Origin of the sequence: Xylanibacter rarus, from assembly GCF_001275135.1 — a bacterium.
GTDB lineage: Bacteria > Bacteroidota > Bacteroidia > Bacteroidales > Bacteroidaceae > Prevotella > Prevotella rara.
The window spans coordinates 1-56,562 of the sequence record NZ_LFQU01000023.1 but is presented as its reverse complement, the minus strand read 5'-3'; the positions used below and the strand labels follow the sequence as shown (position 1 = coordinate 56,562).

The window sequence follows — 56,562 nt, the reverse complement described above, 5'->3', positions numbered from 1 at the left end:
TGTGTATGAGGCTTCTGATAATTTTCTGATGGCCATTATTGTTTTATTATATTTGGCCTGTCCTTGAGTGCATTGCCGTATGTTTGATGGCTTAACCCAAATCTGCCATTATACAGCACTTGGCTTTATCTATTTCGTGCATTCATGCCTTCGGCCCCTCTTTTTGTTTCTATTGAGCGAATCTTAATAACCGATTTTGGCTTAACTCGAATTTGCCATTATGTTCCTGCCTTTTTGTCTTTTGTTATTTGCTGCCATGACCGGATTGCCTAAGGAATATGTTGACTGCACGGTAGCAACAGAAAAAAGAAAGACGGATAAGACTGCAATGAACCAGGCGGAATAAGTCTTATATGCTTAATGATTTGGGGTTTCGTAACGTATCTGCGATGTGCCTTAATATGCATTTTGCCGGTTCGGGATAGCTAATATAAGATAATCCCGAACCGGCAAAATGTTGATGAAAGAATAGGCTGGTTAAAGTCTATAAAGGTGTGTTACTGATATTTCTTAGGTTTTATCCGGATGCAGCCGGCCGTCACTTGTTTTCATTCTTGCTCTCTTCCAGCTTTCTGTGCTGATAAAGCTGATAAGAGTTTATCACGTTGTGCCATATGCTGTAGAAGCCGCCTGCTACTGCCGTTATCGGTGTGAAGAAGGTGTATCCCATCCATATTGCCAGCACGGTGTTCTTTTGTCCAAGCGACTGTCCTGCCGTAATCTTGTCGTTGTATAACGCACCGACCTTGCGTCCGAGCCAGAATTGGAGCAGACAGCTGATAAGCGATGCTGCCACTAGGCCGAGTTCGGTGGCAATGGCCACGTCGGCATGAACAATGGTGCGTGTCGTGACGGTCATGGCCAGCGTAAGCGCAACTGCCCAAAGATAGAAGCTCAGGTCGCTGTAGTGTGATATCGTGAAGTGGAGTCTTGGCGAAAGATATCTCAGCAGGATGGCAGCCAGCAGGGGTAGAAGCAACAACGGGAACACCTTGCCGAGTATCAGCATTGCCGAGTTAAGTATGCCGAGCTCAGGATTGGGATGTACATACGGCACAAGTGCCGGTATGAATGCCGCCGTAATGATGTTTATCAGTATGGTGTATGTGGTTATGTGGTTCACATTTCCGCCAAGCTTTTTTGTTATCACCGCACCGGCCGTGGCCGTAGGACATATCAGACATATCATGGCGCCCTCGAGCACAATGCGCAGTCCGCTGTGCGGCATGAGCATAAGCGCCACGGCTATGGCTGTGAACGTGCCGGCCTGGAAGAGCAGCAGCCACGGATGCCACTTGCACAGGCGGAGCTTCTTGGGGTTCACCTTGCAGAAAGTGATAAACAGCATGGCAAATATCAGCATGGGCTGCAGCAGCTCTATGGCTTTGAGGGCAAAGTGGTGAGTAGGTTGCAGTGCGGGTATTGCCGTGTAGACAAAATAGGCAGCAATGCCGGTAATGATGGCGATGATAAGCGTCCAGTCTTTTAAGAATTTGATGATTTTCATTTTGTATTTTCTTTCAGTCAGGCAAACTTACTACTTTTTCCGCAATCTTGTCAATATTTTTTGCTTTTTGTTTATATCTTAGGTGCCATATTCCTTTATATATGTTCCCGCAGTATAATCTAGACATACTTTTGTTCGTTTATTTCGGCGTTATTTCTTAAATTTGTGCCAAATTGAAGATATACTGAAAAGTCAGATGGATAGATTAGATGATTATATATTAAGTTTTCTCCGCCACACAGCCGGTGTGTCCGAGAGCGTTTTGTCGTGGGTATATCCGCTCACGGCCCTGTTTGCCATAGGTCTTGTTTCGTATCTCTGCACGGCGTTGTTCCGCTATGTTGTCATGCCGGCTGTGCAGAAGCTTACCGAGCGCACCAAGGCCACATGGGACGACTATCTGTTCAACGACCGTGTGATGAAAGCCTTCCGCCGCATCATACCTCCCGTGTTGTGGTATGTCCTGTTGCCGTTTGCCTTTGCTGCCGACAGCAGTGTGCTGCCCGTGCTGCTCAAGGCCTGCAACATCTACCTCGTGGTGGTGTCGCTGTTCTTTATAAGCGAGTTTCTTCATTCGCTCTACGAGATATCCAGCGAGCACCAGAAGCTGCGCAACCGGCCGCTGAAGGGCCTATATCAGATGTTCAACCTCATGGCCGTTGTGGTGGGCTTCATCCTCGTGGTGAGCATCATCGTCAACAAGAGTGCCGGCACCGTGCTTGCCGGTCTTGGCGCTTCTGCTGCCATCATCATGCTGATTTTCAAGGACACCATCCTCGGTCTTGTGGCCGGCGTGCAGCTTACGGCCAACGATATGCTGCGTCCGGGCGACTGGATAACCATGAACAAGTATGGTGCCAACGGATATGTAAGGGAAGTGTCGCTCACCACTGTCAAGGTGCAGAACTTCGACAAGACCATCACCACCATACCGCCTTATCTGCTCGTGAGCGACTCGTTCCAGAACTGGCGCGGCATGCGCGAGGCGGGCGGACGCCGACTGAAGCTGTCGGTCAACATCGACGCCAACACCGTACACTTCTGTTCGCCTGACGAACTGCGCAGCTACGAAGAGAAAGGATATATAGTCAAAGGCCAGTATGACTCTGCTGACAGGCCCGTTGCCAACACGCAGGTGTACCGCAACTTTATGATGGACTTCATGTCGCGCCACCCCAACGTCAACAAAGACCTTATGATAATGGCACGCATGCTTCAGCCCACGCCCGAGGGCCTGCCTCTCGAGCTTTACTGCTTCTCGGTGTTCCCCGACTGGAAACCCTTCGAGCTGTTTCAGGGTGAGGTGCTCGACTATGCCGTCGTTATGGCGTCAGAGTTCGGCCTGCGCATCTTCCAGCGTCCTGCCGGCAGCGATCTTGGCTCGTCCGTAGCCTGATGCCGGCCTGATGTGCCGTGGCTTGTGCCTGAGGCCAGTGCCGGTGCCGTGTTGTTATGTCATCTCATTGCGTCGCAACCCTTTCATAGTGTCATCTGCATTATGTTCAGAAAAATAGCTGAAACAGCCGCAATGCATCTCCTGACCATGGCTGATGTTGTGCCGAATGGGGCGTGTGGTGCGGCGCTTATAGCGTATTCGCACCAAAACCCTGCCTTTTCCAGTGCGTAAAAGGCAGGGTTTTGTATGCTCAAAGGCCGTCTTCTGTTTGCTAAAAGACTACGTTTTGCATTGCCGTTTGCCGTGTTTTACATTTTAGCCTGCCGCCCGGTATTGCACACATTTGCCACTTTGCCCCATAAAACGCTGTAATAATGTGCTTTCTCTTTGCACACATTTTCAAGCAATATTTGCGCATAAAGTATTTTATTTTCTGAAAACCGCAGAATGAGAGCCTCACGCCAAATCAATGTGTAAGCCTTGTCCTTGTTTTATGTTGCATTTGTCAAGACAGCAGCTCAATCGCTCCGGCCGTGCATCCTAATCGCACATATTGCAGCCGTGCTTGCCAAGTTTTTCGTGTTAAATAGCTGATTTTCAGAAAAAATGTGTAAGTTTGCACTTTATAAATAGCAATAAAAAAGAAAAATAGACAATGGGAAAGATAATACTTACCGGCGACCGCCCTACCGGAAAGCTTCATTTGGGCCACTATGTTGGCTCGTTGCGCCGCAGGGTGGAGCTGCAGAATGAAGGCGACTTCGACCGCATGTTTGTGTTCATTGCCGATGTTCAGGCGCTTACCGACAATGCCGACAACCCCGAAAAGGTCAGACAGAACATCATCGAGGTGGCTCTCGACTATCTTTCGGCAGGACTCGACCCCGAAAAGGTTACGCTCTTTGTGCAGTCGATGATACCCGAGCTGGCCGAGCTGACGGTGTATTACATGAACCTTGTCACCGTGTCGCGCCTTCAGCGCAACCCTACGGTGAAGACCGAGATACAGATGCGCAACTTCGAGACGAGCATCCCCGTGGGCTTCTTCACATATCCCATAAGCCAGGCTGCCGACATAACGGCCTTCAAGGCCACTACGGTGCCTGCCGGCGAAGACCAGGAGCCTATGCTCGAGCAGACGCGCGAGATAGTGAAGCGCTTCAACAATATATACGGCGACGTGCTTGTTGAGCCTAAGATAATGCTGCCCACCAACTCGGTGTGCTGCCGCCTGCCGGGAACCGACGGCAAGGCCAAGATGAGCAAGAGCCTCGGCAACTGCATCTATCTGTCTGACACGCCCAAGGACATGCAGCAGAAGGTGAAGAGCATGTACACCGACCCGGGACACCTGCGCGTGGAAGACCCCGGAAAGGTGGAGGGCAACACGGTGTTTACATACCTCGAGGCGTTCAGCACGCCCGACGACTTTGCCGAATTCTGGCCTGAGTATAAGAGCCTCGACGAGCTGAAAGACCACTACCGCCGCGGCGGACTGGGCGACATGAAGTGCAAGAAGTTCCTCATAAAGGTGCTCGACCGCCAGCTTGAGCCTATCCGTCAGCGTCGCCATGAGTTTGAACAGGACATCCCGGAGGTTTACAACATCCTGAAGAAAGGCTCAGAGGCTGCCCGCGAGGTGGCAGCGCAGACTCTGCACGACGTGCGCGAGGCCATGCGCATCAACTATTTTGACGACCTCGACCTTATCAAGGAGCAGGCTGCCAAGTATAAGGCAGGCGAGTAGGAGGCCGGTGTAGCATATAATACATACGTTAGTATAAATGACGGGCCGCATATCCTGACAATGGGGATATGCGGCCCTGCGTGATATATAAGGACTTTTATTGTAGGTGTCAGCGGTTGATTACCTTCCTGGCTGTTCCGTCGCTCATGCGTATTATGTTTATTCCGCGTGCGGGTTTTGCCAGTTTCCTTCCGTCAATGCCGTAGCGTGCCGTCTCTGTTGCGCCGGCTGCTGTCTCGCTTTCTATGCCCGACGTCTCGCTCTCCTTTATCATAAACTCCTTCCATACGTCGGCCTTTTCATATTCGGCCTTGGCTCCTTGCGGCACATACAGCAGGCAGTCCTGCGGCACGTCGCTGTCCCATCCGGCAAATGACGTGTTGTCGCATGCCGGCGGTGTGACGGCCTTGCAGTCTACTTCTGTCAGCATGTTGTAGGCAAATGCCGCATAGCCTATCGACTCGAGCGTAGACGGCAGCGTCAGCTTCGTCAGGCTTTCGCAGTTGATGAATGCCATCTGGTCGATAGTCTTCGTTCCTTCGCCTATTGTCAGCTCCTCAAGATACACCATGTAAGAGAACGCGTTACGCGGTATCGTGGTGATAGAGCCGGGCAGAGACATCACTACCACGCCCTCGCATCCGTCGAATGCCCCTTCGCCTATGGTCTTTACGGTTTCGGGCAGGTTGATGTTCTCCATTGTGTAGCAGCTCGAAAAGGCATTTTCGCCTATGCTCTCAAGACCTTCCGGGAACACTACGTCGAGCAGTCTCATGTTGTTCTGGAATGCGTTGTCGCCTATTGTCTTCACTCCTTCAGGTATGTTCACGCTTTCAAGGTTGGAGCATCTGTCGAACATATAGTCGGGTATGGCTGTCAGACCTTCGGGCAGAACTGCAGATTTTAGTGCCGTGCAGTTGGAGAAGCATCCCTCCAGCTCGGTAACAGAGTTAGGTATCTCTATGGTTTCGAGCTTGTCGCAGTAAGAGAATGCCGAACCCTCTATGCTCTGCAGGCCGTCGTTCAGACTGACTGATGCAAGACTGCTGCACATAAAGAACGCCGACTCGTCTATCTCTTCCAGCGTTGCCGGACATTCGAGGCTGGTCAGCATGCAGCTGCTGAATGCCTCTTTGCCTATTTTTACGAGATTTTTCGGCAGCGTTATTTCTGTTATTGCCGTGCCCGAGAAGGCGTTTGCCGGTATCTCCTCGCATTCTTCAGGAAGAGTTACCGAAGTCAGCTTGCCGCAGTTTCTGAACATTCCTTTGGCCGGCATGATGCCGTTGACAAAGCTGAACGATGCAATCTGCGTCTCTGAAAAGGCGTAGCTGCGTATCTCTTTCAGACCGTCGGGCAGTGTTATCTCGCTCAGGGCGGTGCATCTCATGAATGCGCTGTCGCCCACAACCGTTGTTCCTGCCGGAAGGCTAAGGCTTTCCAGCTTGTCGCAGCTGTAGAATATGCAGTTGCCCATCTCGTTGTCGCTGGTATAAAATTCCTTGTTGTTCGCATAGTCGGTGTAGTAGGCTTCGCCTCCTGCCACAACCTTAGCCTCGCTCAGGTCGAGCGTTGCCAACTTGCCTTCAGTGGGCACGTTGTCGAGGTCGATGCCTGCCATGTCGCGCAGCAATATGAAGTCGGTGCCGTTCAGGTTTCCGGTTATCTTGAGCGATGTGATGGTGTATTTGTCGTTGCCTATCTGTTCCGACAGAGTGCCTGCCGTCTCAACATTCACTGTGGTCTGTTGCGCCTGTGATATGGCCGCGATTGCTGCCATGCAGACTGTAAGTAGTAAAGCTCTTTTCATGGTTAAATCGTTTTTAGGGTCATACAATTTTATTCTTGTTCTCGTTTATCTCACGACAACCTTTCTGGCGGTTGTCTTTCCGTTGCTTAGTGTGGTGCGTATTATGTTTACGCCTCTGCCGGCCTTGCTCACCTTGCTTCCCGTTATGCTGAATATCTCTTCGCTGACAGGGCTGCCGTCTTCGTCGGTCGTGGCTGCGTCTATGCCGGTGCCAGTTTCGGGTGTAACCTTCTGCATGAATATTGAGGTGGTGCCGTTGCGCTCCTCGTCCCAGCTTGTCAGGAAGTATTCTCCGTTTATCATGGCCGATGATTTCAGGTTGACTTTCTTTGTCGGAGTCTCTGTAAACTGAATTGTTCCGCAGGTCTTCTTGCCGCCGGCATCATATATGTCGAGCAGTGAGTTCACCGCCTTTGTTGCGCCGTCGAGTTTCTGATAGAACAGGGCAGCGTTGCCGTTGCCGTCGTCCTGCACGCTGTAGAACGAGTACATGTCGCCGTTCTGCATGGCGGCCACCTCTATGTTGCCTTCCGGCAGTGCCTGTCCGTCGGTGGTGTATCTTTTCATGTAGAGTCCCTGAGTGTTTGAGTTGTTTTTGTCAAACTGCTGGTATGCGCAAGCGAAGGTGTTGTCGCTGCTGATGTATGCCACGGCTGGCTGTGCTCCGCCATAGTTGCCGTCGTTGAGGATTATGCCTCCGGGCTTGCCGTCGAAAGCCGTTTTTCCGTTACTCCTGACATAGACAAACGCACTGTTGAAATTTGCGTCCATGCATGTTATCAGTGCTCCGTTGTCGGGTCCGGGCACAATCTTTAGCACTTCCCATGGCTTAGGCGATGCCAGTCCGCCGTTGAACACCGTCTCGTCCTCTTCCGTAAGGCTTTCCCCGTTGCCGTCAATGAGCTTGGTCTTCAGCGAACTGCTCTCATATATATAGGTAAGAAGGGCGTTGTCGCCGTCGCTTTTTGTCACAAAGGGGTAGGGGGTGCTCTTGTAGGTAGTCTCCACGGCTGTTTTCTGCCATATAGAGTTGCCGTCCTTGTCGAGTCTTTCAATGGCTATGCAGTCTTTTTGTGCGTTGTCGTCGCGATACATGTAGGCGCATATGCATCCGCCGTCGTCGAGCGCACACATGCTTAGTCCGACCTGTGTGGCAAAACCCTTGCCGCTGTTGAGCACGGTTCCGTCCCATAGCTGCCGGCCGTCTGGCGCATATTTATATATGGTGTATGTATTCAGCTTGCTGTCAGGAGCAGTTCTGAAGTCCTGCACGCCGACAAACGCCTGTCCGCCTTTGTCGAGAGCCAGATGCTGGTTGTAGGCCGACCACACTTTGTTGGCTTCCTGTGAGATTATTTTTCCGCCCCTCTCCATAACCTTGTTGCCGTCTTTATCTATTATTTGCAGGCGCATGCCCAGGGTTCCGTTCATGTTTGTGATGAAGAAGACATAGGTTACTCCGTCCTTGTTCGTGGCCACTTCGTTTTCGTCAAAGGCCAGTCCTGTCGGCGTAATCTGAGTGTTCTTGCCTAAGTCGGTTGTCCATTGGGCGCGTGTCATGCCCGCTATGAATATTATTACTGCAGTAAGGAGTATTATTCTTTTTTTCATGACAGATGGTTTTAAGGGTTATACATAATAAAGTTATCTAAAAACAAAAGTAATACTTGTTTCATATATAGTGGCTGACGTAGAGGTCTTTCGCAAATATACGCCTAATAATGTTTTTGTGCAATAGCCGGATGCTCCAAATGTTTGCTATTTCATGAAATAACAAAAGAAATGCTTTAAATTTGCCTGCGTATGCCCGGATTTTGATTATAATTCTTATATTTGCCGATACAAAAAGTCTCAGTTATGAATATTATCGCCGTCATTGCAGCTGCCTTGCTGCTGATTATTCCTTGTTCCGGTAGCCTTGCTGCCGGAAACAGCCGTGCTGCAGAGATTGCAGAGACGGCGCAGAAGGATTATTATTCAGGCGAATATTTTGATGCTCTCGAAGGATTCATAACTGGCCTGAAGGTTGCACGCGACGAGAAGGACAGTCTGTCGCTCATGATATGCACCGGATATATAAGCAACATATACAATTGCTTCAACGACTACAGCAGCAGTCTGGCTTATCTGCTTGAGGGATACGAGGTTGCCCGGATGTGCAACAATGAGAATATGAATGCCCGCTTCCTTTCAAACATTGTAAGTACGTGCTGCCGGTTGGGCGATGTTAAGAGCGCGGAGAAATATTATGCCCTTGAAGAGAAGGTCGCTATGAATGACCGGGACGAGAACGACTATTATCTTCTTTATAATAAGGCACGCATCATGCAGGCCGGAGGGAGATTCAATGAGGCCTTGCAGATGCATCACAGACTGTTGGACATGGCTAAGAGACGCGGCATGGCTGAGTTGTATTCACTTATTCAGTATAGCGAGATAGGCAATGTGCTTGTCAGGCTTGGCCGGTATTCTGAGGCACGTAAATATGGCGAGATGTGCATGAGCCTGTCGGGAAGACTTGGCGACGACGACCTAAAGATTAATGCGTATAATATTATGGCAGGAGCCTGCAAGGGACTTGGGCAGGCTGACCAATATGCCTTGTATCATTCTAAGGCGCTGGCTCTTACTGATTCTGTATTTAATCCTAAACGTTTCTATATGGTGCGCAACCGTCTTGACGTTTATCGCGACAGTGTGGCCGGCGAGCGTATAACGATGCTGAACGGTATAGTTACACGGCAGTCGGATGCGATGTTCCTGCTTATTCTTCTTGTTGTTGTTATGTTTGCTGTGTCTGGTGCGGTGTGGTATGCTTACCGCAGACAGGCAAAAACTAAGGGTGCTTTGCCTGAAAAGGCTGTTGCTTCCGACTGTTACATGCTTCCTGGTGATTGTATGCCCGTAGAGTCGGTGTTGTTGACTGTAGAGGCTGCTGCACGTGTACAACTATCAGAAACTGATTCTGCTGTTGAAGAGCAGTGCCTTATGAGCCGTGAGCAGGCCGAAGCTTTATATGAGAAAATAGAACAGGCATTTAATGATGTTGCAGTTATATCAGAACCCGAATTCAGTTTGGGCACCTTGTCGCAGCTGGTAGGCTCTAATATGAAATATGTGTCGTGGGTGATAAACAGTTTTTATGGTAAAAACTTTAAGACTATCCTTAATGAGTGCCGTGTGCGTGAGGCATGTATCAGACTGGGCGACACGGAGCGTTATGGCAACATCACTATTCAGGGAATATATGAAAGTCTGGGATACCGCAGTGCATCAAGTTTCAACCGGGCTTTCAGACAAGTTACCGGCATGTCGCCATCAGCCTTTCTTAAGCAGGCCCAGGTAGAAAAGGTATAGCGGGGCAGAGGCAAATGTTGTTTTGTGCGATATCATATTGCTGATGTTGTCTTTCTGTTGTGAGCGCGATGACCGGCAGTTGTGTTTTATTATATGTAGACGGACGTCGGGCGTTAGGTTAAAATGGCGCTGTCTAGTCGTGATTTATTTAACGCTTAATGCACATTCCTGATCTTTAGCTAATGTCTTTTTCGTGTTGTGTTTGCAGTCTCCTTCCTTAATTGTTTATGCCGTTCATGAATGTGATTTTGGGCCGGTGCTGGCTTTATGTATGCCATGTGGTATGTTGAAAATTTATGACTTTGTTGCGCAGAATATTTATTTTAATGTTTTTGTTACCAAAAATATATCTGTTATTGCTTGTTTTTCTGCCAAAAAGGTTTATCTTTGCATTACTTTCTATCAGGCTCCGTGATGAGCATAAGTAAGGCTGCATGCTTGTGGCTGCAATGCTTTGAATAACGTATGCCGGTATTCTAAAAAATAATCCGGTAAAATAGGCGGCTCTAGATGCTGTCTTAAAATTCAGGCGGAAGATGCTGACTGATGGCTACGGGTGATGAGCTGTATGCCGAGAAACAGAGATATGAAACTTTATACATTAATATAATAATACAAAGAAATGGAAAACAAAATAACAATCAGGGGCAGTTTCAAGTAGATCTGCCCGCAGATGTATCACAGGGACAATACGCAAACTTTGCTATTATAACACACTCTAGTTCTGATTTCGTGCTCGACTTTGCCCGCATCCTTCCCGGTGTACCCAAGGCAACAGTTAAGTCACGTGTGATTCTTGCTCCTGAGCATGCAAAGCGTCTGCTTATGGCTCTTCAGGACAATATCGTAAGATATGAGAATGCTTTCGGTCAGATAAAGATTCCGCAGCAGGAAAAAGGCACTATTGCACCTTTCCACATTAATAAGGGTGAAGCCTAATTTTTCATCTTAGAAGAATTGATAAGTGTCTACAAGTGCATTTAAATAAGCATATTGTAGTTAATTTATTTTAATAAAGCCTATATTGTGCAAATTTTATGCCGATATAGGCTTTTTGGATTCTTTATAATTATGTAATTTAAAGAATTATTCTTACCTTTGCAGCCCAAATCGGTCTATGTTCTATTGGCCGTGTTACAATAATAAGAAAATAACAAAACAAAATATATAACTAAAAATTTAACAACAATGCCTACAATTCAACAATTGGTAAGAAAAGGTAGAAAGGCGCTTGTTGACAAGAGCAAATCACCGGCTTTGGATTCATGTCCTCAGCGTCGTGGTGTTTGTGTTCGTGTTTACACAACAACCCCTAAGAAACCTAATTCGGCAATGCGTAAAGTTGCCCGTGTTCGTTTGACAAACCAGAAGGAAGTTAACTCTTACATACCGGGAGAGGGACACAACCTTCAGGAGCACTCTATCGTACTCGTACGTGGCGGTCGTGTAAAGGACCTTCCTGGTGTACGTTATCACATCGTTCGTGGTACTCTTGATACAGCTGGTGTAGCAAACCGTACACAGCGTCGTTCTAAGTATGGCGCAAAGCGTCCTAAGGCTAAGAAATAATCGTTAAAAGCCAGTTTTTAGGACATAATTGACATTTTATTAACGTTTTGCTGGAGAATTGTTATAAAGGTTGAGTAAGCAGTTCTGGTGAGAACGCTGAAGAACAAGAGAACAGCCCCATGCAGAATTAATTTCAAAACAAAGAAATGAGAAAAGCAAAACCAAAGAAGCGCGTGGTCCTTCCGGATCCCGTTTACAATGACCAGAAAGTCTCAAAATTCGTTAACCATCTGATGTATGATGGAAAGAAAAATACTTCTTATGAGATTTTCTACAAAGCATTAGACACAGTAAAAGAGAAAATGGCTAGCGAGGAAAAGTCTGCTCTTGAAATATGGAAGGCAGCCCTCGACAATATTACTCCTCAGGTTGAGGTTAAGAGCCGTCGTATCGGTGGTGCTACATTCCAGGTTCCTACAGAAATCCGTCCTGACCGTAAGGAGAGCATCTCTATGAAGAATATGATTAACTATGCACGCAAGCGCGGCGGTAAGACAATGGCCGACAAGCTCGCTGCTGAAATCATGGATGCTTATAACAATCAGGGTGGCGCATTCAAGCGTAAGGAAGATATGCACCGCATGGCTGAGGCTAACCGTGCATTCGCTCACTTCAGATTTTAATAATACAGACAGGTAAAAAGAATCATGGCAAAGCAAGATTTACATTTGACCCGTAATATCGGTATTATGGCTCACATCGATGCCGGTAAGACAACAACTTCTGAGCGTATCCTTTTCTATACAGGTAAAACTCATAAGATTGGTGAGGTTCACGATGGTGCTGCTACAATGGACTGGATGGCTCAGGAGCAGGAGCGTGGTATTACTATCACATCTGCTGCCACCACTTGCTACTGGCACTATGACAACAAGCAGTTCAAGATTAACCTGATTGACACTCCGGGACACGTTGACTTCACTGCTGAGGTTGAGCGTTCTCTGCGTGTTCTCGACGGAGCTGTTGCTACATATTGCGCTGTAGGCGGTGTACAGCCTCAGTCTGAAACTGTATGGCGTCAGGCTGACAAATATAATGTTCCCCGTCTCGGCTATGTAAACAAGATGGACCGTTCTGGTGCTGACTATTTTGACGTTCTGCGTCAGATGAAGGAAGTGCTTGGTGCTAATCCTGTTTCTCTCGTTGTTCCTATCGGAAGTGAGGAAACTTTCAAAGGTATCGTAGATCTTATCAAGATGAAGGCTATCCTTTGGCACGATGAGACTATGGGTGCTGAATTTGAGGTTGCTGAGATTCCTGCTGACCTTAAGGACGAAGCTGAAGAGTGGAGAGGAAAACTCCTTGAAAGCGCAGCTGAGTTCGATGAGTCTTTGATGGAAAAATATTTTGAGGATCCTAACTCAATAACAGAAGAGGAAATCATTGCTGCTATCCGTAAGGGTACTTTGGCAATGGAATGTACTCCTGTTATCTGTGGTTCTTCATTCAAGAATAAGGGTGTTCAGACCCTGCTCGACTATGTATGTGCATTCCTGCCTTCTCCTGTTGATACTCCTAACATCGTTGGTACTAACCCGACAACAGGTGAGGAAGAAGACCGTAAGCCGTCTGAGGATGCGCCTACTTCAGCCCTTGCGTTCAAGATTGCTACTGACCCGTATGTTGGCCGTCTCGTATTCTTCCGCGTTTACTCTGGTAAGGTTGAGGCTGGTTCTTATGTTTACAACACACGTTCAGGCAAGAAGGAGCGCGTAAGCCGTCTGTTCCAGATGAACTCAAACAAGCAGGTTCCTATGGACGCTATCGATGCCGGTGATATCGGTGCTGGTGTTGGTTTCAAGGATATCCGTACAGGTGATACTCTTTGCGATGAGGCACATCCTATCGTACTCGAGTCTATGACATTCCCTGATCCTGTTATTGGTATCGCTGTTGAGCCGAAGAGCCAGGCTGACGTTGATAAGCTCGGTATCGGTCTTGCTAAGCTTGCTGAGGAAGACCCGACCTTCACTGTTCATACAGACGAGCAGAGCGGTCAGACAGTTATCTCTGGTATGGGTGAGCTTCACCTCGACATCATCCTTGACCGTCTGAAGAGAGAATTCAAGGTTGAATGTAATCAGGGTAAGCCTCAGGTTAACTACAAAGAGGCTATCACCAAGACTGTCAACCTGCGTGAGGTTTACAAGAAGCAGAGTGGTGGTCGCGGTAAGTTCGCTGATATCATCGTTAACGTTGGTCCGGTAGACGAGGATTACAAGCAGGGCGGTCTGCAGTTCATCAATGAAGTTAAGGGTGGTAACATTCCTAAGGAATTCATTCCTTCAGTACAGAAAGGTTTCGAGTCTGCAATGAAGAATGGTGTACTTGGCGGTTATCCTATGGACAGCCTGAAGGTTACTCTTATCGATGGTTCTTTCCACCCGGTAGACTCTGACCAGTTGTCATTCGAGGTTGCAGCTATCAACGCTTACAAGAACGCTTGCGTTAAGGCAGGTCCGGTTCTGATGGAGCCTATCATGAAGCTCGAGGTTGTAACACCTGAAGAGAACATGGGTGACGTTATCGGTGACTTGAACAAGCGTCGTGGTCAGGTTGAAGGTATGGATGAGACTCGTAGCGGTGCACGTATCATCAGAGCTATGGTTCCGCTGGCTGAGATGTTCGGTTATGTAACAGCTCTCCGTACAATCACTTCTGGTCGTGCTACAAGCTCAATGGAGTATGATCACCATGCTCCTCTGTCAAGCACAATTGCTAAGGCTGTGCTTGAGGAAATAAAGGGACGTACAGATCTCGTATAATCACTAAGCTGATTAAAAATACAAAAGAGAATGAGGCGTCTTGTTAGCGAATGACTCTTAACAGGCGTACCTCTTCTCTTCTTTGAAATTAATATCAATATTAATAAGATAAAATAATGAGTCAGAAAATTAGAATTAAGCTGAAGTCTTATGACCACAAATTGGTAGACAAGTCAGCAGAGAAAATTGTAAAGGCTGTGAAGGCTACAGGCGCTATCGTAAGCGGTCCTATTCCATTGCCTACTCACAAGCGTATTTTCACAGTTAACCGAAGCACATTCGTAAACAAGAAATCACGTGAGCAGTTCCAGCTCAGCGATTACAAGCGTCTTATTGACATCTACAGCTCAACAGCTAAGACCGTTGACGCTCTGATGAAGCTCGAATTGCCCAGCGGTGTTGAAGTAGAAATCAAAGTATAGTTTAATTTTTAATATCAATTGAAATGCCAGGATTAATAGGAAGAAAAATCGGAATGACATCCGTTTTCAGTGCCGACGGTAAGAATGTACCGTGCACTGTTATCGAAGCTGGTCCTTGTGTTGTTACTCAGGTAAAGACTGTTGAAAAAGATGGTTACAAAGCTGTTCAGTTAGGCTTTGGTGAGGCTAAGGAAAAGAACACCTCTAAACCTCTTATGGGAACTTTCAAAAAGGCTGGTACAACACCTAAGAGACACTTGGCCGAGTTCAAGTTTGATGAGGAATATAACCTCGGAGACGTTATCACGGTTGAAATTTTCAACGACGCAAACTTTGTTGACGTTGTTGGTACATCAAAAGGTAAAGGTTTCCAGGGTGTAATGAAGCGTCACGGATTCGGTGGTGTAGGACAGAGCACACACGGTCAGGACGACCGCGCACGCAAGCCGGGATCAATCGGTGCTTGTTCTTATCCTGCTAAAGTGTTCAAAGGAATGCGCATGGCCGGACAGATGGGTGGTGACAGAGTTACAACTCAAAACCTCAAAGTGTTAAAAGTAATACCGGAGCATAACCTCATCTTGGTGAAGGGTAGTGTTGCTGGTTGCAAAGGTTCAACCGTTTTAATTCAGAAATAATGGAAATTAACGTATTAAATATCAAAGGTGAAAACACTGGAAGAAAGGTTACGTTAAACGAATCTATCTTCGGAATTGAACCCAACGACCACGTTCTTTATCTCGACGTTAAGCGCTATATGGCTGCACAGCGTCAGGGAACAGCTAAGGCTAAAGAAAGAAGTGAACATGCAGGTTCAACCCGCAAGCTTGGCCGTCAGAAGGGTGGCGGTGGCGCTCGTCGCGGTGACATCAATTCTCCGGTGCTCGTAGGTGGTGGTCGCGTATTTGGTCCTAAGCCACGTGACTACAGCTTCAAACTGAACCTCAAAGTTAAGGCTTTGGCTCGTAAGAGCGCTCTGTCTTACAAGGCTCAGGAGAATGCAATAGTAGTAGTAGAAGATTTCAATTTTGACGCTCCGAAGACTAAAGATTTTGTAAATATTACTAAAAATCTTAAAGTTGACGGCAGGAAGTTGCTTTTGGTTTTGCCGGAAGTAAATAAAAACGTATATTTGTCAGCTCGTAATTTGCAGGGCACAGAAGTTATGCTCGCATCAACAATCAATTCTTACAAAGTTTTGAATGCTGATGTTCTTGTCATGACAGAAAATTCGTTGAAGACTATCGATGAAATCTTAAATAAATAAAGGAGAAAGATAATATGGCATTTATAATAAAACCATTGGTCACTGAGAAGATGACCAAGATTACAGACAAGCAGCCTAACCGCTACGGCTTCGTTGTTCGTCCAGAGGCTGACAAACTCCAAATTAAGAAAGAAGTCGAGAGTCTGTATAATGTTACAGTAGTTGACGTGAACACTGCCCGCTATGCCGGAAAGCGCTTGAGCCGCTATACAAAGGCCGGTTTGATTAAGGGACAGAAGAACGCGTTCAAAAAAGCAATCGTTACTCTTAAAGAAGGCGAAACAATTGATTTTTACAGCAATATTTAAATAAAAAATGGCAGTACGTAAATTTAAACCGGTAACTCCGGGTCAAAGACACAAGATTATTGGTACGTTCGAGGAGATTACTGCATCCGTACCAGAGAAGTCTCTCGTTTACGGTAAACGTTCTACCGGTGGTCGAAACAATACAGGTAAGATGACTGTACGCTATATGGGCGGCGGTCATAAGAGAAAATACCGTTTGATCGACTTCAAGCGTGAGAAAGATGGTGTTCCAGCTGTAGTTAAGACAATTGAATACGATCCGAACCGTTCGGCTCGTATTGCATTGTTGTATTATGCTGATGGTGAAAAACGTTACATTATTGCTCCTAACGGACTGCAGGTAGGTGCAACTCTGATGTCAGGAAAGGACGCAGCGCCTGAGATTGGTAATACGCTTCCTTTGGCTAACATCCCCGTAGGTACTGTAATTCACAACATTGAGTTACGTCCGGGTCAGGGTGCACTGCTCGTTCGCTCGGCTGGTAATTTTGCTCAGTTGACTTCTCGTGAAGGCACTTATTGTGTTATTAAGCTCCCTTCAGGTGAGACTCGTAAAATTCTTAGCGCATGTAAGGCTACTATTGGTAGCGTAGGTAACTCAGACCACGCTCTTGAACAGTCTGGTAAGGCTGGACGTTCACGCTGGTTGGGTCGTCGTCCTCACAACCGTGGTGTTGTTATGAACCCGCATGATCACCCGATGGGTGGTGGTGAAGGACGTCAGTCTGGAGGTCATCCACGTTCACGTAAGGGCTTGTATGCTAAGGGTCTCAAGACAAGAGCTCCGAAGAAGCTTTCTAACAAGTATATTATTGAAAGAGCTAATAAATAATCAAGTTAACTAGAGTAAATTATGAGTCGTTCATTAAAAAAAGGTCCATACATTAACGTATCGCTCGAGAAGAAAATTCTTGCCATGAACGAAAGCGGTAAGAAGAGTGTCGTTAAGACTTGGGCTAGAGCTTCAGTGATTTCTCCTGATTTCGTGGGTCACACTGTTGCAGTTCATAACGGAAACAAATTTATCCCTGTTTATATTACCGAGAATATGGTAGGTCACAAGCTTGGTGAGTTCTCACCTACACGTAGATTTGGTGGCCATGCCGGTAACAAGAAGTAAACAGGCTAACCATTGAAAATAAAATAATAAGATAATGGGAGCAAGAAAAAAAATAGCGGCTGAAAAAAGAAAAGAAGCCCTTAAAACAATGTATTTCGCAAAGCTCAGAGGCGTACCTTCTTCTCCGCGTAAAATGCGTTATGTCGTAGACATGATCCGCGGAATGGAAGTTAACCGTGCGCTCGGCGTTCTGAGGTTCTCTAAGAAAGCTGCTGCTGCAGATGTAGAGAAGTTACTTCGTTCTGCTATCGCTAACTGGGAAACAAAAAATGACCGCAAGGCTGAAGACGGTGAGCTTTATGTATCAAAAGTATTCGTTGACGAAGGCGTTACAATGAAGCGTATGAGACCGGCACCCCAGGGTCGTGGCTATAGAATCCGTAAGCGTAGCAACCATGTTACTCTGTTTGTTGATGCTAAAACTAATGACGAAAAATAATTAATAGAATGGGACAGAAAGTTAATCCAATAAGCAACCGTCTCGGTATTATCAGGGGTTGGGATTCAAATTGGTTCGGTGGAAAGAAATTTGGTGACAACCTCGTTGAGGATATGAAAATCCGTAAATACCTTAACGAGCGTCTTGCAAAAGCAAGTGTATCTCGCATTGTTATCGAGCGTACATTGAAACTTGTTACCATAACTATTTGCACTGCCCGTCCGGGTATCGTCATTGGTAAAGGCGGACAAGATGTTGACAAGTTGAAGGAAGAGTTGAAGAAACTCTACGATAAGGAGATTCAGATCAATATTTTCGAGGTAAAGAAGCCGGAGCTCGATGCGTCTATTGTAGCTAATAACATTGCACGCCAGGTTGAGGGTAAGATTGCTTATCGTCGTGCAATTAAGATGGCTGTAGCTAACACGATGCGTGCTGGAGCTGAGGGAATCAAAGTGCAGATTACAGGTCGTCTGAACGGTGCTGAAATGGCACGTAAGGAAATGTATAAAGAAGGTCGTACTCCTTTGCATACATTCCGTGCAGATATCGACTATTGTCAGGCAGAGGCCCTCACAAAGGTTGGTCTGTTAGGTATTAAGGTTTGGATTTGCCGTGGTGAGGTTTATGGTAAGCGTGACCTCTCTCCTAACTTTGCTCAGGAAAAGCAGAGCGGACGTTCAAACGGCAAGACAAGAGTTAATCGTAAGAGAAACAATAACCGTTAAAGAAACAAGCTATCATGTTACAGCCAAAAAGAGTAAAATATAGAAGACCTCAAGACGGCCGCGGCAGAAAAGGCAACGCCCACAGAGGTACACAACTGGCTTTCGGATCATTCGGCATCAAGACTCTTGAAGCAAAATGGTTGGATAGCCGCCAGATAGAGGCAGCGCGTGTTGCTGTCAATCGTTATATGCAGCGTGAGGGTCAGGTCTGGATCCGCATATTCCCGGATAAACCTATTACACGTAAGCCTGCTGACGTACGTATGGGTAAAGGTAAGGGAGATCCCGCAGGATGGGTTGCTCCTGTTACTCCGGGACGTATCCTCTTTGAAGTTGAAGGTGTTTCTTTTGATGTTGCTAAGGAAGCATTGCGCCTTGCAGCACAGAAATTGCCTGTAAAGACAAAATTTGTTGTTAGACGTGATTACGATAAAAATGCTTAATTATGAAGATTAAAGAAGTCAGAGAACTCGAAACCAAAGACTTGGCAGAGAGATTAGAGGCCGAGATTGCTAAATATAACCAAATGAAGTTGAATCATGCAATCACACCGCTGGAGAATCCATCTCAAATTAAGGCTACTCGTCGTGATATAGCACGTATGAAAACAGAACTTCATCAGAGAGAACTTAATAAATAACAATGGTCCAGATGGAAACAAGAAATTTAAGAAAAACAAGAACGGGTGTCGTTATCAGCAACAAGATGGATAAAACCATTGTTATTGCGTCTAAGTTCAAGGAGATGCACCCGATATATGGTAAGTTTGTTCAGAAGACAAAGAAATACCATGCACATGATGAGAATAATGAGGCAAATGTAGGTGATACAGTGCTCATTATGGAGACACGTCCTTTGAGTAAGACAAAGAGATGGAGATTAGTTCAAATAATTGAAAAAGCTAAGTAATTATGATACAAGCAGAATCAAGACTTACTGTATGTGATAACAGCGGAGCTCGTGAGGCCCTTTGCATCCGTGTTTTGGGTGGAACACGCCGCCGTTATGCAAGTGTTGGTGACGTTATTGTCGTTGCTGTCAAGAACGTTATCCCGTCAAGTGATATGAAAAAGGGTGCAGTATCAAAGGCTTTGGTTGTTCGCACAAAGAAAGAAATACGTCGTGCTGACGGCTCATATATCCGTTTCGACGACAATGCTTGTGTTTTGCTGAACAATGCTGGTGAACTTCGTGGCAGCCGTATCTTCGGCCCTGTAGCTCGCGAACTCCGTGCAGTTAATATGAAAGTCGTTTCTTTGGCACCTGAGGTTCTTTAACATAAAAAGGAAAAAGTAATGAATAAGTTACATATAAAGAAAAACGATACAGTTATTGTCTTGGCCGGTGAGGACAAAGGCAAGACTGGCAAGGTGCTTAAAGTTTTAGTTGAAAAACAGCGTGCCATTGTTGAGGGTATCAACATCGTGTCTAAGAGCACAAAACCAAGTGCTAAGAATCCTCAGGGAGGAATCGTTAAGCAGGAGGCTCCGATACATATCTCAAATCTGAGTCTGATTGACCCCAAGAGCGGCAAGGCTACACGTATTTCAATTAAGAAGACAGAAGACGGTAAGAAGATCCGTATTGCTAAAAAATCAGGGGAGGAAATCAAATAATGAATACAGCTGAATTAAAGAAGGTATATGCAGAGAGCATCGCTCCTGCACTGCAGAAACAGTTTAACTATTCTTCTAAGATGCAGATTCCTGTCCTGAAGAAGATTGTAGTTAACCAGGGTCTTGGAGATGCAACTCAGGATAGAAAGATCATCGAGGTTGCTATCAACGAGATTTCTACAATTACGGGTCAGAAAGCAGTTGCTACATATTCAAAGAAGGATATCGCAAACTTCAAACTCCGTAAGAAGATGCCTATCGGCGTTATGGTAACTCTTCGTCGCGAGCGTATGTATGAATTCCTCGAGAGACTCATACGTATAGCATTGCCACGTATCCGTGACTTCAAGGGTATTGAGAGCAAATTCGACGGTCGCGGAAATTATACACTTGGTATTCAGGAGCAGATTATCTTCCCTGAAATCAACATCGATTCAATCGATCGTATTCAGGGTATGAACATCACCTTCGTAACAACTGCCAAGACAGACGAGGAAGGTTATGCTCTTCTCAAAGCATTTGGTCTACCTTTCAAAAACGCTAAAAACGATTAATAGATATGGCAAAAGAATCAATGAAAGCCCGCGAGGTTAAACGTGCTAAACTCGTTGCCCGTTATGCTGAAAAACGTGCGGCTTTGAAAAAAATTATAGCTACAACAGACGATCCTGCAGAGGCTTATGAGGCTGCAAGAAAGTTGCAGAGCATTCCCCGCAATGCTAATCCTATCCGTCTGCACAACCGTTGCAAGATTACAGGTCGTCCAAAGGGTTACATCCGTCAGTTTGGCCTTTCTCGTATTCAGTTCCGTGAGATGGCTTCTGCCGGTCTTATCCCTGGAGTAAAGAAGGCAAGCTGGTAATTTAGGAGATTTAGTTTTTTATTTAATATTGTCGGGGCAGTCCCGATTAATTAAACAATTATTTTATGACAGATCCAATAGCAGATTATCTGACGAGGTTGAGAAACGCAATCATGGCTCATCACCGTGTTGTTGAAGTACCAGCTTCAAACTTGAAGAAAGAGATTACAAAGATCCTCTTCGAGAAAGGTTACATCCTTAACTACAAGTTCATTGAGGATGGACCTCAGGGTACAATTAAGGTTGCATTGAAGTATGACCCTGCAACCAAGACAAACGCAATCAAGTGTTTGAAGAGAGTGTCTACTCCAGGTTTGCGTAAGTATACTGGATACAAGGACATGCCGAGAGTTATTAACGGATTAGGTATTGCTATTTTATCTACATCCAAAGGTGTAATGACAAACAAAGAGGCTGCTGACCTTAAGATCGGTGGTGAGGTTCTTTGCTACGTTTATTAATGGAGGAAATTAGATTATGTCAAGAATTGGAAAATTGCCTATCAGCATTCCTTCAGGCGTTACAGTAACTCTCAACAATGGCGTAGTTAATGTAAAAGGTCCCAAGGGAGAACTTTCTCAGAAGGTAGACTCTTCTATCAAAGTTAAGATTGAAGATAATCATGTAATATTTGAAATTGATGAGAATAGTCCTGTAAACTACAAGCAGAAGCAGGCATTCCATGGCCTTTATCGTGCTTTGGTCAACAACATGGTTGTTGGCGTCAGCGAGGGCTATAAGAAGGAGCTTGAGCTTGTCGGTGTGGGCTATCGTGTTTCTAATCAGGGAAACATCATCGAATTCGCTTTAGGATATACACACCCGATTTTCATCCAGTTGCCTAAGGAAGTTAAGGTTGAGACAAAGTCTGAAAGAAATCAGAACCCTGTTATTATTTTGGAATCTTGCGATAAGGAATTGCTCGGACTTATTTGCGCCAAGATACGTTCGTTCCGTATGCCTGAGCCTTATAAAGGAAAAGGTATATTGTTCAAAGGCGAAGTCATCCGCAGAAAGTCTGGTAAGACTGCTGCTGCTAAGTAACTTTAATATTTTACGATCATGACAACAAAGAAAATAGAAAGACGAATAAAGATAAAGTTCAGAATTCGCAAAAGTGTAAACGGAACAGCTGAACGTCCTCGTATGAGTGTATTCCGCAGCAACAAGCAGATATATGTTCAGATTATCAATGATGTAACAGGTACAACTCTTGTTTCTGCTTCTTCACTTGGCCTTGAGACAATGCCAAAGTGCGAGCAGGCAGCCAAAGTTGGTGAACTGATAGCAAAGAAGGCTGTAGAGGCTGGAATCTCTAAGGTTGTTTTCGACCGTAACGGATACCTCTACCATGGACGTGTTAAGGAACTTGCTGATGCAGCTCGTAAAGGTGGACTTAATTTTTAATCGATTATGGCAATGAACAAAGTTAAAATAAATAGTGACGTTGAATTAAAAGACAGATTGGTTGCTATTAACCGTGTTACTAAGGTAACAAAAGGTGGTCGTACCTTCACATTTGCTGCTATTGTTGTAGTTGGTGACGGCAACGGAGTAATCGGTTGGGGTCTTGGAAAGGCAGGAGAAGTTACCGCTGCAATTTCTAAAGGTGTTGAGTCTGCAAAGAAGAATCTTGTTAAGGTTCCTGTACTTAAGGGTACAATACCTCATGAGATTGAGGCAACATTCGGTGGAGCTCAGGTTTTCTTGAAGCCTGCAGCAGCCGGTACTGGTCTTGTAGCCGGTGGTGCTATGCGTGCTGTGCTTGAGAGTGTTGGTGTTAAGGATGTCCTTGCTAAGTCAAAGGGCTCTTCTAACCCTCACAACCTTGTTAAGGCTACTATCGTGGCTCTGACACAGTTGCGCGATGCTTATACCATTGCCAAGACACGTGGAATCAGTTTGGAAAAAGTATTTAGAGGATAGGAGATAATAATATGGCAACAATAAAGATCAAGCAGATTAAAAGTAAAATTGGTGCTCCGCTAGACCAGAAACGTACACTTGCGGCTCTTGGTTTACGTAAAATATCTCAGGTCGTAGAGCGTGAAGATAGTCCTACCCTTCGCGGTATGATAAGGAAGGTTCACCATCTGGTAACCGTTATTGAATAATAACTCACATTAAAAAAGAAACGATTATGAAACTAAATAATTTGAAACCAGCTGCAGGTTCTACTCATTCACGCCGCCGTATCGGCCGTGGACCAGGTTCTGGCCTTGGTGGAACGTCTACACGTGGTCACAAGGGTGCTAAGGCACGTTCTGGTTATAAGAGAAAGATTGGATTCGAAGGTGGTCAGATGCCTTTGCAGCGTCGTATACCGAAGGCTGGATTCAAGAATATTAACCATAAGGAGTATTTTGCTGTAAACCTTTCTACGCTTCAGGAGATTGCTGAGGCAAAGAATCTTACAAAGATCGGCATTCAGGAACTGAAGGCTGCTGGTCTTACCAATGGTAAAGAGTTGGTTAAGATTCTCGGAAATGGTGAATTGAAAGCAAAATTGGAAGTGGAAGCTCATGCTTTCTCTAAGACTGCTGAAGAGGCTATCAAGGCAGTTGGTGGTAACACAACAATAATCTAAGTAAATGAAAAAGTTTATTGAGACACTGAAGAACTGTTGGAAGATTGAGGATTTGCGTCAGCGAATCCTCATCACCATAGCATTTGTTGCAATTTATCGTTTTGGATCATTTGTTGTTTTGCCAGGAATTGATCCATCAATGTTGCAGAAATTGCAGTCGCAGACAAGTGGCGGTCTTATGTCGCTGCTTGACATGTTCTCCGGTGGTGCTTTCTCCAATGCTTCTATCTTTGCATTGGGAATAATGCCTTACATCTCAGCTTCTATCGTAATGCAGCTGCTTGCAGTTGTAGTGCCGTATTTCCAGAAGATGCAGCGTGAGGGTGAGAGTGGACGTAAGAAGATCAATTGGTATACACGTGTGCTTACCGTTGCAATTCTTTTGTTCCAGGCTCCTTCTTACTTGATGAACCTGAAGATTCAGGCCTATGGTGCTTTGTCATCAGGCATTGACTGGTCAGTGTTCATGATACCCGCAACAATTATTCTTGCTGCAGGTAGTATGTTCGTTTTATGGCTCGGTGAGCGTATTACGGATAAAGGCATTGGAAATGGTATCTCATTGATTATTATGATAGGAATCATCGCCCGTCTGCCGCAGGCATTTATACAGGAGGTCAGCTCTCGCTTTACGGCAATCACTGGCGGTGGTCTCGTTATGTTTATTGTTGAGATACTTATACTTTATGCTGTCGTTTGTGCATCTTTGCTCTTGGTTCAGGGCACTCGCAAAATACCTGTACAGTATGCTAAGCGTATTGTCGGTAACAAGCAGTACGGTGGTGCACGCCAGTATGTTCCGTTGAAGCTCTTCGCTGCTAACGTTATGCCTATCATCTTTGCTCAGGCATTGATGTTCATTCCGTTGGCAATCGTTCAGTATTCAACAGACCAGAGCGGTTACATTATCCGTTCTTTGATGGATCACAGAAGCTTGTTGTATAATATTGTGTTTGCAGCACTTATAATTGCTTTCACATATTTTTATACAGCATTGACTCTGAACGCGACACAGATGGCTGAAGACATGAAGCGTAATAATGGCTTTATACCCGGCATCAAGCCAGGTAAAGACACCGCTGATTATATCGATACAGTTATGTCTCGTATAACATTCCCCGGTTCACTCTTTATTGCGTTTATCGCTGTAATGCCTGCTCTTGCTGGATTGCTGAATGTTCAGGATGCTTTCTCTCAGTTCTTTGGTGGAACATCTCTCCTCATTCTCGTAGGTGTTGTTATAGACACACTCCAGCAGATCGAAAGTCATTTGATGATGAGACATTACGATGGCTTGCTCAATTCAGGTCGAATTAGAGGCCGTAATGGCGGCGTTTCTGCATATTAGAGTATTTCTTACTGAATGAAGATATTTCTCAAGACAGAAGATGAAATAGAACTGATGCGAAAAGCCAACCAGTTAGTTGGAAACACTTTGGGCGAGATAGCAAAGCATATCAAGCCCGGTGTTACAACTTTACAGTTGGATAAAATAGCAGAAAGTTACATCAGGGACAATGGGGCAATACCAACCTTCAAAAATTACCCTAACCCTTTTGGACAACCTTTTCCGGCAAGCATCTGTACTTCTGTAAATGATGTAGTTGTTCACGGAATACCAGGCAACAAGACTGTGCTTCGTGACGGCGATATAATATCTGTTGACTGTGGTGCTCTTTTAAACGGCTTTAATGGTGATTCTTGTTATACTTTTTGTGTAGGCGAAGTTTCGGCTGAAGTGAAGCTGTTGCTTCAGACTACCAAGGAGGCTCTTTATTTGGGTATCGAGAATGCCGTTGCCGGAAAGCATATTGGTGATATCGGTCATGCCGTGCAGGCTCATTGCGAATCGCGAGGATATGGAGTTGTCAGAGAACTGACAGGACATGGGATAGGACGCGAGATGCACGAAGATCCATCTGTACCAAACTATGGCACTAGTGGTTCGGGAGTATTGCTTAAAGCAGGCATGTGTATTGCGATAGAACCGATGATAACGATGGGCGACAGATCCCTTTGTATGATGCCCGACCGTTGGACGATAAAGACATGTGACGGGAAACCTGCTGCACATTTTGAACATACAGTAGCGATATATCGGGGTAAGGCAGAAATTTTATCTTCTTTTGAGGAAGTTGAACGATTAGAAAGAAATTAATTTTAAATATGGCAAAACAAGACGCAATAGAGCAGGACGGAACAATCGTAGAGGCATTGTCAAATGCAATGTTCCGTGTAGAGTTGGAGAATGGCTGTCCTATAACGGCTCACATTTCGGGTAAGATGAGAATGCATTATATTAAGATTCTTCCCGGAGATAAAGTAAAAGTTGAGATGAGTCCTTATGATTTGACAAAGGGCAGAATCGTATTCAGATACAAATAATTTTATAGAGATATATGAAGACAAGAGCATCATTAAAGAAACGTACTCCCGATTGCAAAATCGTTCGTCGTAAGGGTCGTCTGTACGTTATTAACAAGAAAAACCCTAAGTACAAATTACGTCAGGGCTAAAACATTAAATTTTTTAATTAATTAACAAAAATGGCAATAAGAATTGTTGGAGTAGATTTGCCCCAGAATAAGCGTGGCGAAATCGCATTGACTTATATTTATGGTATAGGTCGAAGTAGTTCAGCAAAGATATTGGATAAAGCAGGCGTAAGCCGTGACCTGAAGGTCTGCGATTGGACAGACGATCAGGCAGCTAAGATCCGTGAAATAATCGGCGCTGAATTCAAAGTAGAAGGTGATCTCCGTTCAGAGATCCAAATGAATATCAAGCGACTGATGGATATTGGTTGCTATCGTGGAATTCGTCATCGTAACGGTCTTCCGGTTCGCGGTCAGAGTACAAAGAATAATGCTCGTACCCGTAAAGGTAAGAAGAAGACTGTTGCTAATAAGAAAAAGGCTACTAAATAATAATTAGTTATGGCAAAGAAAACAGCAACATCTAGAAAAAGAAATGTAAAGGTTGACGCTATGGGCCAGCTTCACGTTCATAGCTCTTTCAACAATATCATTGTATCTTTGGCTAACAGCGAGGGCCAGATTATTTCATGGTCTTCAGCCGGAAAGATGGGTTTCCGCGGCTCAAAGAAGAATACTCCTTATGCAGCTCAGATGGCTGCCGAGGATTGTGCAAAAGTAGCTTATGACCTTGGTCTCCGTAAGGTAAAGGCATATGTTAAGGGTCCGGGTAACGGCCGTGAGTCAGCTATCCGTGCCGTACACGGTGCCGGAATCGAAGTAACAGAGATTATCGACGTAACACCGTTACCCCACAACGGTTGCCGTCCTCCAAAGAGAAGAAGAGTTTAATCAAGTACACAAATCCGCCATCCTGCGTTGTGCAGGATGGCACAATAAAACAAAGTATTTTAAATTATTATGGCTAGATATACAGGTCCGAAATCAAAAATTGCGCGTCGTTTTGGTGAACCCATTTTCGGCGCTGACAAAGTTTTGTCTAGGAGAAACTTCCCTCCTGGACAGCATGGCAATAATCGTCGCAGAAAGATGTCTGAGTATGGTGTCATGTTGGCAGAGAAGCAGAAAGCTAAATACACTTATGGTGTGCTTGAGCGTCAGTTCCGTAATCTGTTCGAGAAGGCAGCAAAGGCAGACGGTATTACCGGTGAGGTATTGCTCCAGAGCCTTGAGTGCCGTCTTGACAACGTAGTGTTCCGCCTTGGAATTGCTCCTACACGTGCTGCAGCTCGTCAGCTGGTTAGTCATAAGCATATTGTTGTTGACGGTAAGGTAGTTAACATTCCTTCATATTCAGTTGCTCCCGGTCAGGTAGTAGGTGTTCGTGAGAAGGCTAAGTCTCTTGAGGTTATTGAAGCAGCTTTGGCTGGTTTCAATCACAGCAAGTATCCTTGGTTGGAGTGGGATGAAAACACAAAGAGCGGCAAGCTTCTGCACAAGCCGGAGCGTGCTGACATACCGGAGAACATTAAGGAACAGTTAATCGTTGAGTTGTACTCTAAATAAATCATTAAATTAATGGCGATATTAGCATTTCAAAAACCTGATAAAGTTGTAATGTTGGAGGCGACAGACAAATTCGGCAAGTTCGAATTTCGTCCTTTGGAGCCAGGCTTTGGCGTTACCATCGGTAACTCATTGCGCCGCATTCTTCTTTCATCGCTTGAGGGTTATGCTATCAACACAATCCGTATTTCGGGTGTTGAGCATGAGTTTTCCTCTGTACCTGGCGTAAAGGAGGATGTTACCAACATTATCTTGAATTTGAAACAAGTAAGATTCAAGCAAGTAGTAGAAGAATTCGAGAACGAAAAAGTTAGTGTCACCGTAGAGAATTCAACAGAGTTCAAAGCAGGTGATATAGGTAAGTATCTGACTGGATTTGAAGTGTTAAACCCTGATTTGGTGATTTGTCATTTAGATGCCAAAGCTTCAATGCAGATTGATCTCACTATAAATAAAGGACGCGGATACGTTCCTGCTGACGAGAACCGTGAGTTCTGCACTGACGTCAACGTTATTCCAATCGATTCTATTTACACTCCGATCCGTAACGTGAAATATTCAGTTGAGCCGTATCGTGTTGAACAGAAGACCGACTACGACAAGCTGGTTATTGAAGTTACGACGGACGGTTCCATTCACCCGAAGGACGCTCTTAAGGAGGCTGCCAAGATTCTTATTTACCACTTCATGCTGTTCTCTGACGAGAAGATCACTCTTGAGAACAATGATGTTGACGGTAATCAGGAATTCGACGAAGAGATACTCCACATGCGCCAGTTGCTCAAGACAAAGCTCATAGACATGAATCTTTCTGTTCGTGCGCTTAACTGTCTTAAGGCTGCTGATGTTGAGACTCTTGGCGATTTGGTTCAGTACAACAAGACCGACCTTCTCAAGTTCCGCAACTTCGGTAAGAAATCGCTTTCAGAGCTTGATGATTTGCTCGAGAGTCTGAATCTGTCGTTTGGTACCGATATTTCTAAGTACAAATTAGATAAAGAGTAACCGTGCATAATCCGGCGCATGGCTGATACCTGCGCCGGGCATGCCGATTTATCGCAAAAGAAAACAAAAATGAGACATAATAAGAAATTCAACCATCTGAGTCGTACTGCATCTCACCGTAAGGCTATGCTTGCTAACATGGCTGTATCGTTGATAATGCACAAAAGAATCACTACGACTCTCGCTAAGGCTAAGGCCTTGAAAAAATATGTAGAACCTCTGATAACACGTTCTAAGAATGACACAACAACATCTCGCCGTGTAGTTTTCCGCTATCTGCAGAACAAGTATGCCGTTACAGAGCTGTTCAAAGAGATTTCTACTAAGGTGGCTGACCGTCCGGGCGGATACACCAGAATCATAAAGCTGGGCTTCCGTCAAGGTGACGCTGCTGAAATGTGCTTCATAGAGCTCGTTGATTATGATGAGAACATGGCTAAGGCTCCCAAGGCTGCCAAGAAGACTCGTCGTAGCCGCCGCTCTAAGGCTGCTGAAGCTGCTGAAACTCCTGCAACTGAGACTGCAGCAGAGGAAACAGCTACAGAAGAAGCTAAGGCAGAATAATAACGTCGAATATATCTCTACAATAGCGCTTTTTCCCGTGAGGGAAAAGGCGCTTTTTTTATATCATTATTTTCTCAATAATGAAGAGGCTATGCCGGGCCAATGGCGCGTGTGCAATATTTTATCAGTTAGGCGCACTTTCTTATATTTCCAGATGAATCAGAAAAGCAAGAGGCAGGTCCAAGATTTTATTTTGACCAACATGCCAATAATTTAATTTTCGACCCGTGCAGTTATTGCTGGATTTGCAAAAGCTGTATGTTTATTTTCTAGTTATTGAGTCAACAACAATAACAGTTATAGGTTAAGCCAAAGTCAACTTTAATCAGGTAAAAGACTGTTAGAAGTCAACCAAAATCAGAAAAGGTAACTAATATAATGAAATAAAAAGTTTTTATTAAAAACTTGTCACTCGTCACATTCTTGTCTAAAACCTTGAGCAACAATATTTTATGGCGTGATGAGTTGCAGGGTGAACTCATCACGCCGGTATGCCGCTGTGCCGTTGTGATGTTTCCTTAATACAACTCGTCACACCATAATGTGTTGATATTCTGTGAGTTAGGTGCAGATGTGATGAGTGACGAGTTTTTTATAAAACAATTTTTACTTTCCTTGCTGCTGTTCATCTGTATAACTTGTGCCCTTTCAGCTTGTGAAAAGCCATGTTTTATAGGGCAAAAGCATACCTTTTGTGTTGCCGTTCAGCACCTTTTGCATCGTGCATGTTAGCAGGTGATTATGCTTTTAGCGCTTCCATGGCAGACAGCAGATTGTCTTATATTGTATGGTTAAATGTTTATTGCGGATAAGACTGACTGTGACTCTATTCAACAGGTATACCGATGTCTTCATCCGCTTATTTGTTCTTGTGGTATTATTGTCGTCATTCTTTTTCAGACATAGTCTGCTATGACTTAAAATGGCAAACGATAGTCTGCTCAATATAAAATGATAATCCGGCAGAATCATGGTGAGCGATTATGATAAAATCGCGCAAAGTGTAAAAATATTCTAACTCTTATTAATCAGAGTTAGAATATTTTTCGTATCTTTATAGCCGTAAACTTATGGTGATGACTGTATGCCAACGAGTGAATGAAGAGATACCTTTTATGACCTTAAACGTTTTTACAGAGATTAAATACAGACGAATATGATCTACGATGAAATACCCGCAAAGGTTATCCGTATATTCAGCAGCTTGCAGGCCTGTTGCATTTGCATAATATCATGTAGCTGTTGCGTGACTGCGATGCACCTTGGCCGTCTATATGTCTGCCTGGCGGGTACGCCTTGAAATGGATTTGCATCAATTTAGGTAAAACATAAATCTATACGAAAATGAAGAAGACGATATTTATTCTTGTTATTGCGTTCTTTGCACATCTGTCAGTGATGTCGCAGAATGATGGAAGCCCTCCGCAATTATCAACAAATAAAGCCGATCATGGCGTGCGGTTCAGCATAGAGTTAGGCTTAAACATGTCGAAGCTTACGGGTGATATCACAAACGAGAAATATTCTTTGCAATATAATGCCGGAGCCTATGCACACATCCCGATAATAAGGAGCCTTTATGTAAAGACCGGACTGCAATATACAGCCAAGGGCGTAAAAGGAAAGGGTAGGGAGAACAACAGAATAGACGCAAACTATATAGAGCTGCCTTTGTTGCTCTCTTACAGATATGACTTTAACCGCAATACCCAGTTGCAGGTAAACGTAGGTCCATACTTTGCATATGGCATATCTGGCGAAATAATGGATGATCTTGATACATTCGGAGACAACGGAGTGCTTGAGCGTTATGACACCGGCTTGCATATGGGAGTAGGTCTTATTGCCGCCAAGAACGCTTATGTAGGTTTCGGCTATGAAATAGGCCTGAAGAACATCAACAAGACAGAAGATGATATCAGCCTGAAGAACAGTAACTTTTTTGTGAATCTAGGATATGTTTTTTAGTGTGTCTGTGTCGGACATGAGCATCATTGCTTGAGATGCCTTGGCATTCGGACAGATACATTATATCTCAGGCGGGCTGATAAATTATTCTGATGAAGCAAGGAACGTGTTGTATTGAGCGCTGAGTCTAATGGGCAGAATTGGGCTTGTGTACAAATACGCACCTTGCTTTAGCAATTAGTCAGACTTCTTGTTTTTCAATCTGTATTCAGTAGGCGATATGCTCACCTGCCTTTTGAAGAATTTGCAGAATGCCGCCTGATCCGAGAAACCTAGTTTTTCGGATATAAGTCCTATGGTCATTCTGTCGTCGTCGAGCAGCGCCATTGCCTCGTGTGTTATCTCGTCGCAGATAACCGTATGAGGCGTCCTGCCCATTGTGTTCTTTATTATTCTTGTAAGATGCTTTGCCGACATGTTCAGGGCCTGGGCGTAAAAGTCTATGTTATGTTGCCTGGTGAAATATTTTGTCACGAGCTTGGTGAAGTCGAGCGCCACGGCCTCGCTGCGCCTGCAACCCTGCTGCATGTCGTCAATGGTTGTTTCGTTCGACATTATTGCGTTGCCCAGTTCCAGACACATGCTCTTGTAGAACACGGCAGCCAGTTCGTTATGATAATAATGATTCTTTGCGGCAATGGCGTCAGCCAGAAAACTTAGCTGTGTGTCCACTCGCAATATGGCTTCTTTTGTGAAAGAGTGTATGGGTATGTCCTGTGTCTGCAGCAGTTTCTCAATAGGCACAGGCTTGAAGTTTTTCAGCGAGTTTCGTGCAAAGGTGTATGTAACCAGCATGCACCATGCCCTTGCATCTTTTTCACATTTCTCTATTCGTATGGTCACAGTGTCAAGGCTGTCTATGCACGAGCAACTTTCTATGTGGCACCTTTTTCCGTTTAGATTTATGTCAATACAGCCTTCGCTCACAACAATGAATACCCTGCTGCTATCAATGTCGATACCTTCAAGTCGGTGAAACTCGTTCGGATTGACCAGCAATATCTGCTCCTTGATATAGCACGAAGGCGGAAATTTAGGCATTAGTTCGTGAATGTTCATACGGTAGTTTTTTATGTATTTGAGGCAGACAGCCGTGGCGCTTTTGTCATATAGCCTGTATTTGCCGGGTCTGCTGATGGAGATGTGCTTGCAAATATACTTATTAAGTGTCCTTTTTAGACAATTTTTAGCGCAAAATAGACATAGCGTTTGCAAATTAGTCTTAACGATGTCTGTAATGAACAAATTCTTACTCCAAATTTACAAAAGAGCAAGCGTTTTGTCAGGATAATTTTGTGCCCGAAACATCAAAGAATAAAAAATGAGTATGAGATTAAGACATGTTTTTATTTTATGTTGCCTGTCTATTTTGTTCGGGTGTAACAACAAGTCCGGACAGCAGGCAGCCGGCGGCGACTATCCGATGATGACTCTGAAGGCCGAGGACAGAACCCTGTCGCTTAAATATTCAGCAGTAACCGAAGGCCGCCAGGATGTGGAGGTGCGTCCGCAGATTTCAGGAAAGATAACTCAGGTATGCGTAAAGGAAGGTGCCTATGTGCGCAAGGGCCAGGTGCTGTTCGTCATCGACCAGGTGCCATACCGTGCGGCTGTAGCCAAGGCACGCGCGTCCGTGGCCACGGCAGAAGCCAATGAGGCAACTGCAAAGCAGACACTTGCCGGCAAGCAGTCGTTGTATGCTGACAAGGTGATATCCGATTTTGAGTTACGCACGGCTCAGAACAGCTATAAGAGTGCGGTGGCAGCCCTTAGTCAAGCCCGTGCCGAACTTACCGACGCGCTCAACAACCTGTCTTACACAGAGGTGAAAAGTCCCGTTGACGGCTATGCCGGCATGACGTCGTTTCGTGTAGGCGCGCTGGTTGACGCCTCTATGACAGAGCCGCTGATACACGTATCCGACAATTCGGTGATATATGCCTACTTCTCTCTGTCCGACAAGCAGGTGCTCTCGTTAACCTCACAGTATGGTTCACTTGACGAGGCCGTCAAGTCGTTTCCCGAGGTGTCGCTTGAGCAGAGCGACGGTTCGGTGTATGAGAAAAAAGGTAAGGTAGACGTGCTCAGCGGCATTGTCGACAAGACAACAGGAACTGTCAGCGTGCGTGCCGTGTTCGACAACAGCTCGCGCAGGATAATGAGCGGCAGCCAGGCCAATGTGGTGGTGCCTTACGAGTGTAAAGACTGTGTGGTGATACCGCAGGGAGCAACCTACGAGCTTCAGGACAAGGTGTTTGCCTATCGTGTAATCAATGGTCGTGCCGTGTCTACGCCCATTGAGGTGTTCGAGATAAACGACGGCAAGGAATATATCGTAAAGTCGGGCCTTCGCAAGGGCGACGTGATAGTGTCAGAGGGAGCCGGCCTGCTTAAAGATGGTACGGTGGTGGCGTCATCCGGAACAAAAAAGGAGAAATAGCCTATGAAACTGCAGAAGTTTATCGACCGTCCCATCCTGTCGATGGTGATATCCGTTGTGATACTTGTTGCCGGACTTATAGGCCTGTATGCCCTTTCCGTCGAGCAGTATCCCGACATAGCTCCGCCTACCATCCGCGTGTCTACCACTTACAGCGGAGCCAATGCCGAGGCTGTGCAGAAGAGCGTCATCGTGCCCTTGGAGGAAGCCATCAACGGCGTGGAAAACATGACCTATATGACCTCAACGGCCAGCAACACCGGCAGCGCCGAGATTACAGTGTATTTCAAGCAGGGCACCGACCCCGACATGGCTGCCGTCAACGTGCAGAACAAGGTGTCTACGGCAACATCGCTGCTTCCTGCCGAAGTGACAAAGGTGGGTGTTACCACGATGAAGAGGCAGAGCAGCATGCTTATGATATTCGGCCTTTACAGTCCTAAGGGCACCTACGACGAGACCTTTCTTACCAATTATCTCAACATTAACGTAAAGCCGCAGCTGCAGCGTATTTCAGGCGTGGGCGAGGTGAACGTCATGGGAGGCGACTATGCCATGCGCATATGGCTAAAGCCCGACGTTATGGCGCAGTATGAGCTTGAACCGGCAGATGTAGAGGCTGCATTGTCGAGCCAGAACATTGAGGCGTCAATCGGATCAATAGGCGAAGACTCAAAGAATGTCTACCAGTATACGCTGAAGTATCGCGGACGCCTTGAAAAGGAAAAAGAATTTGAGAATATCGTAATCAAGGCGTTCGACGACGGCCGCGTGGTCAGGCTCAGCGACATAGCCAAGGTTGAGCTCGGCTCTCAGAGCTATACATACACCGGCTCTGTGAACGGTTCGCCCGGTACGACCTGCATGATAAACCAGACAGCAGGCACCAACGCCAACGAGATAATTACCAGTATAAACAAATACCTTGAAGAACTCAAGGAGACACTGCCCGAGGATGTCGAGGTGGTAGAGCTTATGAGCACCAAGAACTTCCTTGATGCCTCTATCAATGAGGTTATTAAGACGCTCATCGAGGCCATCATCCTTGTGGTGCTCGTAGTGTACGTGTTCTTGCAGAACCCGCGCTCAACGCTTATTCCAACCATAAGCATCTTCGTGTCGCTCATCGGAACGTTTGCGGCCCTTTATGTGGCAGGCTTCAGCATCAACCTGCTGACGCTCTTTGCCCTTGTGCTTGCCATCGGTACGATTGTCGACGATGCCATAATTGTGGTCGAGGCCGTGCAGACCCGCTTTGACGAAGGCTACCGCTCGCCATACAAGGCAGCCGTTGACGCCATGAACGGTATTTCATCAGCCATCGTAACTTCAACACTCGTGTTCATGGCGGTGTTTGTTCCGGTGTCGTTCATGGGCGGCACGTCGGGCATATTCTACACACAGTTCGGCGTAACAATGGCTGTTGCCGTTGGTATATCTGCCATCAACGCCCTTACGCTGTCGCCAGCCCTGTGTGCTCTTATACTGCGTCCGAACGAAGAAATCATAGAAGGCCGCAAGCCGGGCTTCTCCACGCGCTTCCGCATGGCGTTCGACTCGTCGTTCCGCCGCATCGTGCAGAAGTACAAGTCGGGTGTCAAGTTCTTTGTCAAGCGCAAGTGGGTGGCATGGGCGTCGCTTGGTTTTGTCGTCGTGCTCCTGTTCTATCTTATGTCTACTACAAAGACCGGTCTTGTGCCGTCTGAGGACACCGGGTCAATCTTCGTGAGTCTCGATGCGCCGGCAGGAAGCACCCTCGCCGAAACTGCCGAGATTATGGGACAGGTGGAGAAAGAGCTGAAAGACATACCTCAGATAGAGAACTTCAACAAGATAGCCGGTTTCGGCATGGGCTCGGGCAGTGGCTCGTCTCACGGTATGTTCATCGTCAAGCTGAAGCACTGGGACGAACGCAAGGGCGACGAAAGCAGTGTTGATGCCATAAGCAACGAGATCTACCGCCGCACGGCACACATCAAGAACGCAACCATATTCGTGTTCTCGCCGCCTATGATATCGGGCTACGGTACGGGTAACAGTTTTGAGCTTTACATACAAGACCGCAGCGGCAAGGGCATTGATGCCCTGAGTAAGGTAACCGACGATTTCCTGGCAGAGCTTAACAAGCGGCCGGAGATAAAGATGGCATACACGTCGTTCAGTTCCAAATTCCCGCAGTACAGGGTCGACATAGACGAGGCCCAGTGTCAGCGTGCCGGCATAACCACGCAGGATGTCATCAACACGCTGTCGGGATACTTCGGAAGCATATATGCCTCTAACTTCAACCGTTTCACCAAGCTCTACCGTGTCATCATCCAGGCTCCTTCCGACAGCCGCAACAGCATGCAGTCGCTCGACAACATATATGTAAAAACCACGGGAGGCATGGCTCCTGTCAGCCAGTTTGTCAAGCTCAGCAAGACCTATGGTTCCGAGTCGCTCACCAGGTTCAACCTCTTCTCGGCCATCAACGTGCAGGGCATGCCGGCCGACGGCTACAGTTCGGGCGACGTCATCAATGCCGTAACAGAGGTGGCAGCACGCACACTGCCCACGGGCTATGGCTACGAGTATTCCGGCATGACGCGCGAGGAGGCACAGATGGCCGGTTCGCACGACACCGTTATCATCTATTGCATCTGCGTGCTCTTCATCTATCTTATATTGTGCGCACTTTACGAGAGTCTGTTTGTGCCTATGGCCGTCATCATGTCTGTGCCGTTCGGTCTGGCAGGAAGTTTCCTCTTTGCCCGCATGTGGGGACTCGAAAACAACATATATCTCCAGACAGGTCTCATCATGCTCATCGGACTGCTGTCTAAGACGGCCATCCTCGTTACCGAGTATGCCACAGAGCGCCGCAAGTCGGGCATGACGCTCACTCAGGCTGCCATGAGTGCTGCCGCCGTTCGTTTGCGCCCAATCCTTATGACAGCTCTTACGATGGTGTTCGGCATGCTTCCGCTTATGTTCGCCTCAGGCGTAGGTGCCAACGGCAACCGCTCGCTCGGTGTAGGCGTGGTCGGAGGAATGGTTATCGGCACGGTTGCGCTGCTGTTCGTAACGCCGGCCTTCTTCATCGTGTTCCAGTATGTTGAAGAGCGGGTGATGAGTAAACGTAAAAATGAAAGAAGTTTATGAAAAATATAAGTCTTGTTTTGTTTATTTTGAGCGGCGTGCTGATGAGCGGCTGCCGCATCTACAGCACCTATGAGCGTCCCGGCAACCTGCCGGTTGACAGCCTTTACCGCGACGTGTCGGCCGATTCTGTTGCCTCGGCCGACACCACCTCGCTGGGCGACATGCCGTGGCAGCAGTTCTTTCAGGATGAGCATCTGCGCGAGCTTATCAGCTATGGACTGAGCAACAACACCGACATGCTTACCGCCCTGTTGCGTGTCGACCAGGCTGAGGCACAGCTCAAGGCCGCCAAGCTGGCCTTCCTGCCGTCGCTCACGTTGTCGCCTCAGGGCTCGCTTAGCTCTGTCGACGGCGGCAAGCCCGCAAAGACCTACGAACTGCCCATAGAGGCCAGTTGGGAAGTCGACCTGTTCGGCAGTCTCCGTAATGCAAAGAAGAGCAGTCAGGCCACCCTCCTTCAGCAGAAAGCATATCAGCAGGCTGTACGCTCTAAGCTCATTGCCATGATAGCAATAGATTATTATGCCCTGCTTTCCATTGATAGCCAGATAGAGATAAGCCTGTCTACCCTTAATGTGTGGCGCGAGCAGGTGCGCACTATTGAGGCCCTGCTGAAGGTAGGCGAAGAAAACGAAAACGCGCTGACACAGGCACGTGCAGGACTTTATGAACTCGAGGCGTCATACAACGACCTGCTGAGACAGCAGCGTGAGGCCGAAAATGCGTTGTGCACCCTGATTGGCACTACGTCGCACCGCATAGAGAGGGGCACGCTCGACGGGCAGCGCATGCCCGACAGCCTGTCTGCAGGCTTGCCCCTGCGTCTGCTGTCAAGGCGTCCTGACGTTGTGCAGGCCGAGATGACGCTTGCAGCTGCATATTATTCCACCAATCAGGCCCGTTCGGCTTTCTATCCCAGCCTCACTCTTTCTGGCAGCGCAGGCTGGACCAATTCGGCCGGACAGATAGTGTCCGACCCGGGCAGCTGGATTCTCTCGGCTCTGGCTTCGCTCACGCAGCCTATATTCAACCGTGGCAAGCTGGTGTCAAACCTGCGTGTTGCCAAGGACGAGGAGCAGATAGCCTTGCTCAGCTATAAGCAGGCACTGCTTGATGCCGGTCAGGAGGTGAACAATTATCTCTATGCGGCAGAGTCGGCCCAGCGCAGTCTCGACAGTCACAGCAAGCAGTGTGCCGAGCTTGAGCGTACCGTAAAGACATCTGACGCCCTTTATCGCACGGGCAACGCCACATATATCGAACTTCTGTCGGCCCGTCAGGAGCTGCTCAATGCGCGCCTTAGCGTAGTGTCAGACATATATAGCCGCTGCGAAGCCATCGTAAATCTTTACAGCGCCCTTGGAGGAGGATGCGAATAAGTTTATTTATATCAATTTGTTTTCTTCATACCTAGGCCCAACCTTCATTTGACGAATAATACATAAACTCTATTGACTTAATGGTTTGGCTACCGGGTTTGGGCCAAGTCGGCATGGCGTTCTGGTGTATCAACCATGTGCCGTGCCGACGTTTTTATGTGTTAGAATGTTATGTTTCTTACAAAGTTTTTGTTTTAAAATAATAATCTATTGTTTTTGTTTTTATGTTCTGTTAGTTCAATCATTTAAATCTGAAGTTCAGACATTTATATTTGAAGTTCATACCTACTGTTGTTTTTTTATTCTGCACGTATAACATTAATTTGTATCTTTACGCCATGAAAAGTTAGTTTATATGTGAAAGAAACTTCAGAGTTAATAACATTATATTTTAATCTTAAATTTTAGGAGTATGAAAAGAAATACTGCTTTTATAGGAATTCTATTCCTATTTTTGTTGATGTGTTCTTCTGCTGTAGCATCCATACAGTTGGTTAATCCTGTTGTGAATGACTCGGAAAACATGTTGAGAATAACTTTAGTATTGACCGATCAAAAAGGAGTTGCCCTTGATGAAACTAAACTCTATTTTTCTGTTTATAAGGATAATGCAGAATCTCCAGTAACTTTAGAAAAAACAACTTTTCCATATATAGAATCAGACATGACGGAGATACCATATGGGTATTCAGATTCACAGTTTTATGATATATGGAGTAGCGATGGTACCACTACAATATTTCATCCTTCATCGTGGAGCGGATTTAAGAAACTTGGAGCCCAGGCTATATATCATGATGGCAGTAAAACTTATAAGTCAGAAATAGTATGGAGCGACGGAACAATAGGAACTGAAAGTGATGATAGCGGACAGACAGGAGGTGAACCCGGTGGCGAAGAGCCTTCGTTTGACGAGAGTATGCTTATAAGCAATCCTTCTGGAGAAAAGTTTGAGACGGTGCGTAATTCGCTTACATTCTATAAACTTGGCGGTACGTCAATATATACAGGCGAGGATATTGGAGTTATTTCAAATTATGTGAAAGGCGATGATGGTAATCTGTATTTGTTGTGCGTTACAGGAGGAAATTCTACGAACAATTATCTTAAGCTTGAGCCTATAGGTGATAGCAAGTATGTGGCAAAATTGCCTCAGCTTGTGATGATAGAAGAGTATGACGGTGTGAAATATGGATATTATGCAAGCCGTATGGTGAGAGAGAATATAGAGGAAAAGCCAGATAGTATTTTCTATCTTATTTCTGAAACGGAACCTAATGAGCTGAGTTTTACTCTTGAATCAGACGGTACTTTGTCTATGGATACAAAAGACGAGGACGTTATAATGGGACTTACATATTCAGACGGATATTGGACCGGTTATGGCGATGCTATGCTTTCAGATTCTTTAGTATCTTCAAGAAAGAATGTTCTTCCTGAGGGCGTAGAGCTTACTAAATGGATGTTTGAGTATCGGTGGGCTAATTGGAGTGAGTATGGAACTATGAAGAAATTTCTTGATGTAGCTGTTACAGACAAAGAAATATATATAAACAATCCATATAACCAGGATTCAGATCAATGGATTAAGGGTGAAATCGACGGCAACAAGGTTACGTTTAACACACGTCAGCTTCTTGGCCCTGACAATGAAACTAACCGTTATCTTTATTTCCGTGTTGGTAATCTGACTTTAGACACCCAAAGCGAGTATTACTATTATGCTGATGCGGACAAACTTGTTATGAATTTCGATGCAGAGAACAGGACGCTCACCACTGATGATCTTGTGTCTCTTTACATCAGTAGGGGATATGGGCAGCGTGGATATAACGTAAATTATGATTTCCCGAAGTTTACTGCCTATACAGAGAAAGTTTCTAAATTACAGAATCCTTCGTTTACGTTCTTTGCTCCTGATGACAATTACGACAATTATGGCTATTCATATATTCAGGTCAAGATACCGGCTACCGATGTCGATGGAAATGAACTGAATACTCAGAATTTATATTACAGTCTATATGTCGGCGACGATGCAGTTCCTTTTGTTTTCGATGCAGAGACTTATGCTAAAGACTTTACGACGGATGTTACTGAAATTCCTTATAATCATGAAGGTTATGATGTATATCCTGCTTCGGTGGGAAGCGAGCTTCATACAGTGTTCTTCTATTTTTCTACAGCAGACGTGAAACTTGGAGTGCAGAGTATATATTATGCTTCAGACGGAACCGTGTATAAGTCGGATATCGTTTATAACACAAGCACCGGCATTGACGATGTAATAACTGGATTTGATAAAAATGCCCCTGTATTTAATATTCAGGGCCAGAGGGTAAATCCTGAAAATATGGGAAAAGGTATTTATATCCAAAATGGTAAAAAGTTTATAAAAAAATAATCATGTGATAAATATATTTAGCCCAAATCATCTCGAATGTTAAATTCTTGATTTGGGCTAAATTATGAAAAGAATAATTCATTTCATATTATCTATTTTCTTGAATCAGTGTCCAAGCCAGTTTAAAAAGTCTTTACGCCTTAGGGCACTTATGATTACTTCCTTCTTTTTATCGCCAGCACATACTGTTACATAAAGGCGTTGGTTGTCAATCTTAGTTACATTGTTAATGGCTTTTATAGATGATATCATACTGCGCGAAAGTTGGAAAAAGTCATGATCAGTTACTAAGTCCATGACTTTTTCCATATTTGCTATTTCGGTTATTTCGCAGTTTCCCTCATTAGTATATGCAACAACGTAGCGGTCTTCTATACAGAAAAAAGCGATGTCTGATATATTTATAAATGAAAAGCTCTTATTCTTGGCTATTAGTATTCTGTCAATTTTTTCTTTCTTTGGCAATATAGTCCTGTATCCATCAGACCTGAAAATGTCAGCCATGTCGTCGAGTTTTCTTAGTGAGTGTTCAACGTCTTCCTCTGTTATAGGTTTTAACAGATAGTCTATACTGTTGGTCTTGAATGCTTCAATTGCATATTCGTTGTATGCCGTAGTAAATATTATTGGTATCTTTATGTCTGTATTTCTTATTATGTCGAAGCATGTCCCGTCACCTAAGTCAATGTCCATAAAGGCCATGTCGACATTCTCAGATTCAAGAAACTTTATACTTTCGTCTACAGAACTGAGCATTGCTGTAAGTTCATAGTCTGGTCTTACTTTTTCAACTATGTCTTTCAAGTTTTCCCTGGCAAATTCTTCGTCTTCAATTATAATATATTTCATACGGTTTTAATTTAAGTAAGGAACTTTTACAATGAATATATTATTATCATCTTTAATTTCAATCTTTTTTCCATAAGCCTCATACAGCATTTTTAGATATGTGAGGCCTTTGTGTGGTGATGTTGCCGATGTAGTTGGCTTTCGGTTAATTTCGTTGCTCACAGTGAGATAATTGTCTGTAAACTCTATTTTTGCTTTTACTTGTGTGGTACTGCTTACTTTATTGTGTTTTACAATGTTTTCGATAAGTAGTTGCAGCGTAAAAGGAACAATATAGTGTTGCTTTTCTGGGGGCTCGTTATTTTCAGCAGTGAAATTGTTACTATACCTTAACATTAGAATTTTTGCATATTCTTTGGCGAATTTTAATTCGTAATCTAACGTTACCCTTTCATGTCCTTGCTGGTCGAGTACATATCTGTATATGCGTGAGAGCGACAAGATAAACTGTTTTGACTTTTCTGTGTCTTTTCCAACAAGGGCATACAGCATATTAAGGGTGTTGAAAAGAAAGTGTGGATTTACCTGTGCTCGTAAGGCTTCATATTGATATTGTAGGGCTTTCTGCTTGTTCTCGCTAATTTGTTGAATATGGCGTATATGATTCTTTACAAAATATGCAACTTCTAAACCGAGAAGAAGAAAAATGTTGTTAAATACAGTACCTGCCCAGTTTACATGCATGTGCTCTTCAGATACAAAAGAAAGTATTAAAGAAAACAGTAGATTTATTACCGACATACTTACAAATGAAGATACAATGTCTATGGTCAGTCTTTTTAGTGGTGTTTTGAAGGAATCTAGCTTGAATATTATGAAAAGGTTTGTTGTGTAAACTATTGTTATTGGAATAAAATTCAGTAAAAAGTATATTAGAAATTGTTTGAAATTCTCATATGGCCACAGGTTCCGGCTATCAATCAGATTGTAAAATGACTGAAATAGTAAATAGTATGCAGTAATGATACCTATATGCATACATATTCTGTTTTTTAACTTTATTTTTGCTGGCGTATATAATTTAGCCATATTGTTCATGTCGTTTTTCGGTATGTTCAGTTTTCTTGATTTATTAAAAATAGAAGAAGGGGTCGTGACATAAAGTCAAGCGCCCCTTTCTTCAATGCTGTGTCATTTCCTATTCATATCTTTTGTGGAATTCGATGACGGCCTCTATACCCTTGCGGAATATGTCGAGCGGCATGTTCTCGTTGGGCGAGTGGATGGCGTTGCTCTCAAGTCCGAAGCCCATCAGCACCGTCTTTATGCCCAATATGCGCTCAAAGTCGCTTATGATAGGTATGCTTCCGCCGCGGCGCACTGCCAACGGCTTCTTGCCGAAGGCCTTCTCAAAGCCCTTTTCGGCAGCCTTATATGCCGGCATGTCTATCGGGCACACGTAGCCCTCGCCGCCGTGCATGGGCGTAACCTTCACCTTTACGTAGTCGGGCGCAATGCTGTTGATGTAGTCGACAAACAGCTTTGATATCTTTTCGTGCTGCTGATGAGGCACAAGACGGCACGACACCTTGGCGTAAGCCTTCGACGGCAGCACCGTCTTGGCGCCTTCGCCGGTGTATCCTCCCCAGATGCCGCAGATGTCGAACGACGGGCGGCAGCTGTTGCGCTCCAGCGTAGAGTAGCCTTCTTCGCCTTTCAGAGCGTTTACACCTATTGCCTCCATATATTTCTTCTCGTCAAACGGAATCTGATGTATCATGTCGCGTTCAGCCTGCGGCACATCCTCAACGTCGTCGTAGAAGTGGGGGATGGTTATGCGGCCGTCTTTGCCTACAACGGTGGCGAGCATTTCGCATAGAGTGTTTATCGGGTTGGCCACGGCTCCGCCGAAGTGGCCTGAGTGAAGGTCGCGGTTAGGTCCTGTTACCTCAATCTCCCAGTAAGCCAGACCGCGCAGTCCTGTTGTCAGCGACGGCAGGTCGGCACCAAGCATACTAGTGTCAGACACCAGTATAACGTCAGCCTTCAGCAGCTCTTTGTGCTTGCTGATAAATGCGTTGAGGCTCGGCGAGCCTATTTCCTCTTCGCCCTCGAATATAAACTTTACGTTGTGAGTAAGCAGTTTTTCCTTAACCATATATTCAAACGCCTTAGCCTGAATCATGGCCTGCCCCTTGTCGTCGTCGGCACCGCGCGCCCATATATGTCCGTCTCTGATCACCGGCTCAAACGGTTCGCTCTTCCACAGCTCCAGTGGTTCAGCCGGCATCACGTCGTAGTGGGCATATATCAGCACCGTCTTTGCATCGTCGCTAACATGCTTTTCTGCAAACACCAGCGGATTGCCGTCGCTAGGCATCACCTCGGCCCTGTCGGCACCGGCCTCTATCAGCAGTTGGCGCCAGCGTTCGGCGCATGCCAGCATGTCCTGTTTATGACTTTTCTGCGAGCTTATGCTCGGTATGCGTATAAGGCTGAACAGCTCGTCGAGAAATCTCGACTCGTTCTCTTCGATAAATTTCTTTATTTCCATATTCTGAATTTAAGATTAATCCGCCGTAAAGTTACATCTTTTTGCGCAAAGTCAGCGCGTTTGTGCCTAATAAATATGTCGGTTATCTGTCTTTGGCGCCTTGTGGTGTAGTGTATTTTTAAATATAAGCAGTTACGTGTAATTCCGTATCAGAAACTTGTTATTATGTCTGCCGTTATCTTATTCCTTTTCATGATACATTATTTTGCGCATAACAAAATTAGTCAATTCCAATTTGTTTGCTTTGCGCTTCTGTATTCTGTCAATCTTATAGCCATGCTTTTCAAAAAAGGATCTTGCGGTAAAGCTCACTTCTGATATTATTTCTTTAACTCCCCATTTTTTGCTATTTTTTCAACTTCAGAAAGAAGTTGTGTTGCGACTCCTTTGCATTGGTAATCTTTATGTACGAACATAGAGTGCAAATAGCCGTCTTTATTCATTGAGGAAAATCCTATCAGACAATTATTTTTATCAAAAGCTCCAAAATATTGATTATGTGACATAAGCTCTTTCCATCGTTCTGTTTTATTACCACATGAAACCCAATCCTCAATCTCTTCGTGGGTATAATCTCTGATATTTACATTCGATAATGTAGAGCAGTATAATATCATCATTTCTGGTATATCTTTTTCTTCAAGAGTGCGAATCTTATATTGTGTTTTTAGCCATTTAATGACTTTACACGGATTACCAACGGCAATACAATTTGCCGGAATAGATTTGGTGACGACACTTCCCGCACCGATTACACTTCCTTTTCCAATGGTGACACCGGAAAGTATTATACTTCCTCCTCCAATCCAGACATTGTCTTCTACTATTATAGGCAAGGCTTGTGTCCTGAAAAACAATTCCCCGGAGGTTTCATCCCATTCTTCTACAAAACGATTTTCAAAATGTACATCGTGGTTTGCTGTATAGAATTGAACATTGGGTGCGACAAGGACTCGGTTACCTACATATATATGGTTTTCATCCATCATCGTGCAGTTGTCATTGATGATTGTCATTTCTCCTATGAAAATGTGTTTTCCACATTGGCATGTAAAGTTGTTCCCTACGTTGGAATGTTTCCCTATTTTACCAAACATTTGTGATAGAGCGTTTCTTCTTTCTTCAGCAGAAACCTTTATATCATTTATTATAGACAGAAGTCCTTTTGTCTTTTTTATCATGTTCAAAACTTCATTATCTATCCGGTTACAATATTCCCCTGACAAAAAATGTTCATAATTACTCTTTTTTTCGGTAAGTTCTTTTACCATTATAAATTCTTCGTTTGTCTCTTTTATTATTTTAAAGCCAAGCTTAATATACATATTGACTGCATAGTTTGTTTTTTGTACGGAAAGCGAAACACATTTATAGCCTTTATCTCCAAGTGATTTAATTAATTTTTGCATTAAATGACTGCCAATGCCTTTGCCCCTATACTCCTTATATAATGAGATGGAAAGTGATGGCGTTTCATTATCAATGTGACCATAATCGTTCATGATACGTGACCACACAGCTCCGATAACCTTGCCTTCAATTTCGGCAATCAGACAAAAATCATCTTTTTGTGTACCGAAATTTTCGATATATACTTTCAATTCTGGTAAATCCACAATTTCCTTTGCCGGAGGTTTTACTCCTTCTGGAATATAGATTGCTTCGTAAAGGAATTCTTTAAGCAAATGGTACTCATTTGGATGCAAAGGGCGTATTATATAATTAGTTAAATTGTCCATATTTCCTTTTTATTTTGATAATTTGTTTATCTGTGTGTTTCTTGATTTCTAAGTTTAGCGGTAATTTAAATTAATATTTTAATTTTCGTTACTGTGTTTAAAGTTTTCGAATTTGTATTTTGAATATTATTCGAAAATATTTCGTAGTAGTATTATTATGTAAACAAGATTTGTATTTATGAGTTAATTATTTAGTAAAAGCAAATTTATTACAAAATAATAAGAAAAACAAAGAATATTCAATGTAAATGTATAAAATAGTTTTGAATGTAGGCTAGTGAACTTTTAGAGTTATAAGGCATTTAATCATAACTATAACATTAAAAAAATCATGGAAAGAAAGAATTACACTGCAATCATTTTTGCTTACCTGAAATTACTCTATGACTTACGGGTGAAAAGTGGCCCACTTTTGCATTAAAAGTGGCCGAGTTACGGGTCGTAAACCGGCCACTAACAGTTTGAAAGTAAATGCGGTTGTGTTGGTTAATGAAATACTTTTAATCATAGTCATTCTGTCGTACTTGTAAGGAAAAGAATATGAAAAAGTTACGATTTTTAGCCGATTTTCAAAAATGCGGCTTTCTGGCAATCTTTCACGGCTCATTATTCTGCGCTTTTGCTTATTGTTGATAACTTGAAGATTGTGGATAATTCGTATAATTGTGGATAACTCGGCTAAATGTGTATAATTATGTTATTTATGAAAATAAGTTTTGTGTGTTACGGCTAATTTGTGTATTTTTGTCTTTCGTAAAAGTGCCCTGAGCCTTGGCCTTGTTATGGATATATGACCAAAGAGGCGGCTGATGAGCTTTATGGCTTAACGGAGCATTTTATATAAATGACGTGCGGCTAATGGCGTTGTTGTTGGCATAAGACAGAAAAATAACGAACATAAAAATAATAAAAGTATGATTATTGATTTTGAGAAGATTAATGAAGAGTCGGTTATGAACTTTAAGGGCGGTGAAGGACAGCTCGACACACGCAACTTTGTTGACTCTGCCAATAAAATAATGATGAGCCGGCTGAAGCCGGGAGCTTCAAGCGGATATCACACTCACGAGAACAACAGTGAGATAGTTTATATAATCAGCGGCGTAGGCCATTTCCGCTATGACGACACCACGGAGAACGTGAAGGCCGGCGACGTGCATTATTGTCCGATGGGACACTCTCACGCCATGTTCAACGACGGCACAGACGACCTGGTTTATTTTGCCATCGTGCCGGAACACAAACTTTAATTCATAATTCACAATTTATAATTCATAATTGGGTTGCTTAAACGTTGTTGGGCAATCCAATTACTTTTTTATACATCAAATACGAATTATAAATCTCATTTTACCGAATCCTTAATACTGCTGTGCTTTACCAACAAGGCAAATTATAATTGGCTTGCGCCGAACTTTGTTTTTCCATTCTCAATTCGCAATTTTCAATTATTTTAGGGATTTCCCTATGTTTTTTAGGAAGTTATAGCGTTGCGTTATTAAAAATAATCCGTAAATTTGTAATGTTTAAAACTTATATATCTGCGCAAAACGCAGGAGCTGACTTATAAATTGGCATTGTCAGAGTTCTGCCGTGTTCAGAACTTTAAACGGAAGGAGAGTTATTTATGAAAAAAACATGTGTATTGCTTTTGTGCGCATCAATGATAGTGGCGGGCTGCACCACAGGTGCGGGCACCGGAGCCTATGCCGGTTCAACGCTTGGCGCGCTGCTCGGATCGGCCATTGGAGGCATTGCAGGCGGACCGCGCGGCAGCGACATCGGCACGCTTGTGGGCATGGCAGGAGGCGCTGCCGTTGGCGGAGCCTTGGGCGCACAGGCCGACAAACAGCAGCAGGAATATCAACGATATGAAGACGCAAGGTTTGAGCAGAAGTATGCCGAGCACCGTCGGGCTGCCACAGCCGGAAACGACGGCTACGACAGGCATTACGATGACAGTTATGACAGCCGGAGTTACGACGGTATGAATAACGGCGGCGGATATGAAGACAGCGGATTCGACCCTACAAACAGCGGCGACGATGTGCTCTACGACTTCAACGGCTCTGACTATACGGGCAACTACACCGCCTCTCATCCGGAACATGTCGTGCCGTCGGCTCGGTATGACGAGATAGGTACGCCGGCAAAGGTGGACGACAGGCTGCCGCTGGAGGTGCGCAACGCACGCTTTGTTGACGACAATCAGGACCACAAGCTGAGCGGCGACGAGCTGAGCAAGGTGATATTCGAGATTTACAACGTGTCGGGCTCAACGGTCTATGATGTTCAGCCAATGGTGGTTGAAACTACAGGCAACAAGCGCATATACGTGTCGAACAGCATACACGTGGAGCGCATAGTGCCGGGCAAAGGCGTAAGATATACGGCAATGGTGAAGGGCGGCAAGAAACTGAAGGACGGCACGGCCTGTTTCCGCATATATGCCGTTCAGGGCAACGGCAACGTGGTGTCTAACGTGAGTGAGTTTAACATTGCAACTGCCCGGCGCTGAGGCTTGCACGGAGTGGGGCAGGGCACAGGCAGAGCTTAAATAAGGAGGAAAGAGCAGATGAAGAAAAAGAAGATTGCCTATATTTCTGTTGCGGTTGTGGCCGCATTGGTTTTGCTGACGTTCGGCGCCGGCTGGTTTATGCTCGACTATGCCCTGAAGCCCGATGAAGGACGCAGGGACACCACGGCGTTTTATAAGCAGATGAGGCAAGAGTATCCATGGACAACTCCCTGGCTCGACAGTCTGAAGCATGCCGGAGCGCTGCGCGACACCTTTATAACAACGCTCGACGGTGAGCGCCATCATGCCATCTTCGTGCGTAATCCGCGCTCAATGGGGCGCACGGCCATACTGGTTCACGGATATAAAGACTGCTCTATACGCATGCTGCCAATAGCAAGCATATACGAACGCATGGGGTATAACATACTGCTGCCCGACCTGCATGCCCACGGACTCAGCGACGGCAACGACATACAGATGGGGTGGAAAGACCGCAAGGACATAATACGCTGGATATATGTTGCGCGCGGAATGTTCCGCAGCACAAAGTATCAGCCGCGCATGGTGCTCCACGGTGTGTCGATGGGAGCCGCCACGGTGATGAACGTGTCGGGCGAGAATCTTCCTGACGGCATCTGTTGTTTTGTTGAAGACTGCGGCTTCACGAGTGTGTGGGACGAGTTCAGCCGTCAGCTCGGCGACCAGTTCCATCTGCCCGATTTTCCTGTGCTTCATGTGGCAAGCCTGCTCTGCAAGCTGCGCTACGGCTGGACGTTCGGCGAGGCGTCTCCGCTCAGTCAGTTGGGCAAGCAGCACACGCCTATGTTCTATATCCACGGCACGTCTGACGATTATGTGCCGTCGGCAATGGTGCTTCCGCTCTACAACATGAATCCGGCTTACGAAAACAAGGCCGACAAGACGCTGCGCTATAACGACATCTGGCTCACGCCGGGCTGTGCCCACGCAAAGTCGTATCACGACTATCCGTATGAATATGAACGGAAGGTGAGAAACTTTGTAAGCAAGCATGTCGGAATGTAGTAAGAGTTGAACGGATAACGGAATTTATTCAAAAACGGAGAGCAAAAACGTAGGGATGTACCCGAGGTGCATCCGTCTTTCGGCTTAGAATGTTTTTATGTTGATGATATTGCTTTTATTTGGACGCACCTGGGGTACGTCCCTACAGAAAATGTGATTGGAATATCGCTTGTGATTACGTTGTAAGGCTATGTAAATCAGTGAGTTATAATGATATTGATTTGGAATGAATTATATACATAAACAAAACGGACAACAATATAATGCGTTACTGTTGTCCGTTTTGTTTTCTGTATGTCAAAATGCTTAAGGCATATCCGTAAGAGCCTGATCAAGCCCTTTATAGATGATGCTTGTTCACGTCATATTGTTTCGGCTGTATACTTATACCTGTTTCTCGGTTGAGGCTTCTTCGAGCAGCAGGCGTATGGCGTTGCGTATGTTGTTGCTTGCGTTGTCTTTCTTCATCGCTTCGGTTATGTCTGCATCGTCAGGCGTTACGGCCGCTACACGCGTAAATCCGGCATCAATCAGAGCCTGTCGGTCGTCCACTTTTCCGGCAATGAGCCATGTCGGCATCCCTTTAGCCTTTGCCGCCTTCATCACGTGATAAGGCATCTTGCCCATTAGCGTCTGGCGGTCGGCATGCCCCTCGCCCGTTATTACGCAGCAGTCTTCGGTCAGGCGGCTGTCGAAGTCGGCCAGGCTGAGCATAAGTTCGGCGCCCGCCTTCATCTCTGCTCCGAGATATTGCATGAAGGCATAGCCCAGTCCGCCTGCAGCTCCTGCTCCGGGCCTGTCGGACAAGTCGTAGCCGAAGTGGCGAGCCGATATTTCGGCAAATCTCATTGCGCGGCTGTCGAGCATCTTAATCATGTCGGGCGTTGCCCCTTTCTGCGGTCCGAACACTGCAGCAGCCCCGTCGGGGCCGTAGAGCGGATTGGTTACGTCAGAAGCAAGAGTGAAGCGGCAGCCGTCGCGCAGTTCTGCGGCAATGTCGTCAAAGTGGCCGCCCCTAGGTGCCAGCTTGTCGGTTATGGCCATCATCATGCCTATGCCCGCATCGCTTGTGGCGCTCCCGCCCAGACCTACTATAAACTTTCTGCATCCGCGCTTAAATGCCGACGCTATCAGTTCGCCTGCGCCATACGACGTGGCGCGCATGGGGTTGCGCTCCTCCTCGTCTACCAGCGTCAGTCCGCATGCCTGTGCCGTCTCTATTATAGCCGTGCCATCGGCCGTTATTCCGTACTCAGCCTCCGTGAGCCGCATCATTGGGCCGTGTACGGCTGTTGTAACGATATCTGCTTTAAGTGCGCCGGCAAATGCCTTCAGCATGCCTTCGCCTCCGTCAGAAACAGGAATGAGTTCTGTCTGAAATCTGTTGTCGTTGTCGGTTATGGCTTCGCTGACTGCCTTTTCGGCTTCGTATGACGTAAGGCAGCCCTTAAACGAGTCTATTGCCAGAATATATTTCATGTCTTATATGTTTTTTTGAGTTTTTCTTCGGTTAATGCTCATCTTCTGCACGCCGGTTACATTCATGTGCGATGCGGTCATTGCAGACTTGGCTTTAGGCGTCAGTCATGCAGTTTTTTTATTAAAACACCGCAGTCAAACTGTTTGCCGGCTGTGCCGCCGTAAAAAAACTGTACAGGCTTTAACTTGCGCAAAGGTAAGCATTTATTATGATTTGCACAAACAATGAAATCATGCATGTTGCATTTATGCAAGTTTTGTCCTTTTTGAAAACAGATGACGTTCCTTTTTGTTTTTCTATTGGTGCGGGACATTATGTTAAATAGGTGAAAATAAATAGGACGATATTCGTCGGCTACGAAAAAATGTTGTAATTTTGTGTTACCAAAATCTGTTAAATTTAATATTATGCTCAATTTAGATGATCTTTACAGAGCGCGGTATGTGCTTGGTGAAATATTAAGACGTACTGACCTTGTCAGAGCTCCTAAGCTTAATCCGGAAAGTGATATATATCTGAAACCGGAGAACCTTCAGATAACAGGTTCGTTCAAGATCCGCGGAGCTTATTACAAAATATCTCAGCTTACAGAGGAAGAAAAGAAGCGCGGCGTTGTGGCCTGCTCAGCCGGCAACCATGCCCAGGGCGTGGCTCTCGGTGCTACGTCACACGGCATCAAGTCGCTCATCTGTCTTCCTGAAGGCGCGCCTATCAGCAAGGTTGAGGCTACGCGCCGTCTCGGTGCCGAGATTTGTCTCGTGCCCGGTGTTTACGATGATGCATATCAGCGTGCAATGCAGTTGCGCGACGAGATGGGTTACACCTTCGTTCATCCGTTCAACGACGAACACGTGATAGCAGGACAAGGCACACATAGGTCTAGAACTGCTCGAGCAGCTTCCTGATGTTCAGGCAGTTGTCGTGCCTATCGGCGGTGGCGGTCTGATCAGTGGTGTGGCATACGCCATGAAGTCGCTCAATCCTAAAATAGAGATTTATGGCGTTCAGGCTGCCGGTGCTCCCAGCATGTATGAGAGCATCAAGCAGAAACAGGCTATAACATTGCCTCAGGTGTCTACTGTTGCCGACGGTATTGCCGTTAAGACTCCTGGCGACCTTACTTACGACATCTGCTCAAAGTATGTTGACGATATCTGCACCGTGTCTGAAGACGAGATATGCGCAGCAATCCTGCGTCTGCTTGAAGAGGAGAAGATCGTTGCCGAGGGAGCAGGAGCTGTAAGCGTTGCGGCTGCTATGTTCAACAAGGTGCCTATCAAGGGCAAGAAGACCATCTGTCTTGTCAGCGGCGGAAACATCGACGTTACTATTCTTAACCGTGTTATCAACCGCGGTCTGGAGAAGGGCGGCCGTATATGCACAATATCAATGGAGCTTGACGACAAACCCGGACAGCTCTATGAGGTCAACGGCGTTATCGCAGGCATGGGCGGCAATGTGCTTAGCGTATATCATGAGCGCAGCGCATACAGCAAGAAGATCAATGCATGTGAGCTGAGCGTAAAGATTGAGACACGTAACCACGAGCATGTGGAGGAGATTAAGGAGAGCCTGAAGTCAAAGGGCTTCAAACTTAAATAGTCAGCCTTCCGGCGGCGTGTGTACAGTCATGGCGCGGCAGTTGCTTATGCGTATGGTGTGTCATGCAGAACAATTAAAGTAATAAGATAATAATAACAATAAAATTTTTAAAATTAAAGAGAAATGAAAGCACTACATTCAGACAAAGCTCCTAAGGCTTTAGGGCCTTACAGCCAGGCTATCGTAGCCGGTGGATTCGTATTCGCATCAGGTCAGGTGCCAATCGACCCTGCAACAGGTGAATTTGCAGAAGGCGGTATCAAGGAGCAGACAAAGCAGTCGCTCACAAACGTTACCAACGTATTGGCTGAGGCTGGTATAGACCTTACACATGTTGTTAAGACAACAGTATTCCTTTCAGACATGGACAACTTCGCTGCCATGAACGAGGTTTACGCTACATTCTTCAAGGAGCCGTTCCCGGCACGTTCTGCTGTTGCCGTTAAGACTCTGCCTAAAGGCGCTCTTGTTGAGATTGAAGTTGTTGCAACATTAGAGAAATAATATTGCCAATAATAAAGTTTATGGGGAACCGGCTTTGGCTGGCTCCCCATTTTTTTGTTGTTTGTCTGAATATATTGTGTTCGGGCGTATTTATGGCCTCTGGTTTTATTTCGTTTTGCAGTATGTGCCAGGCGCCTATTGCGGTGAGATATAGCTTCTCAGCGCCTCTACATATTCCTCAAAGGCCTTCAGTCCCTTATCGGTTATGCGGCACGTTGTGCGCGGCTTTTTGCCTTGAAATCCCTTTTGGATCTCAATATATCCTGCGTTGCTTAGTTTGTCAAGCTGCACGCTCAGGTTGCCTGCCGTGGCCCTGGTCTGTTCTTTCAGATAAACGAAGTCGGCTTCGTCTACGCTCATCAGTATCGACATGACGGCCAGTCGCAGTTCGCTGTGCAGCAGCGGGTCAAGTGGTTTAAACATTCTTGCTTTTCAGTTATTGTTCTTTCTCGTTCAATTTTGTTTCGTTCTGTATGCCTTTTGGCTTTCTGTTCCTGTATAATGCGATAGCCCCTGGTATAACCATCATCAGCATTCCGCCAAAGATAACGGCCGCCATCTCTTCCGGTCCGTTACAATCAAGGGCTGCTTTTATGCTGGCATATGAACCACTGCAGGCGAACAGCGATATCATCTCGCTTTTCAGCACGATGCCGGTCATTATGGCTGCAAAAGTCATGCAGATGTTTATTGTGGCAGATATCGGCAGTTCTTGGGCTATAGGGTCATTCCCAAAATTGGTAACCTGACTCGCCACAGTTGAAGTGAATATTACCACTGCAAATGTTCTCCATATATTTTTTGTGATGTCATTTATGAATGATTTTGGTACACCGGCTGTGTCTTCTTCTTTAATCATTTTGTGGTTGATTATCAGCCCGATGAAGACCATCACAATCCATCCGAGATTGCAGTAATAAGAGTTTGTGTAGCTCCACAACAATCCTATAACGGTTGCCGTTACGCATATAAGAATGCCCCATGTCAGAAGAGTTATTGCGCAGTTGCGTGTAATTACTTTTCGGCTTTGCTCAATAGTTTCGCGTATAATCTCGATACTGTGTTCTGCTGAAAGCTTCTTGTTTTCTTCCGTTTCCATATCGTTATTTTTTATATTGTCGGTTAATGATTATTCCGGGTATCACCAGAATGAAAAGCGATGTAATGCATATTGCAAGCGATTCATACGGTCCGGGATACATAAGCGCAAAGTTGGCTGGCACCACTGATGCCACGGAGAATGCGGTTATGAAGGTGTGGCGGAGCACAAGGCCCGTAATCAGCCCAGTGAGTCCCAGCAGAAGTATCAGCACTGTTGTTATAGGCAGCTTGACCATATACACCGTGCTGTCAAACGAAAGCGTGCCTATGACGGCTGCTATGAGTGCAAACAGACCGAAAGATATCCATGATATTTTGAGCACTCTGCTGAAGAAGTTCGTAGGCCTTTTCTTGTCCTTGCGGCTCTTTGCTGCCGTAACGCTCCATCCAATGACGGCCATCAGGAACCAAAGTGCATTCCATGACGGATTGTCCGTTGCCTGCCATAAATAACACACAGTCACAGATGTTATGCATGTGAGTATGCCCCAGAATATCATCGGCATTCCGGCGTTGCGCATTATGTCGGTGCGGCTTTGCTCAATGGTCTCGCTTATTATCTTGAGGCTGCGTTCAGCCGAGAGTTTTTCGTTATTGTCCATTTCAAATTTAATTTTGTTGTTCTTAATATTGTATAATCTCCGGCACCGGCCCGCTTTTAGTGGCCGGTGTTAGGAGGTTGTCAGCCGGTCAGTCTGCCTGTCTGTCATGTCCCTTCATCTTGTCGGGGACATATATAAGCTCGATGTCTACCTTGCTGTTGCTTTCGCTCAGTTCATAGTCTCCGAAGGCGCAGTATTCCATTGGTATATTGTCCTTCTCGTCGAGTTGTCCGTTGCCGTTCTCGTCATGAAAGACATATATGGTGCCCTTTCCGTCGGGCACGTCCTTTATGGTGGTTTCAATCTTGCCTTTCTCGGCTTTCACCTTAGCCCATTGTCCGCTCTTCGTGGCTACAAGTATCTGCCCCTTGTCGTTCGGTATGTTGCTTATGGTGAGCTGCATGTCTCTTTGTGCCGAGGCGGTTGCTGTGGCCATAAGTGCTATGGCCAGCATAGCGGTGTTTAATATCGCCTTTTTCATAGGAATAGGTTTTAACTGTTATAAACTTCATTTACAGTTCTCACACTCGTTTCAGTCACTCTGCAGCTGTGGCTTCACGAGTTTTATCCGGATATATTGCAAATATAAAGCAGTTTATAATATAAACCAAATAAAAGTAAAAATAATAGTTGTTTGGTTTAAATATTTTAACATTATTGCGGCTCTATTCAGGGAAAACGCCAAAACGTTAACTCATTGTCTTGAAAATTATATTATGCAGAACGCTATGATTTACATTGTAAAACACCGTCTTTTGTGTTCTCATATGCCGTGTTTTGCATTATGAAAGGTGCCCTTTTGGATTGTGGTTAGGCATATCTTGACAAGTAACGGCATGATGTATGCCACTGAGTGGCGGCAGGGTAGGGGGAAACAAAAAATTTTTTTGTAAAAGAAACGTCACTCGTCACAAACGGCCATAACCTGCTGTTATGTAGTCAGTTATAGTGTGACGAGTTGAAAAGACAACTCATCACGGCATGTCTCTTTATCTGATTTGGTCCTGTGTTGTCCTCTCCTAAATTTTAAGAACTTAAACAGGGTATATCTTGATAAAGCCCAAATAGAGTATTTGATTTTTGAGTGAAATCTCTTCGGTTAAGCAGACAGCTGTTGAGGGTTGGCTCTGTTATTTGATGAAGAGAATATTATTGTGAAATTTAAGGCATGCATTTTTGTGCTTGACGTATGCCGGTATGTACATCTTGCAGTATTGCTGCGTGCTCGGTTATACCATATTGTGGCTGAAAATATTAATATGTGATGAACTGTGATGAGTTGAGAATGCAACTCGTCACGCTGTATGTTGTTGGATACGAATGTGTTACGTGCAGATGTGATGAGTGACGTTTCTCTTTGAAAAACTTTTTCTGTTGCGTATGCGTTGCGAGTTTTGCAGTGTAAGCCACGCGTTATGCATACGGGAAACATAAGTCAAACTATTGTTTTTTGTTCTTCTTGTTATGTTCCTTATGTTCTTTATGCTTCTTGTTTTCCTTATGTTTCTTGTCTTTTGGCTCCTTGCCTTTGTGTTCTTTGCCTTTCTTGCTGTTCGTCTTGCTTTGTTCTGTGCCGTTTCTCATCCATTCCGGCGTGAAGTCGTCGTCCTTCTCCGTTATCTCATAGTCAAGTTCGGGCAGTTCAATTTTTTTCTCGTTTCTGAACGGAACGCCTTTCTCCTCTTCATATTTTTCCACCCTGACCATGGCTACGCCAGCCCTGATGATGCCTATCTCCTTTGCCGCGGCGTATGACAGGTCGATAATGCGGTGACCGCTGCATCTGTCGGCCACTCTCACGACAACGCTTTTGCCGTTTTTAATGTTTGTAACCTTCAGCATGGTGCCCAGTTCGTATTTCTTGTGGGCGCAGATGAGGCTGTCTCTGTGGTATCTTGTGCCGTCGCTCATCCTCCGTCCATGCAGACGGTTAGAATAATAGCTGGCCATACCTTTCTCCTGTGCCGGGAGAAAAGTATGGCCAAGCCATAAAAATGTAATTATGAGAATTATTCTGTTTATCACTTATATCTCTAAGGTATTAGATAATACCCTGCTCGAGCATAGCCTGAGCCACCTTCATGAAACCTGCGATGTTAGCACCCTTAACGTAGTCGATAGTGCCGTCGGGCTGTGTACCATATTTAACACAAGCCTCGTGTATGCTCTTCATGATGAAGTGGAGCTTAGCGTCAACCTCTTCAGCTGCCCATCCTAAGTG

60 protein-coding genes and 2 pseudogenes are annotated in these 56,562 nt (G+C 45.2%); 47 read left to right on the top strand and 15 right to left on the bottom strand.

Features of this window, described 5'->3' with window-relative positions:
- Positions 1–538 precede the first annotated feature (538 nt).
- Positions 539–1,507: a transporter gene (locus ACU52_RS11360; protein WP_053398850.1), complete on the bottom strand. Its 969-nt coding sequence runs from the start codon at positions 1,505–1,507 to the stop codon at positions 539–541.
- 196 nt (positions 1,508–1,703) lie between these two features.
- Here ACU52_RS11360 and ACU52_RS11355 point away from each other — a divergent pair, with 196 nt between their 5' ends.
- Positions 1,704–2,903, top strand: a complete 1,200-nt coding sequence (locus ACU52_RS11355; protein ID WP_053398849.1) for a mechanosensitive ion channel family protein — start codon at positions 1,704–1,706, stop codon at positions 2,901–2,903.
- A gap of 655 nt (positions 2,904–3,558) precedes the next feature.
- Entirely contained in the window at positions 3,559–4,650 is a 1,092-nt protein-coding gene (gene trpS / locus ACU52_RS11350; RefSeq protein WP_053398848.1) for a tryptophan--tRNA ligase, read from the top strand.
- A gap of 109 nt (positions 4,651–4,759) precedes the next feature.
- On the opposite strand, the gene ACU52_RS11345 is transcribed toward trpS, so the two are convergent.
- Positions 4,760–6,460 carry a leucine-rich repeat domain-containing protein gene (locus ACU52_RS11345; protein ID WP_082335264.1) on the bottom strand — a complete coding sequence of 567 codons (1,701 nt, stop codon included), beginning with the start codon at positions 6,458–6,460 and terminating at the stop codon, positions 4,760–4,762.
- Positions 6,461–6,505: 45 nt separating this feature from the next.
- Positions 6,506–8,071, bottom strand: a complete 1,566-nt coding sequence (locus tag ACU52_RS11340) for a hypothetical protein (RefSeq protein WP_147630850.1) — start codon at positions 8,069–8,071, stop codon at positions 6,506–6,508.
- A 246-nt stretch (positions 8,072–8,317) separates the two neighbouring features.
- On the opposite strand from ACU52_RS11340, the gene ACU52_RS11335 reads away from it, so the two are divergent.
- The 36 genes from ACU52_RS11335 to ACU52_RS11165 all read left to right on the top strand — a co-directional run bounded on the left by ACU52_RS11335 (position 8,318) and on the right by ACU52_RS11165 (position 31,038).
- The gene (locus ACU52_RS11335; protein ID WP_053398845.1) at positions 8,318–9,817 is read left to right on the top strand and encodes a helix-turn-helix domain-containing protein; all 1,500 of its coding nucleotides are present in this window, start codon (positions 8,318–8,320) and stop codon (positions 9,815–9,817) included.
- Between the two features lie 546 nt (positions 9,818–10,363).
- Positions 10,364–10,756, top strand: a complete 393-nt coding sequence (locus ACU52_RS11330) for a DUF3467 domain-containing protein (protein WP_082335263.1) — start codon at positions 10,364–10,366, stop codon at positions 10,754–10,756.
- A 249-nt stretch (positions 10,757–11,005) separates the two neighbouring features.
- A complete protein-coding gene (rpsL, locus tag ACU52_RS11325; RefSeq protein WP_021851960.1) occupies positions 11,006–11,386 on the top strand; it encodes a 30S ribosomal protein S12 in 381 nt (126 codons plus the stop codon).
- Between the two features lie 146 nt (positions 11,387–11,532).
- Positions 11,533–12,009 (top strand): 30S ribosomal protein S7, encoded by a 477-nt coding sequence (rpsG, locus tag ACU52_RS11320; RefSeq protein ID WP_021855165.1) that lies wholly within the window; start codon positions 11,533–11,535, stop codon positions 12,007–12,009.
- Between the two features lie 24 nt (positions 12,010–12,033).
- A complete protein-coding gene (fusA, locus tag ACU52_RS11315) occupies positions 12,034–14,151 on the top strand; it encodes an elongation factor G (RefSeq protein ID WP_021855166.1) in 2,118 nt (705 codons plus the stop codon).
- A gap of 116 nt (positions 14,152–14,267) precedes the next feature.
- Entirely contained in the window at positions 14,268–14,573 is a 306-nt protein-coding gene (gene rpsJ, locus ACU52_RS11310; RefSeq protein ID WP_009228666.1) for a 30S ribosomal protein S10, read from the top strand.
- A gap of 23 nt (positions 14,574–14,596) precedes the next feature.
- Complete coding sequence (gene rplC, locus ACU52_RS11305; RefSeq protein ID WP_053398844.1) at positions 14,597–15,211, top strand: 50S ribosomal protein L3; 615 nt, start codon at positions 14,597–14,599, stop codon at positions 15,209–15,211.
- Entirely contained in the window at positions 15,211–15,840 is a 630-nt protein-coding gene (gene rplD, locus ACU52_RS11300; RefSeq protein WP_053398843.1) for a 50S ribosomal protein L4, read from the top strand. The genes rplC and rplD overlap by 1 nt, the downstream gene beginning before the upstream one ends.
- Before the next feature lie 14 nt (positions 15,841–15,854).
- Entirely contained in the window at positions 15,855–16,148 is a 294-nt protein-coding gene (gene rplW / locus ACU52_RS11295; RefSeq protein WP_021855169.1) for a 50S ribosomal protein L23, read from the top strand.
- A 7-nt stretch (positions 16,149–16,155) separates the two neighbouring features.
- Positions 16,156–16,980, top strand: a complete 825-nt coding sequence (gene rplB / locus ACU52_RS11290; protein ID WP_053398842.1) for a 50S ribosomal protein L2 — start codon at positions 16,156–16,158, stop codon at positions 16,978–16,980.
- Between the two features lie 21 nt (positions 16,981–17,001).
- Positions 17,002–17,268: a 30S ribosomal protein S19 gene (gene rpsS, locus ACU52_RS11285; RefSeq protein WP_021855171.1), complete on the top strand. Its 267-nt coding sequence runs from the start codon at positions 17,002–17,004 to the stop codon at positions 17,266–17,268.
- Between the two features lie 34 nt (positions 17,269–17,302).
- Positions 17,303–17,707 carry a 50S ribosomal protein L22 gene (gene rplV, locus ACU52_RS11280; protein ID WP_021855172.1) on the top strand — a complete coding sequence of 135 codons (405 nt, stop codon included), beginning with the start codon at positions 17,303–17,305 and terminating at the stop codon, positions 17,705–17,707.
- 8 nt (positions 17,708–17,715) lie between these two features.
- Entirely contained in the window at positions 17,716–18,435 is a 720-nt protein-coding gene (gene rpsC, locus ACU52_RS11275) for a 30S ribosomal protein S3 (RefSeq protein ID WP_021855173.1), read from the top strand.
- 14 nt (positions 18,436–18,449) lie between these two features.
- Positions 18,450–18,878: a 50S ribosomal protein L16 gene (gene rplP, locus ACU52_RS11270; RefSeq protein WP_021855174.1), complete on the top strand. Its 429-nt coding sequence runs from the start codon at positions 18,450–18,452 to the stop codon at positions 18,876–18,878.
- 2 nt (positions 18,879–18,880) lie between these two features.
- Positions 18,881–19,075 (top strand): 50S ribosomal protein L29, encoded by a 195-nt coding sequence (gene rpmC, locus ACU52_RS11265; RefSeq protein WP_021855175.1) that lies wholly within the window; start codon positions 18,881–18,883, stop codon positions 19,073–19,075.
- Positions 19,076–19,077: 2 nt separating this feature from the next.
- Complete coding sequence (gene rpsQ / locus ACU52_RS11260) at positions 19,078–19,344, top strand: 30S ribosomal protein S17 (RefSeq protein ID WP_082335262.1); 267 nt, start codon at positions 19,078–19,080, stop codon at positions 19,342–19,344.
- A gap of 2 nt (positions 19,345–19,346) precedes the next feature.
- On the top strand, positions 19,347–19,712 hold the full coding sequence (gene rplN / locus ACU52_RS11255; protein ID WP_021855177.1) for a 50S ribosomal protein L14: 366 nt from the start codon (positions 19,347–19,349) through the stop codon (positions 19,710–19,712).
- 18 nt (positions 19,713–19,730) lie between these two features.
- Positions 19,731–20,051 carry a 50S ribosomal protein L24 gene (rplX, locus tag ACU52_RS11250; RefSeq protein WP_021855178.1) on the top strand — a complete coding sequence of 107 codons (321 nt, stop codon included), beginning with the start codon at positions 19,731–19,733 and terminating at the stop codon, positions 20,049–20,051.
- Positions 20,051–20,605, top strand: a complete 555-nt coding sequence (gene rplE / locus ACU52_RS11245; RefSeq protein ID WP_021855179.1) for a 50S ribosomal protein L5 — start codon at positions 20,051–20,053, stop codon at positions 20,603–20,605. Before rplX ends, rplE begins: the two co-directional genes overlap by 1 nt.
- Before the next feature lie 5 nt (positions 20,606–20,610).
- Entirely contained in the window at positions 20,611–20,913 is a 303-nt protein-coding gene (gene rpsN / locus ACU52_RS11240) for a 30S ribosomal protein S14 (protein WP_021855180.1), read from the top strand.
- A 65-nt stretch (positions 20,914–20,978) separates the two neighbouring features.
- Positions 20,979–21,374: a 30S ribosomal protein S8 gene (rpsH, locus tag ACU52_RS11235; RefSeq protein WP_021855181.1), complete on the top strand. Its 396-nt coding sequence runs from the start codon at positions 20,979–20,981 to the stop codon at positions 21,372–21,374.
- Positions 21,375–21,390: 16 nt separating this feature from the next.
- Positions 21,391–21,957 carry a 50S ribosomal protein L6 gene (rplF, locus tag ACU52_RS11230; protein WP_021855182.1) on the top strand — a complete coding sequence of 189 codons (567 nt, stop codon included), beginning with the start codon at positions 21,391–21,393 and terminating at the stop codon, positions 21,955–21,957.
- A gap of 18 nt (positions 21,958–21,975) precedes the next feature.
- Positions 21,976–22,320 (top strand): 50S ribosomal protein L18, encoded by a 345-nt coding sequence (gene rplR, locus ACU52_RS11225; protein WP_021855183.1) that lies wholly within the window; start codon positions 21,976–21,978, stop codon positions 22,318–22,320.
- A gap of 6 nt (positions 22,321–22,326) precedes the next feature.
- Complete coding sequence (gene rpsE, locus ACU52_RS11220; RefSeq protein WP_053398841.1) at positions 22,327–22,839, top strand: 30S ribosomal protein S5; 513 nt, start codon at positions 22,327–22,329, stop codon at positions 22,837–22,839.
- Between the two features lie 11 nt (positions 22,840–22,850).
- Positions 22,851–23,027 (top strand): 50S ribosomal protein L30, encoded by a 177-nt coding sequence (rpmD, locus tag ACU52_RS11215; RefSeq protein ID WP_021855185.1) that lies wholly within the window; start codon positions 22,851–22,853, stop codon positions 23,025–23,027.
- A gap of 26 nt (positions 23,028–23,053) precedes the next feature.
- Positions 23,054–23,500, top strand: coding sequence for a 50S ribosomal protein L15 (rplO, locus tag ACU52_RS11210; protein WP_021855186.1), 447 nt, complete (start codon positions 23,054–23,056; stop codon positions 23,498–23,500).
- 4 nt (positions 23,501–23,504) lie between these two features.
- Positions 23,505–24,848, top strand: a complete 1,344-nt coding sequence (gene secY / locus ACU52_RS11205) for a preprotein translocase subunit SecY (RefSeq protein WP_021855187.1) — start codon at positions 23,505–23,507, stop codon at positions 24,846–24,848.
- Between the two features lie 15 nt (positions 24,849–24,863).
- Positions 24,864–25,658 (top strand): type I methionyl aminopeptidase, encoded by a 795-nt coding sequence (map, locus tag ACU52_RS11200; protein ID WP_053398840.1) that lies wholly within the window; start codon positions 24,864–24,866, stop codon positions 25,656–25,658.
- 8 nt (positions 25,659–25,666) lie between these two features.
- Entirely contained in the window at positions 25,667–25,885 is a 219-nt protein-coding gene (infA, locus tag ACU52_RS11195; protein ID WP_021855189.1) for a translation initiation factor IF-1, read from the top strand.
- 14 nt (positions 25,886–25,899) lie between these two features.
- Positions 25,900–26,016, top strand: coding sequence for a type B 50S ribosomal protein L36 (gene ykgO, locus ACU52_RS14845; RefSeq protein WP_021855190.1), 117 nt, complete (start codon positions 25,900–25,902; stop codon positions 26,014–26,016).
- Between the two features lie 30 nt (positions 26,017–26,046).
- The gene (gene rpsM / locus ACU52_RS11190; RefSeq protein ID WP_021855191.1) at positions 26,047–26,427 is read left to right on the top strand and encodes a 30S ribosomal protein S13; all 381 of its coding nucleotides are present in this window, start codon (positions 26,047–26,049) and stop codon (positions 26,425–26,427) included.
- A gap of 9 nt (positions 26,428–26,436) precedes the next feature.
- The gene (gene rpsK / locus ACU52_RS11185) at positions 26,437–26,826 is read left to right on the top strand and encodes a 30S ribosomal protein S11 (protein ID WP_021855192.1); all 390 of its coding nucleotides are present in this window, start codon (positions 26,437–26,439) and stop codon (positions 26,824–26,826) included.
- Between the two features lie 69 nt (positions 26,827–26,895).
- The gene (gene rpsD, locus ACU52_RS11180) at positions 26,896–27,501 is read left to right on the top strand and encodes a 30S ribosomal protein S4 (RefSeq protein ID WP_021855193.1); all 606 of its coding nucleotides are present in this window, start codon (positions 26,896–26,898) and stop codon (positions 27,499–27,501) included.
- 12 nt (positions 27,502–27,513) lie between these two features.
- Positions 27,514–28,506 (top strand): DNA-directed RNA polymerase subunit alpha, encoded by a 993-nt coding sequence (locus tag ACU52_RS11175; protein ID WP_021855194.1) that lies wholly within the window; start codon positions 27,514–27,516, stop codon positions 28,504–28,506.
- 69 nt (positions 28,507–28,575) lie between these two features.
- On the top strand, positions 28,576–29,070 hold the full coding sequence (gene rplQ, locus ACU52_RS11170; RefSeq protein WP_053398839.1) for a 50S ribosomal protein L17: 495 nt from the start codon (positions 28,576–28,578) through the stop codon (positions 29,068–29,070).
- A 1,344-nt stretch (positions 29,071–30,414) separates the two neighbouring features.
- Positions 30,415–31,038 (top strand): porin family protein, encoded by a 624-nt coding sequence (locus ACU52_RS11165; RefSeq protein ID WP_053398838.1) that lies wholly within the window; start codon positions 30,415–30,417, stop codon positions 31,036–31,038.
- A 177-nt stretch (positions 31,039–31,215) separates the two neighbouring features.
- Here the strand turns inward: ACU52_RS11165 and ACU52_RS11160 are convergent, their stop codons facing one another.
- Positions 31,216–32,097, bottom strand: a complete 882-nt coding sequence (locus tag ACU52_RS11160) for a helix-turn-helix domain-containing protein (protein ID WP_053398837.1) — start codon at positions 32,095–32,097, stop codon at positions 31,216–31,218.
- 268 nt (positions 32,098–32,365) lie between these two features.
- Between ACU52_RS11160 and ACU52_RS11155 the strand changes: the two genes are divergently transcribed.
- The 4 genes from ACU52_RS11155 (at position 32,366) to ACU52_RS11140 (ending at position 40,405) form a co-directional block, all read left to right on the top strand.
- Positions 32,366–33,478 (top strand): efflux RND transporter periplasmic adaptor subunit, encoded by a 1,113-nt coding sequence (locus tag ACU52_RS11155; RefSeq protein WP_053398836.1) that lies wholly within the window; start codon positions 32,366–32,368, stop codon positions 33,476–33,478.
- A gap of 3 nt (positions 33,479–33,481) precedes the next feature.
- Complete coding sequence (locus tag ACU52_RS11150) at positions 33,482–36,622, top strand: efflux RND transporter permease subunit (RefSeq protein WP_053398835.1); 3,141 nt, start codon at positions 33,482–33,484, stop codon at positions 36,620–36,622.
- Positions 36,619–38,001: an efflux transporter outer membrane subunit gene (locus ACU52_RS11145; RefSeq protein WP_053398834.1), complete on the top strand. Its 1,383-nt coding sequence runs from the start codon at positions 36,619–36,621 to the stop codon at positions 37,999–38,001. Before ACU52_RS11150 ends, ACU52_RS11145 begins: the two co-directional genes overlap by 4 nt.
- Before the next feature lie 664 nt (positions 38,002–38,665).
- Entirely contained in the window at positions 38,666–40,405 is a 1,740-nt protein-coding gene (locus tag ACU52_RS11140; RefSeq protein WP_147630849.1) for a hypothetical protein, read from the top strand.
- Positions 40,406–40,510: 105 nt separating this feature from the next.
- Here ACU52_RS11140 and ACU52_RS11135 read toward each other — a convergent pair whose 3' ends face one another.
- From ACU52_RS11135 to ACU52_RS15975, 4 genes are all read right to left on the bottom strand, one after another.
- Entirely contained in the window at positions 40,511–41,254 is a 744-nt protein-coding gene (locus ACU52_RS11135; RefSeq protein WP_053398832.1) for a LytR/AlgR family response regulator transcription factor, read from the bottom strand.
- A 6-nt stretch (positions 41,255–41,260) separates the two neighbouring features.
- Entirely contained in the window at positions 41,261–42,283 is a 1,023-nt protein-coding gene (locus ACU52_RS11130; RefSeq protein ID WP_162207771.1) for a sensor histidine kinase, read from the bottom strand.
- A 109-nt stretch (positions 42,284–42,392) separates the two neighbouring features.
- Positions 42,393–43,748 (bottom strand): dipeptidase, encoded by a 1,356-nt coding sequence (locus ACU52_RS11125; RefSeq protein WP_053398830.1) that lies wholly within the window; start codon positions 43,746–43,748, stop codon positions 42,393–42,395.
- A gap of 320 nt (positions 43,749–44,068) precedes the next feature.
- Positions 44,069–45,487: a GNAT family N-acetyltransferase gene (locus tag ACU52_RS15975; RefSeq protein ID WP_082335261.1), complete on the bottom strand. Its 1,419-nt coding sequence runs from the start codon at positions 45,485–45,487 to the stop codon at positions 44,069–44,071.
- 914 nt (positions 45,488–46,401) lie between these two features.
- On the opposite strand from ACU52_RS15975, the gene ACU52_RS11110 reads away from it, so the two are divergent.
- The 3 genes from ACU52_RS11110 (at position 46,402) to ACU52_RS11100 (ending at position 49,052) form a co-directional block, all read left to right on the top strand.
- A complete protein-coding gene (locus ACU52_RS11110; RefSeq protein ID WP_021855209.1) occupies positions 46,402–46,737 on the top strand; it encodes a cupin domain-containing protein in 336 nt (111 codons plus the stop codon).
- 377 nt (positions 46,738–47,114) lie between these two features.
- Entirely contained in the window at positions 47,115–48,005 is an 891-nt protein-coding gene (locus ACU52_RS11105) for a hypothetical protein (RefSeq protein ID WP_053398829.1), read from the top strand.
- A 57-nt stretch (positions 48,006–48,062) separates the two neighbouring features.
- On the top strand, positions 48,063–49,052 hold the full coding sequence (locus ACU52_RS11100) for an alpha/beta hydrolase (RefSeq protein WP_053398828.1): 990 nt from the start codon (positions 48,063–48,065) through the stop codon (positions 49,050–49,052).
- Positions 49,053–49,436: 384 nt separating this feature from the next.
- On the opposite strand, the gene ACU52_RS11095 is transcribed toward ACU52_RS11100, so the two are convergent.
- The gene (locus ACU52_RS11095; RefSeq protein WP_053398827.1) at positions 49,437–50,531 is read right to left on the bottom strand and encodes a glycerate kinase family protein; all 1,095 of its coding nucleotides are present in this window, start codon (positions 50,529–50,531) and stop codon (positions 49,437–49,439) included.
- Between the two features lie 408 nt (positions 50,532–50,939).
- On the opposite strand from ACU52_RS11095, the pseudogene ilvA reads away from it, so the two are divergent.
- Together ilvA and ACU52_RS11085 are read left to right on the top strand one after the other, a co-directional pair.
- Positions 50,940–52,134 (top strand): annotated as a pseudogene (ilvA, locus tag ACU52_RS11090) (threonine ammonia-lyase).
- Positions 52,135–52,257: 123 nt separating this feature from the next.
- Positions 52,258–52,638 carry a RidA family protein gene (locus ACU52_RS11085; RefSeq protein ID WP_021855215.1) on the top strand — a complete coding sequence of 127 codons (381 nt, stop codon included), beginning with the start codon at positions 52,258–52,260 and terminating at the stop codon, positions 52,636–52,638.
- A 135-nt stretch (positions 52,639–52,773) separates the two neighbouring features.
- Here the strand turns inward: ACU52_RS11085 and ACU52_RS11080 are convergent, their stop codons facing one another.
- The 6 genes and pseudogenes from ACU52_RS11080 to ACU52_RS11055 all read right to left on the bottom strand — a co-directional run.
- Complete coding sequence (locus tag ACU52_RS11080) at positions 52,774–53,061, bottom strand: winged helix-turn-helix domain-containing protein (RefSeq protein WP_053398826.1); 288 nt, start codon at positions 53,059–53,061, stop codon at positions 52,774–52,776.
- Positions 53,062–53,074: 13 nt separating this feature from the next.
- Positions 53,075–53,737: a hypothetical protein gene (locus tag ACU52_RS11075; RefSeq protein ID WP_053398825.1), complete on the bottom strand. Its 663-nt coding sequence runs from the start codon at positions 53,735–53,737 to the stop codon at positions 53,075–53,077.
- Positions 53,738–53,741: 4 nt separating this feature from the next.
- Positions 53,742–54,341, bottom strand: coding sequence for a hypothetical protein (locus ACU52_RS11070; RefSeq protein ID WP_053398824.1), 600 nt, complete (start codon positions 54,339–54,341; stop codon positions 53,742–53,744).
- Positions 54,342–54,429: 88 nt separating this feature from the next.
- Entirely contained in the window at positions 54,430–54,822 is a 393-nt protein-coding gene (locus tag ACU52_RS11065) for a DUF2141 domain-containing protein (RefSeq protein WP_053398823.1), read from the bottom strand.
- A 959-nt stretch (positions 54,823–55,781) separates the two neighbouring features.
- Positions 55,782–56,291, bottom strand: coding sequence for a septal ring lytic transglycosylase RlpA family protein (locus tag ACU52_RS11060; RefSeq protein WP_053398822.1), 510 nt, complete (start codon positions 56,289–56,291; stop codon positions 55,782–55,784).
- Between the two features lie 91 nt (positions 56,292–56,382).
- Positions 56,383–56,562: pseudogene (locus ACU52_RS11055) on the bottom strand (NADP-specific glutamate dehydrogenase); the annotation flags it as partial.

Excerpts from the sequence above, each read along its gene's own strand:
- ACU52_RS11360 (WP_053398850.1), bottom strand. The coding sequence starts at position 1,507 with ATGAAAATCATCAAATTCTTAAAAGACTGGACGCTTATCATCGCCATC.
- ACU52_RS11355 (WP_053398849.1), top strand. The coding sequence starts at position 1,704 with ATGGATAGATTAGATGATTATATATTAAGTTTTCTCCGCCACACAGCC.
- trpS (WP_053398848.1), top strand. The coding sequence starts at position 3,559 with ATGGGAAAGATAATACTTACCGGCGACCGCCCTACCGGAAAGCTTCAT.
- ACU52_RS11345 (WP_082335264.1), bottom strand. The coding sequence starts at position 6,460 with ATGAAAAGAGCTTTACTACTTACAGTCTGCATGGCAGCAATCGCGGCC.
- ACU52_RS11340 (WP_147630850.1), bottom strand. The coding sequence starts at position 8,071 with ATGAAAAAAAGAATAATACTCCTTACTGCAGTAATAATATTCATAGCG.
- ACU52_RS11335 (WP_053398845.1), top strand. The coding sequence starts at position 8,318 with ATGAATATTATCGCCGTCATTGCAGCTGCCTTGCTGCTGATTATTCCT.
- ACU52_RS11330 (WP_082335263.1), top strand. The coding sequence starts at position 10,364 with ATGGCTACGGGTGATGAGCTGTATGCCGAGAAACAGAGATATGAAACT.
- rpsL (WP_021851960.1), top strand. The coding sequence starts at position 11,006 with ATGCCTACAATTCAACAATTGGTAAGAAAAGGTAGAAAGGCGCTTGTT.
- rpsG (WP_021855165.1), top strand. The coding sequence starts at position 11,533 with ATGAGAAAAGCAAAACCAAAGAAGCGCGTGGTCCTTCCGGATCCCGTT.
- fusA (WP_021855166.1), top strand. The coding sequence starts at position 12,034 with ATGGCAAAGCAAGATTTACATTTGACCCGTAATATCGGTATTATGGCT.
- rpsJ (WP_009228666.1), top strand. The coding sequence starts at position 14,268 with ATGAGTCAGAAAATTAGAATTAAGCTGAAGTCTTATGACCACAAATTG.
- rplC (WP_053398844.1), top strand. The coding sequence starts at position 14,597 with ATGCCAGGATTAATAGGAAGAAAAATCGGAATGACATCCGTTTTCAGT.
- rplD (WP_053398843.1), top strand. The coding sequence starts at position 15,211 with ATGGAAATTAACGTATTAAATATCAAAGGTGAAAACACTGGAAGAAAG.
- rplW (WP_021855169.1), top strand. The coding sequence starts at position 15,855 with ATGGCATTTATAATAAAACCATTGGTCACTGAGAAGATGACCAAGATT.
- rplB (WP_053398842.1), top strand. The coding sequence starts at position 16,156 with ATGGCAGTACGTAAATTTAAACCGGTAACTCCGGGTCAAAGACACAAG.
- rpsS (WP_021855171.1), top strand. The coding sequence starts at position 17,002 with ATGAGTCGTTCATTAAAAAAAGGTCCATACATTAACGTATCGCTCGAG.
- rplV (WP_021855172.1), top strand. The coding sequence starts at position 17,303 with ATGGGAGCAAGAAAAAAAATAGCGGCTGAAAAAAGAAAAGAAGCCCTT.
- rpsC (WP_021855173.1), top strand. The coding sequence starts at position 17,716 with ATGGGACAGAAAGTTAATCCAATAAGCAACCGTCTCGGTATTATCAGG.
- rplP (WP_021855174.1), top strand. The coding sequence starts at position 18,450 with ATGTTACAGCCAAAAAGAGTAAAATATAGAAGACCTCAAGACGGCCGC.
- rpmC (WP_021855175.1), top strand. The coding sequence starts at position 18,881 with ATGAAGATTAAAGAAGTCAGAGAACTCGAAACCAAAGACTTGGCAGAG.
- rpsQ (WP_082335262.1), top strand. The coding sequence starts at position 19,078 with ATGGTCCAGATGGAAACAAGAAATTTAAGAAAAACAAGAACGGGTGTC.
- rplN (WP_021855177.1), top strand. The coding sequence starts at position 19,347 with ATGATACAAGCAGAATCAAGACTTACTGTATGTGATAACAGCGGAGCT.
- rplX (WP_021855178.1), top strand. The coding sequence starts at position 19,731 with ATGAATAAGTTACATATAAAGAAAAACGATACAGTTATTGTCTTGGCC.
- rplE (WP_021855179.1), top strand. The coding sequence starts at position 20,051 with ATGAATACAGCTGAATTAAAGAAGGTATATGCAGAGAGCATCGCTCCT.
- rpsN (WP_021855180.1), top strand. The coding sequence starts at position 20,611 with ATGGCAAAAGAATCAATGAAAGCCCGCGAGGTTAAACGTGCTAAACTC.
- rpsH (WP_021855181.1), top strand. The coding sequence starts at position 20,979 with ATGACAGATCCAATAGCAGATTATCTGACGAGGTTGAGAAACGCAATC.
- rplF (WP_021855182.1), top strand. The coding sequence starts at position 21,391 with ATGTCAAGAATTGGAAAATTGCCTATCAGCATTCCTTCAGGCGTTACA.
- rplR (WP_021855183.1), top strand. The coding sequence starts at position 21,976 with ATGACAACAAAGAAAATAGAAAGACGAATAAAGATAAAGTTCAGAATT.
- rpsE (WP_053398841.1), top strand. The coding sequence starts at position 22,327 with ATGGCAATGAACAAAGTTAAAATAAATAGTGACGTTGAATTAAAAGAC.
- rpmD (WP_021855185.1), top strand. The coding sequence starts at position 22,851 with ATGGCAACAATAAAGATCAAGCAGATTAAAAGTAAAATTGGTGCTCCG.
- rplO (WP_021855186.1), top strand. The coding sequence starts at position 23,054 with ATGAAACTAAATAATTTGAAACCAGCTGCAGGTTCTACTCATTCACGC.
- secY (WP_021855187.1), top strand. The coding sequence starts at position 23,505 with ATGAAAAAGTTTATTGAGACACTGAAGAACTGTTGGAAGATTGAGGAT.
- map (WP_053398840.1), top strand. The coding sequence starts at position 24,864 with ATGAAGATATTTCTCAAGACAGAAGATGAAATAGAACTGATGCGAAAA.
- infA (WP_021855189.1), top strand. The coding sequence starts at position 25,667 with ATGGCAAAACAAGACGCAATAGAGCAGGACGGAACAATCGTAGAGGCA.
- ykgO (WP_021855190.1), top strand. The coding sequence starts at position 25,900 with ATGAAGACAAGAGCATCATTAAAGAAACGTACTCCCGATTGCAAAATC.
- rpsM (WP_021855191.1), top strand. The coding sequence starts at position 26,047 with ATGGCAATAAGAATTGTTGGAGTAGATTTGCCCCAGAATAAGCGTGGC.
- rpsK (WP_021855192.1), top strand. The coding sequence starts at position 26,437 with ATGGCAAAGAAAACAGCAACATCTAGAAAAAGAAATGTAAAGGTTGAC.
- rpsD (WP_021855193.1), top strand. The coding sequence starts at position 26,896 with ATGGCTAGATATACAGGTCCGAAATCAAAAATTGCGCGTCGTTTTGGT.
- ACU52_RS11175 (WP_021855194.1), top strand. The coding sequence starts at position 27,514 with ATGGCGATATTAGCATTTCAAAAACCTGATAAAGTTGTAATGTTGGAG.
- rplQ (WP_053398839.1), top strand. The coding sequence starts at position 28,576 with ATGAGACATAATAAGAAATTCAACCATCTGAGTCGTACTGCATCTCAC.
- ACU52_RS11165 (WP_053398838.1), top strand. The coding sequence starts at position 30,415 with ATGAAGAAGACGATATTTATTCTTGTTATTGCGTTCTTTGCACATCTG.
- ACU52_RS11160 (WP_053398837.1), bottom strand. The coding sequence starts at position 32,097 with ATGAACATTCACGAACTAATGCCTAAATTTCCGCCTTCGTGCTATATC.
- ACU52_RS11155 (WP_053398836.1), top strand. The coding sequence starts at position 32,366 with ATGAGATTAAGACATGTTTTTATTTTATGTTGCCTGTCTATTTTGTTC.
- ACU52_RS11150 (WP_053398835.1), top strand. The coding sequence starts at position 33,482 with ATGAAACTGCAGAAGTTTATCGACCGTCCCATCCTGTCGATGGTGATA.
- ACU52_RS11145 (WP_053398834.1), top strand. The coding sequence starts at position 36,619 with ATGAAAAATATAAGTCTTGTTTTGTTTATTTTGAGCGGCGTGCTGATG.
- ACU52_RS11140 (WP_147630849.1), top strand. The coding sequence starts at position 38,666 with ATGACGGAGATACCATATGGGTATTCAGATTCACAGTTTTATGATATA.
- ACU52_RS11135 (WP_053398832.1), bottom strand. The coding sequence starts at position 41,254 with ATGAAATATATTATAATTGAAGACGAAGAATTTGCCAGGGAAAACTTG.
- ACU52_RS11130 (WP_162207771.1), bottom strand. The coding sequence starts at position 42,283 with ATGGCTAAATTATATACGCCAGCAAAAATAAAGTTAAAAAACAGAATA.
- ACU52_RS11125 (WP_053398830.1), bottom strand. The coding sequence starts at position 43,748 with ATGGAAATAAAGAAATTTATCGAAGAGAACGAGTCGAGATTTCTCGAC.
- ACU52_RS15975 (WP_082335261.1), bottom strand. The coding sequence starts at position 45,487 with ATGGACAATTTAACTAATTATATAATACGCCCTTTGCATCCAAATGAG.
- ACU52_RS11110 (WP_021855209.1), top strand. The coding sequence starts at position 46,402 with ATGATTATTGATTTTGAGAAGATTAATGAAGAGTCGGTTATGAACTTT.
- ACU52_RS11105 (WP_053398829.1), top strand. The coding sequence starts at position 47,115 with ATGAAAAAAACATGTGTATTGCTTTTGTGCGCATCAATGATAGTGGCG.
- ACU52_RS11100 (WP_053398828.1), top strand. The coding sequence starts at position 48,063 with ATGAAGAAAAAGAAGATTGCCTATATTTCTGTTGCGGTTGTGGCCGCA.
- ACU52_RS11095 (WP_053398827.1), bottom strand. The coding sequence starts at position 50,531 with ATGAAATATATTCTGGCAATAGACTCGTTTAAGGGCTGCCTTACGTCA.
- ACU52_RS11085 (WP_021855215.1), top strand. The coding sequence starts at position 52,258 with ATGAAAGCACTACATTCAGACAAAGCTCCTAAGGCTTTAGGGCCTTAC.
- ACU52_RS11080 (WP_053398826.1), bottom strand. The coding sequence starts at position 53,061 with ATGTTTAAACCACTTGACCCGCTGCTGCACAGCGAACTGCGACTGGCC.
- ACU52_RS11075 (WP_053398825.1), bottom strand. The coding sequence starts at position 53,737 with ATGGAAACGGAAGAAAACAAGAAGCTTTCAGCAGAACACAGTATCGAG.
- ACU52_RS11070 (WP_053398824.1), bottom strand. The coding sequence starts at position 54,341 with ATGGACAATAACGAAAAACTCTCGGCTGAACGCAGCCTCAAGATAATA.
- ACU52_RS11065 (WP_053398823.1), bottom strand. The coding sequence starts at position 54,822 with ATGAAAAAGGCGATATTAAACACCGCTATGCTGGCCATAGCACTTATG.
- ACU52_RS11060 (WP_053398822.1), bottom strand. The coding sequence starts at position 56,291 with ATGGCCAGCTATTATTCTAACCGTCTGCATGGACGGAGGATGAGCGAC.